The sequence below is a fragment of the Pseudomonas sp. KBW05 genome (assembly GCF_003852405.1).
Classification (GTDB): Bacteria; Pseudomonadota; Gammaproteobacteria; order Pseudomonadales; family Pseudomonadaceae; genus Aquipseudomonas.
Map to the genome: position 1 here is coordinate 63685 of NZ_QAJM01000014.1, position 56570 is coordinate 120254.

Below are 56570 nucleotides of genomic sequence, written 5' to 3' on the forward strand. Positions count from 1 at the left end.
CTGTAAGAGCGGAACCATAGGCAGCCGTTACCGAAGCAATGGATATGTACTCTGACCCAAAGGCTCCAGCGCCTGACACATAGCCTTCGCGAGCAAGCCCGCTCCCACATTTGGATCGGGGTACATCCGACAAACTACAGTCGCCTGTCACGCCGCTATCGCAGGCAAGCCAGCTCCCACACTTTGGATCGGGGTACATCCGACAAACTACAGTCGCCTGACACATAGCTATCTCAGGCAAGCCAGCTCCTACATTCAGGGGTCAGCTTTTGTGCAGCTTGCTCATCAGTTGCGCCTCAGCCTGGGTCAGCCCGCAGGACTGGGTCAACTCATCCACCGTAGCCCCCATCCCCACCAACTTCGCCGCCTGGGCAAACGACAGGCTCGACGGATCACGCTGCTCAATCTGCGCCAACTTGTCCGGCAACGGCGCGAGGATCGCGCGCAGTTCATGCACCTCGTCGCCAACCCGCACCGCCGTCTGCTGGTAATGATCAACCCGCTTGACCAACTCCAGCACACGCCGATCACGCACGGCGTCGCGCTCGGCCTGTTGCAAGGCCACTTCCCGTTGCTGGCGCAGATAGCGCAGCAGGAAGGCCAACGTCCCGGCCCACAACAGGGCCAGGACGATCACCGCCGCTTCAAGAAACAATCAGATGTTCTCCAGATCCGACCATTCTTCTTCGCTCATCATCTTGTCCAGCTCAACCAGAATCAGCAATTCGCCGTTCTTGTTGCACACGCCCTGGATAAACTTGGCGGATTCTTCGTTGCCCACGTTCGGCGCGGTTTCCACTTCCGATTGGCGCAGGTAGACCACTTCGGCCACGCTATCGACCATGATCCCGACCACTTGCTTGTCGGCTTCGATGATGACGATACGGGTGTTGTCGTTGACTTCGGTCGGCACCAGGCCAAAGCGCTGGCGGGTGTCGATCACGGTCACCACGTTGCCGCGCAGGTTGATGATGCCCAGCACGTAGCTCGGCGCACCTGGCACGGGCGCGATCTCGGTGTAGCGCAGCACTTCCTGCACGCGCATCACGTTGATGCCGTAGGACTCGTTGTCCAGCTTGAAGGTTACCCATTGCAGGATCGGATCATCCAAACCTTGTGCGGACGCTGACTTGTTGTTCATACCCCTGACCCCTTCAAATGCCGTTGAAACGGCGTGTGTGCTTCATCGACCACGCCATTGCGCGGCCGTTATTGTTCAATCAACTGCGTGTAGTCACCGGCATCGACTTGACGGCACCGCTGGCGATCAACTCGGCCAGTTCGGAAACGTCGAGCAATGCGCACATGTGTTCGATCACGGTGCCCGCCAGCCAAGGCCGCTGGCCCCGGTGGCTGCGCCATTTGATTTCGTTCGGGTCCAGGCGCAACGAGCGGCTGACTTGATGCACCGCCAGCCCCCACTCGTAGCCCTGCACCGAGATCACGTATTGCAAGCCTTGGCGGAAGTCGTCGCGGTAGCGGTCGGGCATCACCCAGCGCGCGGTGTCGAGGACTTTGAGGTTGCCGGCCTGGCTGGGCAGGATGCCGAGGAACCACTCCGGTTGCCCGAACAGCGGCGTCAGCTCCTGGCCTTCCAGGGAATAGATCGAGCCCAGGCACACCAGCGGCACCGCCAGGGTCAAGCCGGCGACGTCGAACAGCAGGCATTCGAACGGCTCGGCGGCCCAGCTCGGGCGACCATCGGTGGTGACCGGCGGCGGTGTGATGCTCGGCGGCAGATGGACTTCCACCACCGGCGCGACCACCACGGGGGCAACGGGGGCCACCACGACGGGCGTGATCGGCACCACCACCTGGGCATCGCGGGCTTGTTCTTCGAGCACCGCCAACTGGAACTCATCCAGTGTGGCTGGCGGCTCAACGGCCGGTTCCAGCACCAGCAGCGGTTCAGGCAGCTCTTCGGCGGTCGCGTCCTGGAGCAAGGCATCCAGGTAGGATTCCAATGCCAGTTGCGGCCGGGTCTTGAATTCGACGGGACGGTTCATCAAGCCACCTGCGCCACAAGCTGCTGGGACAGCAGGTGCTTGAGCAGCGCGCGGTAGGCCATGACGCCACGGCTCTTGCCGTCGAACTGCGACGGCGTGAGGCCGGCGCGGCTGGCGTCACGCAGGCGCGTGTCCACCGGGATGTAGCCGTTCCAGATGGTCTCCGGGTAGGCATCGCGCAATACGCGCAAGGTGCCAAGGGACGCTTGGGTGCGGCGGTCGAACAGGGTCGGCACGATGCTGAACGGCAGCGCCTGTTTGCGCGAGCGGTTGATCATCGCCAGGGTACTGACCATGCGCTCCAGGCCTTTGACCGCCAGGTGCTCGGTCTGCACCGGGATCACCAATTGCTGGCTGGCCGCCAAGGCGTTGACCATCAGCACGCCGAGCAACGGCGGGCTGTCGATGATGGCGTAGTCGAAGTCTTGCCACAGTTGCGCCAGGGTCTTGGCGATCACCAGGCCCAGGCCGCTTTGCCCCGGCGACTGGCGCTCAAGGGTAGCCAGCGCGGTGCTGGACGGCAGCAGGGAAATGCTCTCGTTGCTGGTGGGCAACAACAGTTGCCCGGGCAGGTCGGCCGGCACGCTGCCCTTGTGCAGGAACAGGTCGTAGCAGCTGTGTTCCAGCGCATCCGGGTCGTAGCCGAAATAGCTGGTCATCGAGCCGTGGGGGTCGAGGTCGACCACGACCACACGCTTGCCCGCCTCGGCCAGCAAGCCAGCGAGGGCGATGGAGGTGGTGGTCTTGCCGACCCCACCTTTTTGATTGGCAACTGCCCAGACTCTCATTCGGTTGGTTCCTCCCGGTGGGCACAGGCGCGACCGAGACATTGCATAGGTTATTGAGCCGGTGACGGAGAATTGACGGAGCTCTGCCGAACCGGCGGCGTTATCACTGCCGGTGCAGTTTGTGTGCCAGCGCGCTTCAAGGCCGCGTCCGGTGTTGCATTGGCCGTGCCGGTGCCGGTCAGGCTGCGGCGCACATCAAGGTTGCGCGACACCACCAGGACCACCCTGCGGTTCTTCGCGCGCCCTTCTACCGTGGCGTTGTTCGCCACCGGCTGGAATTCGCCATAACCCACCGACGCCAGACGCCCGGGGTTCACGCCCTGCATCGCGAGCATGCGCACGATGCTCGATGCGCGCGCTGAAGACAGCTCCCAGTTGGTCGGGTACTGCGCGGTGCTGATGGGGAAATTGTCGGTAAAGCCTTCGACGTGGATCGGGTTCTCGAACGGCTTGAGGATGCCCGCCACCTTGTCGATGATGGTGAATGCCTGATCACTGGGCAGCGCATCGGCACTGGCAAACAGCAGGCTGGAATTGAGTTCGATCTCGACCCACAACTCATTGCCGCGCACGGTCATCTGGTTGGAGCTGATCAAGTCGCCAAAGGCCGCGCTGATGTCGTCGGCGATGCTTTTCAGCGGGTCGCTGGTGCCACCGACGCCAGCGGCGGTTTCGTCGCTGTCGTTGACCAGCGGCTTGGCCGGGGTCACGGTCTTGGGCCGCTCTTCACCAATGGGGATCGGCTTGAGCGAACGATCGGCGTCGTTGAACACGCCGATCAGCGCTTGGGAAATGACTTTGTACTTGCCTTCGTTGATCGACGAGATGGAGTACATCACCACGAAAAACGCGAACAGCAAGGTGATGAAGTCTGCGTAGGACACCAGCCAGCGTTCATGGTTGACGTGTTCTTCAGGCTCGCGACGGCGACGGCTCACAATCATGACCTCCCATCAGTCCATGAAGCCCTGGAGCTTCAATTCGATGGAGCGCGGGTTCTCGCCCTCGGCAATCGACAGGATGCCTTCCAGCAACATTTCGCGGTAACGCGACTGGCGCTGGGCAATCGATTTGAGCTTGCTGGCCACCGGCAACAACACCAGGTTGGCACTGGCCACGCCGTAGATGGTGGCGACGAACGCCACGGCAATACCGCTGCCCAGTTGCGAAGGGTCGGCGAGGTTGCCCATCACGTGGATCAGGCCCATCACCGCACCGATGATGCCGATGGTCGGCGCGTAGCCGCCCATGCTTTCAAAGACTTTGGCGGCGTTGATGTCGCGGCTTTCCTGGGTGTAGAAATCCACCTCCAGGATGCTGCGGATCGCTTCCGGTTCGGCGCCGTCCACCAGCAATTGCAGGCCTTTGCGCGCGTAGCTGTCGGGCTCGGCATCGGCCACGCCTTCCAGGCCCAGCAGGCCTTCCTTGCGAGCGGTGAGGCTCCAGTTGACCACGCGATCAATGCCACCGGCCAGGTCGACGCGCGGCGGGAAAATGATCCACACCACGATCTGCATGGCGCGCTTGAACGAGCTCAACGGCGACTGCAACAACGCGGCGCCGACGGTGCCGCCGATCACGATCAACGCGGCCGGGCCGTTGGCCAGCGCACCGAGGTGGCCGCCTTCGAGGTAGTTGCCGCCGATGATGGCGACAAACGCCATGATGATGCCGATCAGGCTCAACACATCCATTAGAGGCAGGCCTCCACCAGATGCTTGCCGATGTCGTCCAGGCTGTAGATGGCGTCGGCCAGGTCAGCCTTGACGATGGCCATGGGCATGCCATAGATCACGCAACTGGCTTCGTCCTGGGCCCAGATTGCACTGCCGCCCTGCTTGAGCAGGCGCGCGCCTTCACGGCCGTCGGCGCCCATGCCGGTGAGGACCACCGCCAGAACTTTGTCGCCGTAGGACTTGGCTGCCGAACCGAAGGTGATGTCCACGCACGGCTTGTAGTTCAGGCGTTCATCGCCCGGCAGGATTTTGATCGCGCCACGGCCATCCACCATCATCTGCTTGCCACCCGGGGCCAGCAGCGCCAGGCCAGGGCGCAGGATGTCGCCATCCTCGGCTTCCTTGACGCTGATGCGGCACAGCTTGTCCAGGCGTTCGGCGAAAGCCTTGGTGAACGCGGCGGGCATGTGTTGGATCAGCACGATCGGCGCCGGGAAGTTCGCCGGCAATTGCGTCAACACCCGTTGCAGGGCCACCGGGCCGCCGGTGGACGTACCAATGGCGACCAGCTTGTAGGCTTTGCGCTTGGGCGCCGGCGAATGCGCGCTTGGCGCCGCTGTGCGAACCGGCGCGGGTGCTGGCGCAGGCCGGGCCACCGGCGCAGGCGCCGGGCGACCGAACGACGTGGTCGGTGCAGGCGCCGCTGCAACCGGTGCCGGCGCGGGGGCGCTGAACAGGCTGCGACGGTTACTGCGGGAAATGCTGTGGACTTTCTCGCACAGCAGTTGCTTGACCTTCTCGGGGTTGCGCGAGATGTCTTCGAAATTTTTCGGCAGGAAGTCCACCGCACCGGCGTCCAGAGCATCCAGGGTTACCCGGGCGCCTTCGTGGGTCAGCGAGGAGAACATCAACACCGGGGTGGGGCAGCGTTGCATGATGTGGCGGACTGCGGTGATGCCATCCATCATCGGCATCTCGTAGTCCATGGTGATGACGTCAGGCTTCAACGCAATGGCTTGATCGATCGCCTCTTTGCCGTTGGTGGCCGTGCCGACCACCTGGATGCTTGGATCGGCGGAAAGAATTTCCGAGACGCGGCGGCGGAAGAAACCCGAATCGTCCACCACCAGGACCTTGACTGCCATAAACACTCCGTTAGGCGGGGCGGGCAATACCGCCCTGCCCCACCAGAATCAAATACGCCGAGCGGCGTAACGCTTGAGCATGCTCGGAACATCGAGAATCAGCGCGATCCGACCGTCACCGGTAATGGTCGCGCCCGACATGCCCGGGGTTCCCTGCAGCATTTTGCCCAAAGGCTTGATCACCACTTCTTCCTGGCCAACCAGTTGATCGACGACAAAGCCGATCCGCTGGGTGCCCACGGAGAGGATCACCACATGGCCTTCGCGCTGCTCTTCATGCTTGGCCGATGCCACCAGCCAGCGCTTGAGGTAGAACAGTGGCAACGCCTTGTCGCGCACGATCACCACTTCCTGGCCGTCCACCACGTTGGTGCGCGACAGGTCGAGGTGGAAGATCTCGTTGACGTTGACCAGCGGGAAGGCGAACGCCTGGTTGCCCAGCATCACCATCAGGGTCGGCATGATCGCCAAGGTCAACGGCACCTTGATCACGATCTTCGAGCCCTGGCCCTTGGTCGAGTAGATATTGATCGAGCCGTTGAGCTGGCTGATCTTGGTCTTCACCACGTCCATGCCCACGCCACGGCCGGATACGTCGGAGATCTCGGTCTTGGTCGAGAAGCCCGGGGCGAAGATCAGGTTGTAGCACTCGGTGTCGGTCAGGCGGTCGGCGGCGTCCTTGTCCATCACGCCACGCTTGACCGCGATATTGCGCAGGATCGCCGGGTCCATGCCTTTGCCGTCATCGGTGATCGACAGCAGGATATGGTCGCCCTCTTGCTCGGCCGCCAGAATCACCTTGCCGTTGCGGGACTTGCCCGAGGCTTCGCGCTCTTCCGGGGTTTCGACGCCATGGTCGACGGCGTTGCGCACCAAGTGGACCAGCGGGTCGGCCAGGGCCTCGACAAGGTTTTTGTCGAGGTCGGTTTCTTCACCCACCAGTTCCAGGTTGATCTCTTTCTTCAGCTGGCGCGCAAGGTCGCGAACCAGGCGCGGGAAGCGGCCGAAGACTTTCTTGATCGGTTGCATCCGCGTTTTCATCACCGCGGTTTGCAAGTCGGCGGTGACCACGTCGAGGTTCGACACGGCCTTTTGCATGGCTTCATCGCCGCTGCTCAGGCCCAGGCGCACCAGGCGGTTACGCACCAGGACCAGTTCGCCGACCATGTTCATGATGTCGTCCAGGCGTGCGGTATCAACCCGTACGGTGGTTTCGGCTTCACTGGCAGGCTTTTCAGCAGCGGCCGGTGCCGGTGCCGCAGCTCGTGCAGGCGCTGCTGCGGCGGGCGCCGGAGCAGGTTTGGCCGCCACCGGTGCCGGTGCCTTGGCGGCTACCGGCGCTGGGGTGGCGACCGTAGCCGAGGCCGAGGCCCCCACTTCGGTGAACTTGCCCTTGCCGTGCAACTCGTCCAGCAGGGACTCGAATTCGTGATCGGAAATCAGCCCGTCAGCGGCCGGTGTTGCGGCAGCCGCTGCCGTTGGCGCCGCTGCGGCGACTGCCGGCAAGGCGTCGGCCACAAACGTGCCCTTGCCGTGCAGTTGATCGAGCAACGCTTCGAATTCATCGTCGGTGATGTCGGTGCTGGCCGCAGCGGCAGGCGCCTCGGCAGCAGCGGCAGGCGCAACGGCGTCGGCAGCGAACTGGCCTTTGCCGTGCAACTGATCGAGCAACGATTCGAATTCGGCGTCGGTGATGTCTTCGCCCGTCGGCGCAGCAACGGCTGCCACCGGCGCTTCGGCTTCAGCCTTGACCGCGTTGAGGGAGTTGAGCAGTTGTTCGAACTCGCTGTCCGTGACATCCGCCTCGGCCTCGACCACAGGCTCGGGCGCCGCTTCTGCGACAGGCGCAGCCGAAGTGTCAGCCGGTTCGGCCAGGCGCGCCAGGGCGGCCAGCAGTTCCGGGGTGGCCGCAGTGATCGGTGCACGTTCGCGCACCTCGCTGAACATGCCGTTGACCGCATCCAGTGCTTCGAGAATCACGTCCATCAATTCCGAATCAACGTGACGCTCACCCTTGCGCAGGATGTCGAACACGTTCTCGGCGATGTGGCAGCACTCCACCAGCTCATGGAGCTGGAGGAAGCCGGCGCCCCCTTTTACAGTGTGAAAACCGCGAAAAATTGCATTGAGCAGGTTCGCATCATCCGGTCGGCTTTCCAGCTCGACCAGTTGCTCGGACAACTGCTCTAAAATTTCGCCGGCCTCTACAAGGAAATCCTGAAGGATTTCTTCATCGGCGCCGAAGCTCATGTGGGTGCTCCTTAGAAGCCTAAACTGGATAACAGGTCATCAACATCATCTTGACCCGATACAACGTCTTCACGTTTATCGGCATGAATCTGCGGACCTTCACCCTTGGCGAGATGTTTTTGTGGATCTTTTTCCGAGAGGATCGCTTCGCGGTCATGTTCGATGCCGGCAAAACGGTCAACCTGGCCTGCCATGAGCACCAATTTGAGCAAATTGCTTTCCACTTCGGTGACCAGTTGGGTCACGCGCTTGATCACCTGACCGGTGAGGTCCTGGTAATCCTGGGCCAGCAGAATGTCATTGAGGTTGCTGGAAACCGTGCGGTTTTCCTGCTCGCTGCGTGACAGGAAACCTTCGACCCGACGCGCCAATTCACGAAACTCCTCCGCCCCGACTTCGCGACGCATGAAGCGCCCCCAGTCGTGGCTCAAGGCTTGGGCTTCGTTGGCCATGCCATTGACCAGGGGCGTGGCGTTTTCCACCAGGTCCATGGTCCGGTTGGCCGCCGCCTCAGTCAGCCTGACCACATAGGACAGGCGTTCGGTGGCATCGGTGATCTGCGAGATTTCTTCGGCCTGGGGCATGTGCGGGTCAATCTGGAAATTGACGATCGCACTGTGCAGCTCGCGTGTGAGCTTGCCCACTTCCTGGTACAGGCCGCGGTCACGGGTCTGGTTGAGCTCATGGATCAACTGCACCGCGTCGCCGAACTGGCCTTTTTCAAGGCTGTCGACCAACTGGTGAGCATGCTTCTTCAGGGTCGACTCGAAGTCTCCCTGTGATGTTTCTTTATGCTCCATAGCTCCCCCGCGATGGCATTAGCCGTGGATGCGTTCGAAGATTTTCTCGATCTTCTCTTTCAGCGCCAATGCCGTGAAAGGCTTGACCACGTAACCGTTGACCCCGGCCTGGGCGGCTTCGATGATCTGCTCACGCTTGGCTTCGGCGGTGACCATCAACACCGGCAGGCTGCGCAATTTTTCGTCCGCACGCACGTGGCGCAGCAGGTCGATACCGGTCATGCCCGGCATGTTCCAGTCAGTTACCAGAAAGTCGATGCTCCCGCTGTTGAGGATCGGAATCGCCGTAATGCCGTCATCCGCCTCGACCGTGTTTGTGAACCCAAGGTCACGCAACAGGTTTTTAATGATCCGCCGCATCGTTGAGAAGTCATCAACGATGAGGATTTTCATGTTCTTGTCCAATTCGACCTCCAAGCAGTCTTAAACGCGCCCAGCACCTGGACGCGCCATTTCAATCAACAGGCGTTACACAAAAAGGACTGCCCAGGGCACCACGGGGCAAACCCGCAAAAGCCTGAGGCCTTCACGGGTTCGTCTGCAGTGTCCCCACACCGCCTGTCAGCGCGCGCGCCACTCTCCCAATCGCCCCCGCAAGCGGGCAGCGCACTGGCTATGCAGCTGGCTGACACGCGACTCGCTGACCCCCAGGACCTCACCGATTTCCTTGAGGTTCAGCTCTTCGTCGTAGTACAGCGCCAACACCAGTCGCTCACGCTCCGGCAAATTGGCAATCGCGTCCGCCAACGCGCCCTGGAAACGTTCGTCTTCCAGGTCACGCGACGGCTCAAGATGTGCACTTGCGCCGTCCTCATGCAGCCCCTCGTGTTCGCCGTCCTGTAGCAGGTCGTCGAAACTGAACAGGCGGCTGCCCAAGGTATCGTTCAAAATCCCGTAGTAATCGTCGAGACTCAATTGGAGTTCGGCCGCAACTTCGTGATCTTTAGCGTCGCGACCGGTTTTTGCTTCAATTGCGCGAATTGCGTCACTGACCATGCGTGTATTGCGGTGTACCGAACGCGGCGCCCAATCCCCTTTACGCACTTCATCGAGCATCGCACCCCGGATGCGGATACCCGCATACGTCTCGAAACTCGCACCCTTGCTCGCATCGTATTTGGTCGAGACTTCGAGCAGGCCGATCATGCCGGCCTGGATCAAGTCTTCAACCTGCACACTCGCGGGCAAACGCGCCAACAGGTGATAAGCGATGCGCTTGACCAGGGGCGCATAGCGCTCGATCAATTCGCCTTGGCTGTCACGTGCCGACTTCTTGTAAAGGTTGTAGCCGCTGGCTGTCATAGCACCGGTCCTGCGCTCGTCTGATGCACCAATCGCTCGACGAAAAACTCCAGATGCCCCCGCGGGTTGGCGGGCAACGGCCAGGTATCGACCTTCTGGGCAATAGCCTTGAACGCCAGTGCGCACTTCGAACGAGGGAACGCTTCATAGACCGCACGCTGCTTTTGCACGGCCTTGCGCACACACTCGTCATAGGGAACTGCGCCGACGTATTGTAAGGCGACATCGAGGAAGCGATCCGTGACCTTGGTCAACTTGGCGAACAGGTTGCGACCTTCTTGCGGGCTCTGGGCCATGTTGGCCAGGACACGGAAGCGGTTCATGCCGTAGTCACGGTTGAGCAGTTTGATCAGGGCGTAGGCGTCGGTGATCGAGGTGGGTTCATCGCAGACCACCAGCAAGACTTCCTGCGCGGCGCGCACAAAGCTGACCACGGACTCGCCGATCCCGGCGGCGGTGTCGATCACCAGCACGTCGAGGTTGTCGCCGATATCGCTGAACGCCTGGATCAGGCCGGCATGTTGCGCCGGGCTCAGGTGCACCATGCTCTGGGTGCCCGAGGCGGCCGGCACGATGCGGATCCCGCCAGGCCCCTGGAGCAGCACGTCGCGCAGCTCACAGCGGCCCTCGATCACATCGGCAAGGGTATGTTTGGGCGTCAGCCCCAGCAGAACGTCGACGTTCGCCAGCCCCAGGTCAGCATCCAGCAGCATGACGCGACGGCCAAGCTCTGCCAGGGCCAGGGACAAATTCACTGACACGTTAGTTTTCCCGACGCCACCTTTGCCGCCGGTCACCGCGATCACCTGTACGGGATGCATGCTGCCCATTTTATTTCTTTACCTTGTCTTGCTTAGACGCAGGCTACATGGCTTGGCCGCGTGAATCGCTTGCAGACCATCGATGTAGGTACATTTCACGGTGTTCGTACTGCCTCAACCCACCCGCTTTGCCGGGTTGTGATAGAGATCAGCGAACATATCGGCCATCGCTTCCTCGCTAGGCTCTTCTTGCATTTGTACGCTGACTGCCCGGCTGACCAACTGATGACGGCGCGGCAGATGCAAATCATCTGGAATCCGCGGCCCGTCGGTCAGGTAGGCGACCGGCAGTTCATGGCTGATAGCCAGGCTCAACACTTCGCCCAGGCTCGCCGTCTCATCCAGTTTAGTCAGGATGCAACCGGCCAGCCCGCAACGCTTGTAGCTGTGATACGCAGCGGTAAGAACCTGTTTCTGGCTGGTGGTTGCAAGCACCAGGTAATTTTTCGATTTGATGCCACGCCCGGCCAGGCTTTCCAGTTGCATGCGCAATGCCGGGTCGCTGGCTTGCAGGCCGGCGGTGTCGATCAGCACCACGCGCTTGCGCAGCAGCGGATCGAGGGCGTTGGCCAGGGACTGGCCCGGGTCGACGTGGGTCACCGAGACATTGAGGATGCGCCCCAGGGTCTTGAGCTGCTCCTGGGCACCGATGCGGTAGCTGTCCATGCTCACCAGCGCGATATTCTGCGCGCCGTACTTGAGCACATAACGCGCCGCCAGCTTGGCCAGGGTGGTGGTCTTGCCCATGCCGGCAGGGCCGACCATGGCGATCACACCGCCCTCTTCCAGGGGTTCGATTTCCGGGGTGACGATCATCCGCGCCAGGTGCGCCAGCAGCATGCGCCAGGCCTGGCGCGGCTCTTCGATTTCGGTGGTCAGCGCCAGCAAGTCTCGGGACAACGGGCCGGACAGGCCGATGCGTTGCAGGCGGCGCCAGAGGTTGGCCTGGGCCGGCTTGCTGCCTTGCAGTTGCGTCCACGCCAGGGAGCCCAGCTGCACTTCCAGCAGCTCACGCAGGCCGTTTAGCTCAAAGCGCATCGAGTCGAACACACGCTGGTCGACCGCGGCGGCCGGGGCTGGCGCTGCGGGACGTGGCGGTTCGGTCAACGTTGGCTCGACCAACGGTTCGGCAGCGGTCAGCGGCAGGCCGGCGAACAACTGGCGATTGGTGGTGGCATCGCTGTCGCCACGCATGCTCAGCTCAGCCTGGGCCGAGACGATGCGCGAGGCGGTCTTGCGCAGCTCGTCTTCGAGTTCCATGTTTGGCACGCGCGGGGCCAAGGCCTGGGGGGTGTAATCCAGGGCAGCCGTCAGCTCGACACCGCCGGCAATACGACGGTTACCGATAATCGCGGCGTCGGCGCCCAACTCATCACGCACCAGTTTCATGGCCTGACGCATATCGGCGGCGAAAAAACGCTTCACTTGCATAACCCACTACCTCAGCCGTTGGGCCCTACTGTCGCGACGATAGTCACTTGCTTGTTGTCAGGAATTTCCTGATAAGCCAAAACGTGCAAATTCGGAACTGCCAGGCGTCCAAACCGCGACAGCATCGCCCGGACGGGGCCTGCCACCAGCAGGATCACTGGATGGCCCTGCATTTCCTGGCGCTGTGCGGCGTCGATCAACGAACGCTGCAGTTTTTCAGCCATGCTTGGCTCCAGCAGAACGCCCTCTTCCTGGCCTTGTCCTGCCTTCTGGATACTATTGAGCAATATTTGTTCCAACCTTGGTTCCAAGGTGATCACAGGCAGCTCAGACTCAGTGCCTACAATGCTTTGCACGATGGCGCGGGACAATCCGACCCGCACCGCCGCCACCAATGCGGCAGTATCTTGACTCTTGGCGGCATTGTTGGCGATGGCCTCGGCAATGCTGCGGATGTCGCGCACCGGCACTTGCTCGGACAACAGCGCCTGCAACACCTTGAGCAATTGCGACAGCGAAAGCACGCCCGGCACCAGCTCTTCGGCGAGTTTTGGCGAGGCTTTGGCCAGCAGGCCCATCAATTGCTGGACTTCCTCGTGGCCGATCAGCTCGTGGGAGTGCTTGTAGAGGATCTGGTTAAGGTGCGTGGCGACCACAGTACTGGCGTCTACCACGGTGTAACCGAGGGACTGGGCCTGGCTGCGCTGGCTGATTTCGATCCACACCGCTTCCAGGCCAAAAGCCGGATCTTTGGCGGTTATGCCGTTGAGCGTGCCGAAGACCTGGCCGGGGTTGATCGCCAGTTCGCGGTCCGGGTAGATCTCGGCTTCGGCGAGGATCACCCCCATCAGGGTCAGGCGGTAGGCGCTCGGGGCCAGGTCGAGGTTGTCGCGGATATGTACGGTGGGCATCAGGAAGCCCAGGTCCTGGGACAGCTTCTTGCGCACACCCTTGATCCGCGCGAGCAACTGGCCGCCCTGGTTGCGGTCCACCAGCGGAATCAGGCGGTAGCCGACTTCCAGGCCGATCATGTCGATCGGGGTCACATCGTCCCAGCCAAGCTCCTTGGTTTCCGTGGCGCGGGCCGGGGATGGCAGCAGTTCCTGCTGACGGGCGATTTCTTGCAGGGCCTGGACCTTGACCGCGTTTTGCTTCTTCCAGAACAGGTACGCCGCGCCGCCCGCCAAGGCCGCCATGCTCAAGAACGACACGTGCGGCATGCCCGGCACGATGCCCATGATCGCCATGATCCCCGCCGCCACGGCCAGGGCCTTGGGCGAGGCAAACATCTGCCGGCTGATCTGCTTGCCCATGTCTTCGGAGCCCGAAGCACGGGTCACCATGATCGCCGCTGCTGTAGATAACAACAGTGATGGCAATTGCGCCACTAAACCGTCACCGATGGTCAGCAAGGCATACACGCGACCGGCATCGCCGAAGGTCATGCCGTGCTGGAAGATACCGACCGCCATGCCGCCGATCAGGTTGATGAACAGGATCAGCAGGCCGGCGATGGCGTCGCCGCGCACGAACTTGCTGGCACCGTCCATGGAACCGTAGAACTCGGCTTCCTGGGCCACTTCGGCGCGGCGGGACTTGGCTTGGTTCTGGTCGATCAGGCCGGCGTTGAGGTCGGCGTCGATGGCCATCTGCTTGCCGGGCATGGCGTCGAGGGTAAACCGTGCGCTCACCTCGGAAATCCGCCCGGCGCCCTTGGTCACCACGACGAAGTTGATGATCATCAGGATCGCGAACACCACGATACCGACCACGTAGTTACCGCCGATCACCACCTCACCGAAGGCCTGGATCACCTTACCGGCGGCGGCGTGGCCGTCCTGGCCGTGCAGCATCACCACACGTGTAGAGGCCACGTTCAGCGCCAGCCGCAACAGGGTCGCCACCAGCAGGATGGTCGGGAACACCGCAAAGTCCAACGGCCGCAGGGCGTACACGCAGACCAGCAGCACCACGACGGACAGGGCAATGTTGAAAGTGAAGAACACGTCCAAAAGGAATGGCGGCATCGGCAACATCATCATTGCCAGCATCACCAGCAACAACAACGGCACACCCAGATTGCCCCGCGACAGGTCAGTCAGGGTGCCACGGGCCGTGCTGAACATTTGAGAGCGATCTACCACCGGTATTCCTCGTGTCCCTTGAAGCAAAGTTTTGACGCCAGAAGGCGTCCTGGAGGCGGTATTGCAAGAAGCCTTCCAACTTTTGCTTCAAAGAGCAGATCGCTGTGAAACCCCATACACAGGTGGGAGCGGGCTTGCCCGCGAAGGCGGTGGATCAGCCTGCACATGCATTGCCTGACACTGCGCTTTCGCGGGCAAGCCCGCTCCCACAATTAACCGAGTCGATTCTGGGTCAGTCTTCTTTAAATCCTGGCAAACCCTGAGCGGCGCGCCATGCCTTCACAGCTTGTGCGACGCCCTCTGGCAAGCTGTCCGCCCCAGGCTCAGGGTAAAAAATCAGGTCGGTGCCGTCAGGATGACCAGCGAGTTGCCTGAACCTTTCGAGTAGCTCTCCCAGAGCCGCATCAGTTCCGCCCTTGTTGACCAGCAGTATTTGATTTATGAATTCAACAAATTCGCTTTCTGTGTACTCGCACAAATGACGTTTGGATAGCTCCACTTCAAACACCTACGGATGCGCACAGCATCAATTCGGGTTAGGCATCGTTAAAACTCGCCAACCCTTTGGATGAGCAGTAGTCCTTGATCGTCCGAATCACCCCACCCGGAGAGTCATCAGCACCCGTCTCAGGATAAAAGAGCAAGTCGCTACCTGCTGGATGTGGCACTAGATTATTGAAGTGCTCTAACAACTCGCCTACCTCCTCATCACCTTCAGCATTCTCGATGGAGTGAATCAGGGCTATGAACTCCTGCTCGGTGCAGTCGATAAGCGCAGTTTTGGGTTTCATCATTCACTCCCCCTGTGTACATCGGCCCACGGGACGACCGGAGCTCAGCCTCGCTTGAAGCCTGGCAATCCCTGAGCGGCACGCCACTCCTTTACATTTTGCGTAACTCCTTCAGGTGAATTATCAGCTCCAGGCTCTGGGTAATAGATCAAATCCGATCCCGAAGGGTGCTCACTGACTGTCTCAAAGTGCAGCAATAGCAAGTCAGCACGCTTATCGTTTTCCGCCTCACAGTCCTCCTTGGCAAGCGCTTCCAATAACTGGACGAACTCGACCTCGGTGTACTCAGAGAAACGGGCAGGGAGAGGCATGGCATCACTCTCTCTTGAAACCCGAAAAACCATTGGCACTACGCCAACTTTGGACTTTTTTAATAATTCCTTCGGGAGAATCTTCATCTGCGCTCTCAGGGTAATAAATCCAGTCAGAAGCGACAGCACACCCCGTTACTTCGATGAAGTGCTCCAATAGTTCATCCTGATATTCCTCTGCTCCTGCCGCAGTCCATATTTCTTTAATGAATTCAAGAAATTCGCTTTCTGTGTATTCGGACAGGCTACTCTTAGATGGTTCCATTTCAAACACCTACACATAGTGCCAACTCGGCTCAAGCGTCTTTAAATCCCGGCAATCCCTGAGCGACGCGCCATATCACAACCGTTTGGACTATGCCTTCGGCAGAGTTATCGGCACCGTCCTCCGGGTAATAAATGAGATCCGTCCCAGCGGGGTGACCTGTAATCTCGCAAAACTGGTCGAGGAGATCCGCCATCACCTCCTCCGAAGCGCCGCTACTGTTAGCTAAAAATAGCGCCTGTAGGAAGCTGATGAATTGAGCATGGGTATAGTCAGAAATGTTCTTTTTCATTCATGTATCTACCTATGAATAGCGATATGATTCTTTGGAGTATTAACGCGCATATTATCCACGTCGTATACCTTACCCCCCTCAGAAATCCATTCAACGTGATGCAATTCAAATACTTTCCTCCTCCCTACGGCATCTGCATAACGAGCCGTCGGAGCAAACCCATCTCGCATACGATCGATGTTTTTCAGAGAGAACTGACTACTGAGTTCCGGATCATTAACTACCGCCATCCAAAATGCCTTCCTGAACTTATCAAAGCTGGTGAAACTTTTACCTCGAAGCCGATCAGCAACACGGGCTGGAACCGGTACACCCAACCCGACCCCAGCACCGGATAACCAGATTCCTGAAATATCTTCTCCCAGCCCTGTCACCGTCCCCGGATCAAGACGCACACTCATCACAACATACAACGGCCTCACCCCCGACCCCGCCGGGAACACAAGAATGAAATCCTTGTACTCAGGCGGATGTATCGGGTTGACGATGAGGTTATCCGCCTGTTCGGTCGGCGGGTAAATCCAGATTTTCGGGGCTTGCGGCCTGCCCTCCAGGGGTGGAATGCCCGAAGTGGCGGACGGATCGACCGCTGGCGTCCAGATCAGGGTCACCCCGTCGCCGAAATCGGCCACTTGCTCAGCGCCACGCGCCTTGAATTGCACGACCGGAATCATTTCCCAGTCGGGGCGTTGCTGGGTGTTGTACCCATACCCTTTCAAAGTGCCGTCGGCTTGTTGCTCTATATGCAACCGAATTCGCGTGCGGCCTTGCTTCAACGAATCGAGCTGCTCATCGGTGTACAAGCTGCTGTCACCCAGGCTGGACGGCCAAAGCAGTCCAACCAGGCCCGCCAGCGCACTGGCCCCAACAGTCGACGCAACTGCCCCGGCACCGCAAAGACCACCACAGGCGACTCCCGCTGTAGCGGCCGCTGTTCCGCCCAAGGCCAACGTGCCAAGCGCCGCAGGCAAGGGGTTGCCCCTGATTTGTTTGAGAACGATATTTCCAGCGGGATTGGTTTCATCGCCACCCAGCAAGGCAAAAGTGCCGTACTCAGCGACCCCACAAGTGGGAACTGGCCCGCCAAACTCGGTGTAATCAATGGCGCCGTCAGGCAATGTGCGAGGTTTGGTAAACGTACAGTGGTAGTGCTTTTCGGGAGCGGGCTGGCGCGATACCTCTAGCACCTCAGCACGTCGTAGCGATGCGCTCTCTTGAACCCGAGGAGGGTGGGAGACACTCTCCAGCACGCGCTTGCCAGTGATTGCCCACCATCGGTTGGCAGTGTCGCGACTTAGCGGGCTGATGGGTCTATCCAACACCAACAACCAATCACCGCGCTCAACCGCTTCCAGCATCTTACGTATGTGAGACTCGGGTATGTTGTGGGCATCGCGACCGTAGCAACCAAACTCCGCCTTAAGTTCGTTCAACCCGAACATACCCCCATATCCAGCCAGAGATCGTCGGACATGAAACTCCGCAAAAAATGGAGATTCAATTTTTTCGAAACCAATCCCTAACCGCTCACGATCTTGCCGACGAATAAGTCGCTCCCACATGACACATCCCCAGCTCTCCTACGGATGGCTGGGAATGCTGTCGAATCGCGCAAAGCCAGACAACTGACCGTTCGGCTAGGTATGCGTAGAAATAGATATTTCCGACACGGTTTTGACGCTCTGGATGACAGAGGGCTAGAGGAAAGCGAGCACTAACGGCCTAATGACTGATCGTTCCTGCGCCACCCTGCGGGAATGATCACAAAGCTCCAAGGGCGCGGACGTTTTCAGCCTGCGGGCCTTTTTGACCCTGAGTGACGCCGTACTCGACTTTCTGACCTTCTGCGAGGGTTTTGAAACCCTTATCATCTATCGCCGAATAGTGGACAAACACATCCGCCGACCCGTCGTCCGGCGTGATAAACCCAAACCCCTTCTCCGCGTTAAACCACTTCACAGTGCCTGTTGCCATTGCCGTTCTCCCGACTTCTCATTTAACAACCCGAGATAAGTGTGATGCTGGCTGCAAATATGCCCTGAGGCCGGTGGATCCTCGCAAAGCTCACCCGCAGTCCTTCGTTAAGCCGAACCCCGGCAGAGCTGACGAGGTCCACGCGCACCTGCTCGCCCCCGCCATCCATTGCTATCACGCCCTCCCCCGTCTCGCGGTTGTAAGATATGACCGTTCCTGAGACCCACTTCATTGTTATCTCTCTGGTTCCTGCGTGGCGTGTCTAGCGCCATGGAACCGCGAGAAGGGCAGACTGGCTACTGTCAAAGTTGACAGGTCGGGAGGGGTTTTCGACGAACGGCATGAGGATGGCTTGAGGGCCTCATCGCGGGCAAGCCCGCTCCCACAGGTAAGCGCGTCGTCAGGTAGAACAGAGATCAATGTGGGAGCTGGCTTGCCTGCGATGAGGCCCTTACAAGCACTGAAAATCTCAGGAATCGCGACGCAATTCCGGCGGAATCGGCAGATCCTTCAACGGGTCCGGCCGCTTGCCCTTGCCCGCGCGGTACTGGCGGATCTGGTAGACATACGCGAGCACCTGGGCCACGGCCAGGTACAGCCCGGCGGGGATTTCCTGGTCGAGGTCGGTGGAGTAGAAGATCGACCGCGCCAACGCCGGCGATTCCAGCAGCAGGATGTCATTGGCCACTGCGATTTCGCGGATCTTCAGCGCGGTAAAGTCGCTGCCCTTGGCCAGCAACATCGGCGCGCCGCCCTTCTCCGGGTCGTACTTGAGGGCGACGGCGTAGTGGGTCGGGTTGGTGATGATCACGTCGGCGTCGGGCACCGAGGCCATCATCTTGCGCTGGGACATTTCCCGTTGCAGCTGGCGAATGCGCTGCTTGACCTCGGGGCGGCCCTCTTGGTCTTTGTGTTCGTCACGCACTTCCTGCTTGGTCATCAGCAGTTTCTTATGGCTTTCCCACAGCTGGATCGGCGCATCCACGGCGGCGATGATGATCAGCCCGGCGGCCATCCATAGCGCGCTCCAGCCCACCACCTGCACGCTGTGGATGATCGCCGACTCCAGCGGTTCATGGGCGATGCGTAGCAAGTCGTCAATGTCGGACGACAACACCATCAGCGCCACAAACAGAATCACGATGAACTTGGCCAAGGCCTTGAGCAGTTCCACCAGGGCCTTGGCGGAGAACATGCGCTTGAGCCCGGCGCCGGGGTTCATGCGGCTGAACTTGGGCGCCATGCTACCGGCCGCAAACAGCCAGCCGCCGAGGGCGACCGGGCCGATCAGCGCGGCCAGCAGCAAGGTGATCAACACCGGTTGCACCGCCAGAATCGCAATCTTGCCGGAGTGCAGCAGGTATTGGCCCATGGCCCCAGGGTTGAGCAACACCTCGCGGGGCAAGGTGAAGTTGTGTTTCATCAGCTCCATCAGGTCCAACGCCAGGCCGCCACCGTAGATCAGCAAGGCGCCGGCGCCAGCCAACATGGTGGCAACGGTATTCAGCTCTTTGGAGCGGGCGATCTCGCCCTTTTCCCTGGAGTCCTTTTTGCGTTTCTCCGTGGGGTCTTCTGTCTTGTCCTGACCACTCTCGCTCTCGGCCATGGCTCAGCGCGCCCGTGCCAGATCACGTAAAAACTGCAAGGCGTCAGACGCCAGCGGTTGATACTGATTGAGAATGTCAGCCATGCCGACCCAGAAAATCCCCATGCCCAATACCAGGGTCAACGGGAAACCGATGGAGAAGATGTTCAACTGCGGCGCCGCGCGGGTCATCACACCAAACGCGATGTTGACCACCAGCAACGCGGTGATCGCTGGCAACACCAGCAACAGCGATGCACCCAGCACCCAACTGAGGCGCCCGACCAATTCCCAGAAATGGTTGACCACCAGGCCCGAGCCCACGGGCAGCGTGGTGAAACTCTCGGTCATCACCTCGAACGCCACCAGATGGCCGTTCATGGCCAGGAACAGCAAGGTCACCAGCATGGTCAGGAACTGCCCGATCACCGCCACCGACACGCCGTTGGTGGGGTCGACCATGGACGCGAAGCCCATGCCCATCTGGATCGAGATGATTTGCCCGGCAATCACAAAGGCCTGGAAGAACAGGGTCAGCGAAAAACCCAGGATCGCGCCGATCAGGATCTGCTCGGCAATCAGCAACAGCGCACTGAGGTCCAGGGCATTGACCGGCGGCATCGGCGGCAGGCCGGGCACGATCACTACGGTGATGGCAAACGCGAAATACAGGCGGATACGCTTGGGCACCAGGGTCGTGCCAAACACCGGCATGGTCATCAGCACCGCCATGACCCGGAACATCGGCAGGATGAAGGACGCTACCCAGGTGCTGATCTGGGTGTCGGTCAAGGCCAGTACGGACTGCATCAGGTCAGCCGATCAACTGCGGAATACTGCCGTACAACTGCAGGATGTATTCCATGAACGTCTGCACCAGCCACGGGCCGGCGACGATCAGGGTGATCAGCATCACCAACAGGCGCGGCAGGAAGCTCAAGGTCTGTTCGTTGATCTGCGTCGCGGCCTGGAACATCGCCACCAGCAGGCCTACCAACAGGCTCGGCACCACTAGCACGGCAACCATCATGGTGGTCAGCCACAGCGCTTCACGGAACAGGTCGACGGCTACTTCTGGAGTCATTGCGCTATACCCCGCCGAAACTGCCGGCCAGGGTGCCGATAATCAGCGCCCAACCGTCCACCAGCACAAACAGCATGATCTTGAACGGCAACGAGATGATCAACGGCGACAGCATCATCATACCCATGGCCATCAGCACGCTCGCCACCACCAGGTCGATGATCAGGAACGGGATAAAGATCATGAAGCCAATCTGGAACGCCGTCTTCAATTCCGAGGTGACAAACGCCGGGACGAGGATGGTCAGCGGCGCCTGGTCCGGGGTGGCGATGTCGGTGCGCTTGGACAGGCGCATGAACAGCTCCAGGTCGCTGGAGCGGGTCTGCGACAGCATGAAGTCCTTGATCGGGCCTTGGGCCTTGTCGATCGCGACCTGGGCCGTGATGGTTTCCGCCAGGTAGGGCTGCAGGGCTTGCTGGTTCACCTTGTCGAACACCGGCGCCATGATGAACAGCGTCAGGAACAAGGCCATGCCGGTGAGGATCTGGTTCGACGGCGTCTGCTGCAAGCCCAGGGCCTGGCGCAGGATCGAGAACACGATGATGATCCGCGTAAAGCTGGTCATCAGCATGACAAACGCCGGGATAAAACTCAGCGCCGTCATGATCAGCAGGATCTGCAGGCTGACCGAATACTCCTGCGCCCCCGCCGCGTTGGTGCCCAGGGTGATCGCCGGGATCGACAACGGGTCGGCGGCGAACGCCAATGGCGCCGCCAGCAACAGCATGAGCGTCAATAAAACGCGCATTACTTCTTATCCTTCTGATCCTTGCCCAGCAACTCCATCAGGCGCTGGGCGAATTCTGGCGTGGCGGACTCGGTCTGATCCACGTTCACGGGCGTCTTGAGCACATGCAGCGGGGTGATACGGCCGGGGGTCAGGCCCAGCAGGATCTGTTCCTCGCCGACCTGCACCAGCACCAGCCGATCACGCGGGCCAAGGGCGCGCGAGCCGATCAGCTCGATCACCTGGCCATTGCCCGGGCCGACGTTCTGCACCCGGCGCATCAGCCAGGCCAGCACGAAAATCAAGCCCACCACCAGCAGCAGGCCCAGCACCAGTTGCGTCAACTGGCCGCCGAGACCGCTGCCGACCGGCGCCGCCGTGGCGGCCTGGGCAATCGGCTCGGCGGCCATGGCGCTCAATGGCAGCGCGAGTAACAGTCCCACCATCAAGCGGTTCATATCAGCGCAACTTCTTGATGCGTTCGCTCGGGCTGATCACGTCCGTCAGGCGGATGCCGAACTTTTCGTTGACCACCACCACTTCGCCGTGGGCAATCAGGGTGCCGTTGACCAGCACGTCCAATGGCTCACCGGCCAGGCGATCGAGCTCGATCACCGAACCCTGGTTGAGTTGCAGCAGGTTGCGGATGTTGATTTCGGTGCTGCCCACTTCCATGGAGATCGATACCGGGATGTCGAGGATCACATCCAGGTTCGGCCCATCGAGGGTCACCGGCTCGTTGTTTTTCGGCACGCTGCCGAATTCTTCCATCGGCAGGCGGTTGCCGGCCGGCGCGGTGGCGGCGTCGGCGGCCAGCAGCGCGTCGATATCGTCCTGGCCAACATCGCCGGTCTCTTCCAGGGCAGCCGCCCATTCGTCAGCCAGGGCCTGGTCTTCGGCGGAAGTGTTTTCGTGTTCGGTAGCCATTACATGTCCTCGGCGCAGCAAAAATTAAAGTTGATCAGCGGCGGTTGATCGGTTCGATCACTTGCAACGCCAGGTTGCCCTTGTGGGAACCGAGCTTGACCTTGAACGACGGCACGCCGTTGGCGCGCATGATCATTTCTTCCGGCAATTCCACGGGGATCACGTCGCCCGGCTGCATGTGCAGAATGTCCCGCAGGCGCAGTTGGCGGCGGGCCACGGTGGCGCTCAGCGGCACGTCCACATCCAGCAAGTCTTCGCGCAGGGCCTTGACCCAGCGTTCGTCCTGGTCGTCAAGGTCGGACTGGAAACCGGCGTCGAGCATTTCGCGCACCGGCTCGATCATCGAGTACGGCATGGTCACGTGCAGGTCGCCGCCACCGCCATCGAGTTCGATGTGGAAGGTGGACACCACAATGGCTTCGCTGGGGCCGACGATGTTGGCCATGGCCGGGTTCACTTCCGAGTTGATGTACTCGAAATTGACTTCCATGATCGCCTGCCAGGCTTCCTTCAAGTCGATGAAGGCTTGCTCCAGCACCATGCGCACCACGCGCAGCTCGGTGGGGGTGAACTCACGGCCTTCGATCTTGGCGTGACGGCCGTCGCCGCCGAAGAAGTTGTCCACCAGCTTGAACACCAGCTTGGCGTCAAGGATGAACAGCGCCGTACCGCGCAGCGGCTTGATCTTGACCAGGTTGAGGCTGGTGGGCACGTACAGCGAGTGCACGTATTCACCGAACTTCATCACCTGCACACCGCCCACCGCCACGTCCGCCGAACGGCGCAGCATGTTGAACATGCTGATGCGCGTGTAGCGGGCGAAACGTTCGTTGATCATCTCCAGGGTCGGCATGCGCCCACGGACGATGCGATCCTGGCTGGTCAGGTCATAACTTTTGACGCTGCCGGGTTCGGCAGCCATTTCGGTCTGCACCAGACCATCGTCGACACCGTGGAGCAGCGCGTCGATTTCATCCTGGGACAGCAGGTCTTGCACGGCCATGTCGTGATCCTACTGCAGTACGTAATTGGTAAAGAGCACTTGCTCGATTGCGACTTTGCCGAGCTCTTTCTGGGACACTTCCTGCACGCTGGCCGTGACTTTCTGGCGCAGCATTTCCTGGCCGATCGGGGTGGCCAGGGCATCGAAGCTTTGGGCGGAGAACAGCATCACCAGGTTGTTGCGGATCACCGGCATATGCACTTTGAGGGCATCCAGATCGGCCTGGTTGCGCGCCAGCAAGGTCATGCTGACTTGCAGGTAGCGTTGACGGCCGTTCTGGTTGAAGTTGGCGACAAAGGCCGGCAGCATCGGCTCGAAGATTGCCGGTTGCTTGACGTTACTGGCGGTTTCGGCAGCCGGTGCCGGTTTGCTTGCACTGCTGTGCATGATGTACCAGGTGCCACCCACGGAGGCGCCGATCGCCAGGATCAGGCCCACGACAATCAACAGGATAAGCTTGAGCTTGCCTTTGCCTGCGGGTGCTTTTGCTGCGTCGTCGCTCTTCGCCATGCCAATAATCCGTCACTATTCGGGGATTCATAGATCTACGGAAAGGCAAGAGCAAGTGTTATGCCAGAGTTGTCTGGTAATTGGGTAGGGCCGACACCACCAATCAAATGTGGGAGCGGGCTTGCTCGCGAATGCGGTGTATCAGTGACAGTTGTATTGACTGATACACCGCATTCGCGAGCAAGCCCGCTCCCACATTTTGATCTTCACAAGGCTCAGGTCAGGCGTAGTAGTCGACGGCGCTGGAGCCGATCACGGTGGAGGTCACCGGCGCGACCACTTCGGCGATCTCAGCATGGGCACCGCTGTCGTTATCACCCCCACGCCCCCCGATACCGCCCACCCCACGCGCCTGGCTCTGTTGCTGTTGCTGCTCCTGGCCACGGGACTGATCGGACACGTTCACATCCACCTGCCCCATGCCCTGTTGGGCAAACATCTCACGCAGGCGCCCGGACTGGCTCTCCAGCGCTTCACGCACCACGGCATGGCCGCTCATGAAGCTGACCTGGGCCTGCTGGTCCGCCGTCATATTGACTTTGATATCCAGGCGCCCCAATTCCGCTGGCTGCAACTGGATCTCTGCCGACTTGAGGTTGGCGCTGGACAGGTACATCACGCGGTTGACCACTTCTTCGGTCCAGCCGCTCTGATGCATGGCCAACGGCGTGTTGGTGGCCGGCGGCAAGGCATTCGCGGTTTTTGGCGTGGCGGCCTGGGTCAATGCGGCCAGGCGGTTGGCGAAGTCATCGACACGGGTGTCGCTGCTGGCGCCTTTCAAATCCTTGAGACCGTCCTCGATCAGCCCGCTGAAGGCCTTGTCGCCACCTTGGTCAGTGCTGTCCTTGGCGGCTTGCTGGTCGACCATATTGGCCAGACCAGCCGTGAAATTCTGCGCGGCGGTGGGCTGGTCCAGGTTCGGCGCAGGTTTCTGCGGCGTCTGGCTGCTGGCGGAGACGTGGCCGCCCTGCTCCATTGCCAGGCGCACGGCCGGCATGGAATCCAGGGGATCGGCTTCGGGATCGAAGGCTGGTTGCTTGACCTCATCGGTCACTGCCAGCGGCGCGGCGGCCACGGGCGCAGGCTTGCTGTCGTCAGTAACAGTCACCACCGGCACGACTACAGCCGGCGCGACCACAGCGACCAAGGCCGGGTCGACGACCGGGTCAGCCGGAGGTTGCTGCGCCAACGTCGGGTCGACAGGTTTGGCGTCATCCGTGCTGGCGCTGTCGTCGGACTTGGCGGGCGCCTTGGCAGGCAAAGGATTGCCGCTATCGGCAACCGCCGGCTTGCTGGCGGCAGGTTTGTCGTTGCTGTCCACCTGCTTGGCATTGGCGTCAGCAGGTTTGTCCCGTGTGGTTTTTGACGGCGCGTCGTCGGCCTTTGCCACCGGTTTTGACCCCTGGCTGGCGAACACCTGGGCAAAGCCGGCGCCCTTGTCACGCGGCTCCACGGCCGCTGCCGGGGGGTTGGCAGCGGGCGCTTGCGGCTTGGCCGCAGGGGCAGCCTGGAGGAGTGAATTAGGGGCGACTGGCATAGGTAAAGGTCTCCACTGCATGGGGTCGGGGATGCAGTACCGGGAGACAGAGCAAGAGTCGGGCCAGGTTGCCGAGTGAGGCTAGAAATGTGGGAGCTGGCTTTTCTGTGGGAGCCGGCCAGCTCCCACAGGTCAGAGCTGGAAGCGCTGGCGCTCCGACTCGTACAGCGGCCGCACCAGCGCAAATTCATGATCGATCTGATCCACCAATTCACCCAGGTCACTGCCAGGCGCTTGCGCCGACTCCGCCTCCAGCCGCTGGCACAACTGCGCCAAGCGCACCGCACCAAGGTTGCCGCTGCTGCCCTTGAAGCTGTGGGCGATGCGCCCGAGCGCCTTGGCGTCGTCCCGCGCCTTGCGCAGCGCTTCGACGCGCTTTTGCGAATCGTCGAGGAAGGTATCCAGTAAGCGCGGATACTCACCTTCCATCACTTCCTGCAAACCCGATAACACGTCCGGGTCCAGATGAATCTCAGCCACTTGTTCGCTCCTTGATCAAGAATCGGCGGATTATGCCTGAGCCTGCCACGAAAACTCCACGCAGACGCTACGCCCGCCATCGGACCAGTGCACGTCACCGCTCAATTGACGTACCAGGTTCAGCCCCCGGCCCGACAAGCGATCAACCTCCAGCGGCCGCGCCAGCACCTGTTCCACGTCAAAGCCGGCGCCGCTGTCTTCGATGCGCAACGACAGTTGCCCGCCCGTCGCCGTCGGCACCACCTGCACATGCACCCGCACATAGCCGCTGCTCAACTGCGCCAACCGCTCGTTGCGCTGGCGATAGTAATCGGCAAAGCCGTGCACATCCCGCTTGAGCCGCGAGTCCAGGCCCAGCACCCCGTGCTCCAGGGCATTGGAATACAGCTCGGCCATCACGCTGTACAACGCCCCGCTGCGCTCGCGCAGGCCGTGGATTTCCAGCAACAGTTGCAACAAGTACGGCAACGGGTTGTAGCGCTTGAGGGTCTCGGCGCGGAACTCGAAACTCACCGACCAATCCAGCGGGCACGACTGGTTGCTGTCGGTATACAGCGGCCCGGTCGCGCGCAGGGATTGCCCGGCTTGCAGGGTGATTTCCACCATGCTCACGTCATCTCGGGCCTCACCGCGAAACCCGGCGAGGGCTTGCTCGATCTCGGCAAACAAGCGGTCGGGCTCGCGGTTGGCGGCAAATACCTGATGCAAACGCTCGACGCCAAACAGCTGGTCATTGCTGTCAGCCGTGTCGAGCACGCCATCGGAGAGCAAAAACACCCGGTCACCGAGGGCCATCGGCCACACCTCGGTGCGGTCATCGAAGGCCTCGGCCGACAACACCCCCAACGGCAAATGCCGCGACACCAACGCCGTGCGCTTGCCGCTGGCGACTTCATGCACATAGCCTTCGGGCATGCCGCCGTTCCACACTTCCACCACGCGCCGCTGGGTGCTCAGGCACAACAGGGTGGCGCAGCAGAACATGTCTACCGGCAGGATACGTTTGAGCTTGACGTTCATCTCCCGCAGGATCTGCGCCAGGCCGTAGCCCTTGGCGGTCATGCCGTAGAACACTTCCGCCAGGGGCATGGCGCCCACCGCTGCCGGCAAGCCGTGGCCGGTGAAGTCGCCGAGCAACACGTGCATATCGCCCGACGGCGTATAGGCCGCCAGCAACAGGTCGCCGTTGAACAGCGCATAGGGCGATTGCAGGTAACGGATATTCGGCGCGGCGTTGATGCAGCCCGAATGCGCCACCTTGTCGAACACCGCCTTGGCCACCCGTTGCTCATGCAGCAGGTAGTCGTGGTGCCGGGCGATCAGGTCGCGCTGTTGCAACACCGTGGCCTGCAAGCGGCGCAGGCGATCCATGGCGTTGATCTTCGCCGCCAGGATCAGCGGGTTGTAGGGCTTGGCCATGAAGTCATCGCCGCCGGCATCCAGGCACTGGGCCAGGGCCGAACTCTCACGCAGGGAGGTGAGGAAAATCACCGGCACCAAGGTTTCGCCGGCCAATTGCTTGATCTGGCGTGCCGCTTCAAAACCATCCATCACCGGCATCAGCGCGTCCATCAACACCAACTGCGGGCGCTCACGGGCAAACACTTGCACCGCGTCCAAGCCATTGCTGGCGGTGAGCACCTGATGGCCCTGGCGCCGCACGATGGTGGACAACAACAGCAGGTCGGTGGCGCTGTCTTCGGCGATCAGCACCGTCAACGGCTCAAGCACGGGGGCCAGGCCGCTCAACTGATGTCGAACAGTTTGTCGAAGTTGGAGATGGCGAGGATCTTGCGCACATCGGAATTGCTGTTGACTACCTGCACGTCCGCGTCGTCACCGCCGGCGTGATCCCGCAACAGCAGAAGCATGCCCAGGGCCGAGCTGTCCATGTAGGTGGTGTCTTTCAGGTCGACCACGTACAACTCCGGCACCTTGTAGAAGCGCTCATAGGATTCGCGAAACGTCTGGTGGCTGCCGAAATCGAACCGGCCCTTGATGGCGATCGTCAACTTCTTCCCGTCCAGGGATACTTCTGACTCGACTGACATGTGACTGCTTCCTTGTCATTGCGGTAGACAAAGGTTTAGCAGCTGAACGCCACAGCAGCAACACAGAGGATCAAATGTGTGGCTTGTGTGGGAGCGGGCTTGCTCGCGAATGCGGTGTGTCAGTCAATGCATCTGTCACTGAACCACCGCATTCGCGAGCAAGCCCGCTCCCACAGTGGTCCAGTGGTGGCAGTTAGTATTGGGATTGGCGCGGAAGACGCTGTGATAGCTCATCCAGCAGCTTCTGCTCACGCTTGTCTTCCAGCGCCCGCGCTTCGTCGATATAGCGCTGCACCAGCTTGCGCAAGCCCTCGACCCGGGCGTACGCCTGTTGCCAGCTGTCGCGGGCCTTTTCGAAGTTGTTCTGGTGCCAGAGCAGGCTTTGCCGCTGCTGGTCGACGGCCGTTTCCAGTTGGTTGAGAAAGCCCTGGTAGCCCATCAACCATTGGCCCGACACGCCCTTGGTGCCGCGTTCGATCCACTGTTGCTGGTATTCGCCGCGAAAGCGCTCCAGGTCGCCGAGCTTGCTTTCTGCCAGGCGTACCTGGCCCTGGAAATACCCCAGGCGCTGCACCGCGGTTTTTTCGGCCTTTTCGGCCATGTCCACCACTGGGGCCAGGCGTGAAGAACGGGAACTGGCCATGGCTTAGCCGCCCGGAGCCGGGGCGAAGATCGAGTTCAGGTGCGACTCACTCTCGGCCATGCTGATCTTGTCGTTGAGTCCCTGGCGCAGGTAGGTCACCAGTTGCGGCTGCAAGGCAATCGCCAGGTCGGTGTCGCGGTCGCCACCGGCCACATAGGCGCCGACGCTGATCAAGTCGCGGCTCTGCTGGTAGCGCGACCACAGCTGCTTGAACTGCTGCGCCCGCGCCATGTGCGTCGGCGTGACCACCGAGGGCATCACCCGGCTGATGGACGCTTCGATGTCGATGGCCGGGTAGTGCCCCTCCTCCGCCAAACGCCGCGACAGCACGATGTGGCCGTCGAGCACGCCCCGCGCCGAGTCGGCAATCGGGTCTTGCTGGTCATCGCCTTCGGACAGCACGGTGTAGAACGCGGTGATCGAGCCACCCCCCGCCTCAGCGTTACCGGCGCGTTCCACCAGCTTGGGCAGCTTGGCGAACACCGACGGCGGATACCCCTTGGTCGCGGGCGGCTCGCCGATGGCCAAGGCGATTTCCCGCTGGGCCTGGGCGAAACGAGTGAGCGAGTCCATCAGCAACAGGACGTTCTTGCCCTTGTCGCGAAAATATTCGGCGATGCGCGTGCAGTACATGGCGGCGCGCAGGCGCATCAGCGGCGCATCATCCGCCGGCGAGGCGACCACGACCGAACGCTTGAGCCCCTCTTCGCCCAGGCTGTGCTCGATGAATTCCTTCACCTCACGGCCCCGTTCGCCGATCAGCCCGACCACGATGATGTCGGCCTCGGTAAAGCGGGTCATCATGCCCAGCAGCACCGACTTACCCACGCCGGTACCGGCAAACAGGCCCAGACGCTGGCCGCGCCCGACCGTCAACAAACCGTTGATGCTGCGGATGCCCACGTCCAGCGGCTGGCTGATGGGGTTGCGCTTGAGCGGGTTGATCGTGGGGCCGTCCATCGGCACCCAGTCTTCGGCTTTCATGCCGCCCTTGCCGTCCAGCGCACGGCCGGCGCCGTCGAGCACGCGGCCGAGCATGCTCATGCCCATGGGCAGGCGGCCGGTGTCGGCCAGGGGCACCACGCGGGCGCCGGGGGCGATGCCCGCCAGGCTGCCGACGGGCATCAGGAAAATCTTGCTGCCGGAAAAGCCCATCACTTCGGCTTCGACCTGCACCGGGTGGTAGCTGTCGTCGTTGATTACCAGGCAACGGCTGCCCATGGCGGCGCGCAGGCCTTCGGCTTCGAGGGTCAGGCCGACCATGCGCAACAGGCGCCCTTCGAGGATCGGCTGGCCGGGCAACTCCGTGGCCTCGACGTAACCGCTCAGGCGCTTGGCGAAGCTGGTGCGATCAAGGCGCATCAGGGGCGTCCAGGTCGACGCTCAAATCCGGCTCGGCCGGGTTCAGCACCTGCTCGTGGGCCTGGTCCAGCAGCTTGGCCATGATCTGGCTGATGCGGGTTTCCACCGTGGCATCGATGCGACTGTGTTCGGTCTCGACGCGGCAACCACCGGGCTGCAACGACGCGTCTTCGACAATTCGCCAGGTTTCTTCATGGCGCTCGCGCAGGGCTTTGACCTGTTCGAAATCCTGCGGGTTGATATACAAGCGCACATTGCCAACGCCCAGGGGCAGCAGCTTGAGGGCTTCACGCATGACGCTTTCGATATGGCTGGAGTCGAGCACCAGTTCGCGCTGGATCACCTGGCGGGCGATGTGCTCCACCAGGCCGACCATGGATTTTTCCAGCTGCGCGTCCTGCTCGGCAATCGGGTCGAACAGGCTGCGCATCAAGCGTTCCAGGCTGCCCAGCTTGACGCTCAGGGCGGCCTCGGCTTCCTGGCGGACCTTGAGGGTGGAGCTGCGAAAGCCGTCTTTTTCCCCGGCGGCGAAGCCTTCGTTGTAGGCCTCCTGGCGGATGCTTTCCAACTCTTCGAGGGTCAGTGGCTGGACTTCGTCCAGCGGCACTTCTTCCATTTCCACCGGCAATTCGGGTTCCGGCTCAGGCTCGGGCTCCGGCACATGCGGGTCGAAGCTGGGCAACGACCAGATGTCGAACCCGCCGACATCCCGCGCGCGAATCAGATCGCTGGGCGTCTCATCTTTGTTCGACATGGGGCGCGCCTTAGATCATTTCTTCGCCGCCCTTCCCGCCGAGAACGATTTCTCCGGCTTCGGCCATACGGCGGGCAATGGTGAGGATTTCTTTCTGCGCCGTTTCCACGTCGCTGACGCGCACCGGGCCCTTGGCTTCGAGGTCGTCGCGCAACAGTTCGGACGCACGCTTGGACATGTTCTTGAAGATCTTCTCCTTGACGCCTTCGTCCGAGCCCTTGAGGGCCAGCACCAGCACGTCGGAGGACACTTCGCGCAGCAACGCCTGGATGCCACGGTCGTCGACATCGGAGAGGTTGTTGAACACGAACATGAGGTCTTCGATCTGGCCGGACAGGGTGTCGTCGATCTCGCGGATCGAGTCCATCAACTGGCCTTCGACCGAGCTGTCGAGGAAGTTCATGATGTCGGCGGCACGCTTGATACCACCCAAGGTGGTGCGCGCGGCGTTGGAGTTACCGGAGAACTGCTTCTCCAGGATCGTGTTGAGTTCTTTCAGCGCCGCCGGTTGCACGGTGTTCAGCGACGACACGCGCAGGATGATGTCCAGCCGCACTTTATGGTCGAAGTGGCCAAGCACTTCACCGGCCTGGTCCGGGTCGAGGTACGCGACGACGATGGCCTGGATCTGCGGGTGTTCGAAGCGGATGACGTCGGCAACCGCGCGCGGTTCCATCCACTTGAGGCTGTCGAGGCCACTGGTGTTGCCGCCCAGCAGAATGCGGTCGATCAGGCCGTTGGCCTTGTCTTCGCCCAGGGCCGAGGTGAGCATCTTGCGGATGTAGCTGTCGGAGCCGACGCCCAGGCTGGTCTGGTCGCCGACGATCTCGACGAACTCGCTCATCACCTGCTCGACTTGCTCGCGGTGCACATTGCGCATTTGCGCCATGGCCACGCCGACGCGCTGAACCTCTTTGGGGCCCATGTGACGCAGCACTTGGGCGGCGTCGGTCTCACCGAGGGACAGCAGCAAAACCGCCGCTTTGTCGACCTTGGTGAGCTTGGCAACAGCGGCTCGATTATCACTCATCTGCGTTGATCCACTCTTTCACGACCTGGGCCACACGACCCGGGTCTTCTGCCACCAGACTTTTGATTGCATTCAACTGAGCGTCGTAACCTTCGCTCGGGCTTGGCAACAGGATGCTTTGCGGGCCGCCGAGGCTGACGCGGTCGTTGGCCAGTTCACCGTCCAGGCCGCCCATGCCACCCAACTCGACGTCGCTGCCACCAAAGGCTGCCAGTTGTTTCTTGCTGCCGTTGCCGGTGATGTTGTTGAGCACCGGGCGCAGCACGCCAAACACCAGCACCAGGATGAACAACACACCCAGCACTTGCTTGACGATGTCCCAGAACCACGGCTGCGTGTAGAACGCCGCTTCGGCGATCACTTCGCCACGCTCGGCGGAGAACGGCATGTTGATCACGCTGACGCTGTCGCCACGGCTCGCGTCGAAACCGACCGCATCCTGCACCAGGCGGGTGAAGCGCGCCAATTCATCGGCGCCCCATGGGGCACGGGTAATGGTGCCGTCCGCCGCGTTGACCTTGACCTGGTCATCGACCACCACCGACACCGACAGGCGATTGACGCGGCCCTGTTGCTGCTTGGTGTGGCTGATGGAACGGTCGAGTTCGAAGTTCTTGGTGGACTGGTTACGTTTGTCCGCCGGGTACGGGGCGAGCATCGGCTGGCCGGTGGCCGGGTCCATGATCTGCTGGCCGTTGGCGTCCAGCAGCGGTTGGCCCGGGGCGATGGCGCCCGCAGTGGCTGCGGCGCCACCGGTGGTTTGCGGGGCCGAGGCTGGCGCAGGCGGCTGGTTGCTCAGGGCACCCGGCACACCTTGCGGGCCACTGCTGGCGGTGCGTTGTTCGCTGGTGGACTGCTCGCTGCGCAGCGCGGGCTGGTCCGGGTTGAATTGTTCGGAGGTCGACTCGACGGCGCTGAAGTCCACATCGGCCGACACTTCAGCCTTGTAGCGGTCGTTGCCGAGCACCGGTTGCAGGATGTTGTGCACGCGCTGGGTGAGCATGCTTTCCATGCGACGGCTGTAGTCGAACTGCTTGCCGGCCTGGGTCAGCGCGGAGTTCTCGGCCATGTCCGACAGCAGGTTGCCCTTCTGGTCGACCACGGTGATCTGCGACTTGCTCAACTCTGGAACGCTGGTGGCCACCAGGTTGATGATCGCCAGCACCTGGCCAGGCTCCAGGGAGCGGCCGGAGAACAGCTCCACCAGCACCGAGGCGCTGGGCTTGCGCTCATCGCGCACAAACACCGAGCTTTTCGGGATGGCCAAGTGCACGCGGGCGCCCTTGACGTTGTTCAGGCTGGAGATGGTGCGGGCCAACTCGCCTTCCAGGCCACGACGGTAGCGGGTGGCTTCCATGAACTGGGAAGTCCCCAGGCCCTGGTCTTTGTCGAGGATTTCAAAACCGATATTGGCGTCGGACGGCGTGACGCCGGCGGCGGCGAGTTTCATCCGCGCACGGGCCACGTCGTCGGCCTTGACCAGCAAGGCGCCGGAGTTGGGCTCGACGGTGTAGGCGATGTCGGCGGCGGCTAGGGTTTCCATGATCTGCTTGGAATCCATGCCCGCCAGGCTGCCGTACAACGGCCGGTAATCAGGTTGTTGCGACCACAACACCACGGCAAAACCAATCGCCACGCTGGCAGCCAGGCCGACCATCAGGCCCACCTGACGCAACATGGTCATTTCCGAGAGGTTTTCCAGGAACGACAGGCCAAACAGCGGCGGCTTGCCGTCTGCCTTGGCGGGTACGTTGTCGGAGACTGCTTCTGCCATGACTTAAATCTCGTCCTTAAACCGGCATCTGCATGATGTCTTGATAGGCTTGAACCAACTTGTTACGCACCTGGGTCAACGCCTGGAACGACACACTGGCTTTTTGCGAAGCGACCATCACATCGGTGAGGTCCACGCCGCTTTTGCCGATTTCGAACGCGGTGGCCAACTGGCTGGAGGCTTGCTGGGTGTCACTGACTTTATTGATCGCCTGGCCGAGCATGTCGGCGAAGCTGCTTTGGCCCAATTCCGGCGCTTGCGCGACGGATTTCGGTTGAGCCATGGCATCCATTTGCATGGAGCGCATATCCAACATCAACCGATTGAACTCAATACCCTGGCTCATGACCTTCTCTCTCCGACAACCCGCAAATTTTTGACACTACGCCGCAATTACTAGGGGAAGTAGCAACAAGGGTGCCAGCTCTGTATCGATTCGTAAGAAAAGGCGACAAACCTTGTCGGCCTTGGTACCAGCTAGGTAGCAAACAGATACGCTTCCACATCCATCCCCGCATCACGCATCTGCGCCAGCTTGTAGCGCAGGGTGCGTGGGCTGATGCCCAGGCGCTCGGCGGCCTCTTTGCGGCGGCCGCGCTCGGCGCGCAGGGTGTCGATGATCATCTGGAATTCGCGGCGGCGCAGGTCGTCGCCCAGGGCGCCGGCAGATTCGGCTTCGGCCAGCACCGGCGCGGGGGCCAGGCTCGGCAATGGCGCCGCACCGCTGCCCATGGCCAGGCAGAAATCCTGGGGCTGGATCAGGCCGCCCTGTTGCAGGATCAGGGCGCGCTGGATCGCATTGTCCAATTCACGCACGTTGCCGGGCCATGGATAGGCGATCAGGCACGCCTGGGCTTCGGCCGACAGGCGCGCCTGGGCATGCTTCATTTTTTTGACGTGGTTGTTCAGCAGGCGCTCGGCCAGCGGGATGATGTCGGCCGGGCGCTCACGCAGCGGGCGCCACGCCAGGGGGAACACCGAGAGGCGGTAGAACAGATCCTCACGGAAGCGCCCCGCCGCCACTTCACCGGCGAGGTCGCGGTTGGTGGTAGCGACCACGCGGATATCCAGCTGAATCGGCTTTCGCGCGCCGACCCGCTCCACTTCGCGCTCCTGCAACACCCGCAGCAACTTGGCTTGCAGGCCCAGGGGCATCTCGGAAATTTCATCGAGCAGGATCGTACCGCCGTCGGCCTGTTCGAACTTGCCCGCCTGGGCCGCGATGGCGCCGGTGAACGAGCCCTTCTCATGGCCGAACAGGGTGGCTTCAAGCATGTTATCGGGGATTGCCGCGCAGTTGATCGCGACAAACGGCTGGCTGGCGCGGCTGGACTGCTGGTGGATGTAGCGCGCCAGCACCTCCTTGCCGGTGCCGGACTCGCCGGAGATCAACACCGTGGAATCGCTGCGCGCCACACGGGCGGCCAGTTCCAGCAATTGCGCGCTGGCCGGCTCGAAGGCAATCGGACCTTCGCCATCGCTGGCCGGCAGTACGCCGAGGGCATGACGGGCCACCAGTTCGATCAAGGCTTTGGGCTCGAAGGGCTTGACCAGGTAATCCGCCGCGCCTTGGCGCATGGCGTCTACCGCGCGCTCCACGGCGCCATGAGCGGTCATCAGCAGCACCGGCAGTTGCGGCTGGCGTGCGCGCAGCAGGCCGAGCAACTGGTGGCCGTCCATGCCGGGCATGTTGACGTCGCTGACCACCAGGCTGAAGGGCTCCTGCTCCACCGCGTCCAAGGCTTCCTCGGCCGAACCGACCGCCCGATAGTCATGGCCCGCCAACAGCAGCGTGTCAGCCAATGCCTCACGCAGGGCGCGATCGTCTTCTACCAATAAAACCTTGATTGCCATGTTCGCTTACTCCGCGCTTGCCGCGCCTGAAAACAGCGGCAAGGTCATCAATGCACAGGTGCCACGCCCCAACCGGGAACGCAGCTGCAATTCTCCCTGATGTGCACGTGCCACGGCCTTGACCACGGTCAGGCCAAGGCCCGTTCCGTTGGTCTTGGTGGTGAAAAAGGGTTCGCCGAGGCGCTGCAGCACCTGCGGATCAATGCCGCTACCACTGTCACTGATGCACAGGCGCAGGGTTTGCGCGCGGCTGTACAGGTGAATTTTCAGGCGCGCGCCGGGGGTGCTGGCCTGGGTGGCGTTTTCGATCAGGTTGAGCAAGGCGCCGACCAGGGTGTCGCGATTGCACAGCAACTCGCCGAGGTGGCTGTCGCATTGCCAGCGCACTTCGGCACCCTCGATATGAGTGCTTGCGGCGGCTTGCAGGGCGCGCATCAGGTCGGCCGGGGTGACGCGGTCGGTCAGCGGCAATTCGCCGCGGGCGAACACCAGCATGTCGCGCACTTGGTGCTCCAACTCGTGCAGGCGCTCCTTGAGCCTGCCAGCAAAACGTTGCTGGGTTTCTGGCGGCAGTTGCTCATCAGTCAAATGACTGGCGTAGATCAGCGCCGCCGACAGCGGCGTACGGATCTGATGCGCCAAAGAAGCGACCATCCTGCCCAGCGACGACAAACGCTCATGGCGCGCCAACTGGTCTTGCAGGTGACGGGTTTCAGTGAGGTCATTGAGCAGCACCAACTGGCCGGGCTCGGCATCGAGCGAGCGCGTGGCGATGGACAGCCGGCGCCCGTCTTTCAGGGAGATCTCATGGCCGTCGTCTTCACGGGGCGCGAAGCAGCGGGTGATGACATGGCGCCACAGCTCGCCTTCCAGCGGCAGGCCGAGCATGTCGCAGGCCGCCGGGTTGGCTTCGCGCACACGGCCATCTTCGTCGATGACGATCACGCCACCGGGCAACAGCGACAACAGGTTTTGCAGACGGTTGGCCAGGCGCTCTTTCTCGGCCAGCTCTTCCATGCGCTGGGCACTGACCACGGCCAGCTCGCCCTTGAGCTCGGAAACCCGGGCTTCCAGCAGGCTGTAGGAGTCTGTCAGTTGGCTGGACATCTGATTGAACAGCGAAAAGGCCTGTTCCAGGCCATTGCGGCTGAGCTGCTCGGCGTCAGGCGTCGAAGATAGTTGGGCGGCGTGGGGCATCATGCTCTCTCGCTTGGCTGACCGTCAGTTAAACGGAACGTTGCGAGGGTTGTAGCAATACCCGTGCCTAAAAAAAAACCGCTGACTAATCAGCGGTTTGTGATTTAGGCGTCAATCATCCGCCTGTTCATCGCCATCTCGACGGCTCATACCGTACTTGCGCATCTTCTCCACCAGGGTGGTGCGGCGGATACGCAAGCGCTCGGCGGCGCGGGCGACGATGCCGTTGGCGTCGTCCAGGGCCTGTTGGATCAGGCCTTGTTCCAGGTTGCCGAGATAGTCCTTCAGGTCGAGGCCTTCCGGCGGCAGCATGGCAGTGGAAGCGAAGTCCGGAGTGTGACCGTTGATCGCTACACGCTCTTCCATGTCGCTGCGGATGTCATTGAGCTGCTCGTCTTCGTCATCGACGTAACGGAATTTTTTCGGCAGCTCGACCACGCCGATCACACCGTAGGGGTGCATGATCGCCATGCGCTCCACCAGGTTGGCCAGTTCACACACGTTCCCAGGCCAGCCGTGGCGGCACAGGGACATGATCGCGGCGGAATTGAAACGGATCGAACCGCGCTTTTCGTGCTCCATGCGCGAGATCAGTTCGTTCATCAGCAGCGGGATGTCCTCCACGCGCTCACGCAGCGGGGCCATCTCGATCGGGAAAACGTTGAGGCGGTAGTACAGGTCTTCGCGGAAGCTGCCCACCTCGATCATGCTTTCGAGGTTCTTGTGGGTGGCCGCGATGATGCGCACATCGACGCTCTGGGTCTTGTTGCTGCCCACACGCTCGAAGGTACGTTCCTGCAACACACGCAGCAGCTTGACCTGCATCGGCAGCGGCATGTCGCCGATTTCGTCAAGGAACAGGGTGCCGCCGTTGGCCAGCTCGAAACGCCCGGCACGGCTGGTGATCGCCCCGGTAAAGGCGCCCTTCTCGTGGCCGAACAATTCGCTTTCGAGCAGCTCTGCCGGGATCGCCCCGCAGTTGACCGGCACAAAAGGCCCGTCGCGGCGCTTGGAGTGATAGTGCAGGTTGCGCGCAACCACTTCCTTGCCAGTGCCCGACTCGCCAAGGATCAGCACGCTGGCGTCGGTATCGGCCACTTGCTGCATCATCTGGCGCACGTGCTGGATCGCACGACTGGTGCCGACGAGGCTGCGGAACAGGTTGGGTTCGCGGTGGCGGCCGCGCTCGCGGGCCTGGTCGTACATCTCGCGATAGACCTGGGCGCGGTGCAGGGAATCAAGCAATTTGCTGTAGCTGGGCGGCATTTCCAGGGTGGACAGCACGCGGCGGCGCTGGTCTTCGGGCAGCTCGACGGAAGAAATATCGCCCATCAGCAACACGGGAAGGAACTCATCCCAGGTAGACAGTGTCTTTAACAAGCCCAAAACAGCGCCAGGAGCGTTTACCGTCCCGATCAGCACACAAATGACTTCACGGCTCGATGACAATGAGCTGACCGCCTGCTGCCAATCATGGCTGCCGCAGGGCAGATTTTCTTCGCCAAGAAAATTCAAAATCACCGCTAAATCGCGGCGGCGGACGCTATCGTCATCAATCAGCAGAATTTTGGTTTCACGCCACATGCAATAGCAACTTCCCTAGTTAACTCAAGTGCCCTGAAGTCTGGGCAATCTAGATGGCTGTAAGCATTTTCTGCTTTACACCCCTCTGAAATCTGAAAACAGCACTAGTTAAGTCAAAAAATCACGCGCAGTCAAATTTATGACGCGCATTCGGTTTAACTGAGCCCGTTCAGCCGAACAGATGGTAAACCTTTGACGCATTTTTAGCTTGGTTGATCTGCGACATCTCTTCAAAAATCGCCTGTCTTTCGCCAGTGGTCACTTCCAGCAACTGCTGATACACCGCCAGCAGACTCTCCAGCTTCTCGCGCAGCGCATCCTCATCCACCGGCGCCTCGCTGAGCACCTCATCGATCACCGCACGGCAGCCCAGATCCAGCTCACCGACAGCATCCCAATTGCGCTCGGCCAACGCGCTTATCAGGGCGTCGCGGGCTTCATCGATGCGTTGCAGTGCTTGGCTCATGATGTGTTCCTCAAGGCGCTTGGCCTTATTGTGGAGCGATGGCATCCCAGCCGGACTTGACGGTAATCAGCAACCGCGCGACTTCGTCGATCATGTCGGCATCGTTCACTTGGTTGGCTTCAACCAGGCGGTTGCTCATGTAGTCATACAGCGCATCCAGTTGCTGCACCGACGCTGGATCTTCAGCTTTTTCCGGCTCAAGGCCATCACGCAGGCCAGAGATGATTTCAATCGCCTTGCCCAGCATCAGACCTTTCTGAGCGATATCGCCACGGCTCAATGCACCCTTGGCCTGCGCCATGCGATCAAGACCGCCCTCCATCAGCATCTGCACCAGGCGGTGCGGGCTGGCTTCGGAGACTTGGGCGTGGGAATTGACCTTCTGGTACTGGCGAAGGGCTCTCATCGGGTTCATGTTGCTACCTCGTTACTGGCCATGTCGAATAGGTTTGCTTAACCAGTTTTTCGACCACGTCACAAAATTCTTTAATCCAGGCGTCATACGCCAGACCACCGGTAAAGCCTGCTGCGGGGCGCCGAGCGCCCCCATCAATCAGGACGACGACTTCGCGTTATTCAGCGAGTTGAGGGTGGTCATGATGCTGGAGCTGCTGGCGTTGATCTGCGCGATCATCGTGTCCATCGCGGTGTACTTGGCGCTCAGGGACTTCTTCAAGGCCTCCATGCGCACGTCCAGGTCGGAGGATTCGGTGGTCAGCGAGGTCAACTTGTTGTTGAGGTCGGTGGCGCGCGTCGCCAGGGTGCCCGTGGTGCCGACGTAGCTGGCAGTGGCTTTGTTCATGCGGGTGATCAAGCCCGTGTCGCCGGTGAAGAACTTGGCCACATCGCCAGCGCCCTTGACCACGGCCTTGTCCCACGCCTTGTCGTCCAGGGTCAACAGGCCGGTTTTCTGGTCCGTGGTAATCCCCATCTGCGCCAGGCTGGTCATGCTGCCCGCACCGGAGCCGCTGGTCAGTTCGGTACGCATGCTGTTGACCAGTTGACGCATCGACGCATCACCCGTCAGGGCGCCCGCAACCGTCGTCGACGCATCGCCTGTGGCGGTTACCTTGGTCTGGGTGTTGATTGCCGTGGTCAACGCGTTGTACGCGGTAACGAAGGACTGCACCGAGGTCTTCAGGGTGTCGGTATTGGTGGCCACGGTGATGGTGGTGGTCGGCTTGGTCAAGTCAACGGCCAGCAAGTCCAGGGTCACACCACTGATGGCGGAATCGATCTTGTTGGTGGCGGACGACATCGCGACGCCGTCGATGCTGTACTTGGCGTTGGCCGGGGGCTTGCCTTGGTCGTAACCGACGGCAAGCTCCGAGTCACCGCTGAGGGTGATATCGGTGCCATCGCCGGTCTTGGTCGACGTCAGGACCAGGCGTGCGCCGTTGGAGTCGCTCAGCACGTTGGCACTGATACCCTGGGCCGAGAGCTGGGTGTTGATGGCTTCACGCACTTCCTTGAGGGTAGCGCCGCCGGCAATCACCACGTCGTAGCTTTTGTCGCCCTGGTTAATGGTCAACGTCTGCGCTTCGTCAGTGCTGTTGGCCTTGCCCGTGGCACCGTCCGTATTCACCTTGCTGGTAACTTTGGCGGCGGTGGCCAGGCTATCGACCTTTACCTCGTACTTGCCGCTGGAAGCACCGTCACCCAAGGTGACCTTGATGTTCTTCTCTTCGGAGGAACTGGCAGAAAGCCCGTTGAACGCAGAGACGTTGTTCAACTTGGTGATTGCCGCCTGATAGGCTTCCAACGCGGTTTTGATCGAGCCGACAGCCGACAACTTGATAGTCGCGTCTTTTTGCTGACTGGTGATCTGGGCCAGCTTGGGTGCCTTTTCAGCCCCAACCAGTGCCTCGACGATCGCTTGCGTGTTGTAGCCCGAACCTGGGCCGGAAATCGTTGAACTAGCCATCTGCTTATTCTCCTTGTCCTGAAGCGGCCGTTTTTTGGCGCTCAAGCGCCGATGCCGCTATCAGAAACATGTTTCGTGCCAACTCAAGCCTTGCTATCAAACAGCAGGCTGCTGGCATCGCTCAAATTCTGCGCCAATTTCAGCGCGGTCTCCGATGGAAGCTGTCGAATCACTTCACCACTGTCGGTGGCGATCACCTTGACGACCACTATGCCAGTGGAGTCATCGATGGAAAAATCCAGGTTGCGCTGTGAAGCCTGCACAAACTCACGCATATCGGTAACGGCTTTTTCCAGCGCAACGCGCTGTGGCTCTTCGCTCGCCGGCACTTTCGCTTCACTGTTGGCCGCAGGCTGGGCCTGGGCGACAGGTGCAGTGCTGGGCTGAGTTACGGCAGCCGGGTACGGCGTGTTCAGCTTGATGCTCATGTCCATGTCATCACCTCCAAACTGAAAAAACGGAAGGGCACGTTATGCACGCACCCTCCCGTTATTTAACCGCTACCGCTATTACTGAAGCAGCTTCAGAACAGAGGATGGCAGTTGGTTGGCCTGGGACAGGATCGCAGTGGAAGCCTGTTGCAGGGTTTGTTGCTTGGTCAGTTCAGCAGCTTCGGAAGCGAAGTCAGCGTCTTCTACGCGGCCTTTGGCAGCGGAGGAGTTCTGCGAAATGCTCTGCAGGTTGGCCACGGTGCTGGCGAAGCGGTTTTGTACGGCACCCAGCTGCGAACGCTGGCTGTCGATCTGCTGCATGGCGTCGTCCAGAGCCTGGATAGCCTGCTGCGAAGAAGCGGCAGTCAGGATGCTCAGGTCGGAAACGCTGGTTTCCATGGTCACGGCGGTTTTGGTGCCGGCAGTGGCGACAGCTTCCAGACCCAGAGCCTTCAGGCCAGTGCCTGCGCTGCCGTCCTTGATGGTGATGTCTTTGTCAGCGAACAGATTCAGGGTGCCATCAGCGTTTTTGCTGGCTTGAACACCGGTGCTGGCGCTGTTGATCGAAGCAACGATCGCGTCAGCGGTGTCACCCTTCTTGAACTTGACTTCAACGCCGTTCACGTCGATGGAAGTATCGGCAGTCAGTTTAGCCTGGGTGGTACCAGCCGACAGACCCAGTTGCGACAGCGAACCGCTATCAGTGTTAGCAAGCTTGATGTCCTTACCTTCACCGGAGGTCAGGATTACACGGCCGTCCTTGAACTCTGCTGTGGCACCAGTGCCGGCCTGTGCTTTGACCAAGCCCAAAACGTCGTCGATTGTCTTGGTATCGTCCCAAGTCACAGCATTGCCGTTCACGGTGATAGCGCCGGCAGTACCCAGTACGGTAGCGCCAGTAATCGCTACTGCCGCAACAGGGGTAGCGGAAGCGGTCAAACCAAGCTTGGCAGCGCTGCCCGCGACAGTTTCCTCAACAGTGATGGCTGACTTCGAAGTCAAGGTCAGCTCACCGCTAGTAGCATCAGCCTTAGCTGTGACACCAGTGAGGGCAGTTTGCTTGTTAATCTCTGCTGCAGCAGCTGTGCCCGAGGCGAGGGCTGTGGCAGCAGTGGCTGTCAGCGAAATTACTACACCGTTAATGCTGATCTTGTCGGTTGCTGCAGTACCCGCCGCCGTAGGTGTGCCGGTTACGGTAGCTTTCGTCCCGCCAATGTTGGTACCAGTAGCAGTAGCAGCCAAACCACCCATTGCCTTGCCATCTACAGCAGCTTCTTTGTAGTTGCCTTTCAGCGCGGTGGAGCTGATGTCGGTCATGCCGAACGAGATAGTCTCGTTGGCGTTGGCGCCGATTTGGAAAGCTACGTTCTGGAACGAGCCGTCCAGCAGGTTACGACCACCGAAGGTAGTGGTGCTGGCGATACGGTTCAGCTCGCCCACTTTAGCGGTGAATTCTTGCTGCAGGGAAACACGGTCAGCGTCGCTTTTATCACCGTTCGCCGCTTGCAGGGCGAGTTCACGCAGACGCTGCAGGGTGTTGGTGGATTCTTGCATTGCGCCTTCAGCAGTCTGGGCAATCGACACGCCGTTGTTGGCGTTGGCGATGGCAACGTTCAGGCCTTTGACCTGGTTGTTCAGACGGTTGGCGATCTGCATGCCAGCAGCGTCGTCTTTGGCGCTGTTGATTTTCAGGCCGGAGGACAGACGGTTCATCGACTGGCTCAGAGCGTCGGAAGCTTTGTTCAGGTTCTTCTGGACACCCAGGGAAGTGATGTTGGTGTTAACTGATAATGCCATGACGAAATCCTCGTTGGATGGGATACTGCGGCTTCCGGCCCTGGCAACCGCCGGGTGTGGCCTAGAGAACCTTCGTAATAGTTATCGTCGTGTGTGCCGGTTGCTTGAGTCTTTTTTTTGATTTTTTTGCTGGCTTGGTGCCACCCCTTGCAATTCAAGGGCTTACACAGGCGCAAAACCCCGCATTCATTGGCTTTTCTGGCGCCAAATAAAAAACGCCGATGATCGAGAGATCATCGGCGTTTTTTTGTGTTGCCGGTTAAAGCGTCACGGACGATAGAGAATCGCCGAGCCCCACGACAGGCCCACGCCAAAACCGCTGATCGCCACGCGCTTCCAGGTGGCGTCCATCACGTGCTTTTCCAGCAGCAGCGGAATGCTCGACGACACGGTGTTGCCGGTCTCGACCATGTCCTTGATGAACTTCTCCACCGGCGCCTCTTCAAAGCGGCGCGCCACGGCATCGACAATCGCCGCACTGCCCTGGTGAATGCAGAAGGCATCGATGTCGTCGGCCTTGAGGTCCGACTCATTGAGCAGCTCGTGCAAATGCGCCGGCACTTTGAGCAGTGCGAAGTTGAACACCTGGCGACCGTTCATGAAGAACACGCCGTCGCTGACCTTCAGGTGCGGCGCGCCGGAACCGTCGGTGCCGAACTTCGACTTGCCCAGCAGCCAAGGCGCGTCTTCACCCATCCACGTGGCGGTGGCGGCGTCGCCGAACAACATGGTGGTGTTGCGGTCTTCGGGGTCGACGATCTTCGAATACGGGTCGGCGGTGATCAGCAGGCCGTTTTTCAGGCCGGCGGCTTCCATGAAGCCCTTCATCGCGTAGATGCCGTAGACGTAGCCGGAGCAGCCCAGGGAGATATCGAACGCGGCCACGTGAGTCGGCAGGCCCAGCTTGTCCTGGACGATGGCGGCGGTGTGGGGCAAACCCTCTTCGTCACCGTTCTGGGTGACGACGATCAGCGCGTCGATGGACTCGCGCTTCAGATCCGGGTTGTTGGCAAACAAAGCGTTGACTGCCTCGACACACAGATCGGAAGTTTCCTGGGCAGCTTCCTTGCGCGGCAGGAACGCCGAACCGATCTTGCCAATGATGAACTCTTCATCCTTGGCGAATTTGGCACCCTGGGCGTAGTTATCGATGCCGTCGGCCGGCACGTAACTGGCGATGCTTTTTATGCCAATCATTGTGGCTTCCCAATACTAAATAGCTGGAGAACACCCCGCGAACTGCCTCGCGAAGTGGTGACAATAAAGGGGACAAACCCCATGAAGAACTCGCTGAAAGCCGCTGCGCAAGGCGCCTGGGACGACTTATCCTTTTCACACGATACAGTGAAGATGCGCTTTATGACCCGCAGGTCACCTAATTGTGTGTGCTTTCTGCAAAACCTTCAAACAATTAAGTCCCGCAAACGACAACGGCCCAGCCTGTTTCCAGGCTGGGCCGTTGCTGTGCAGCGGGCCGATTACATCTTGTTGAACAGGCTCAACTGGGAGATTTTCACGAACGCCAGCTGCGAGGCTTGCAGCATGGTTTGCTGCAGGCTCAGGTTGATGGCGGCTTCGGCGAAGTCAACGTTACCCAGCGAGCTCATGGTGGTGGCATTCGCCAGGCTCAGGCTGGTGTTTTCGGCACTCTGGATATCCAGGGTGTTCAGGCGCGCACCAATATCCCCGCGAACCTGATCGATCTGGCTATAGGCGTTGGTCAGGTTGCCGATGGACCGGGCGACCACATCCTTGAGTTCCTTCTGTGCCGCCGGGTTGCCATCCGACGGGGTCTCCAGCGTGCGGCGCAGGCGGCTGAGGGTGTCGAGCACGTTTTCATTCTTGTTGCTGGTGGCGCCCACCAGGAACTGGTCGCCGTCTGCCGGTGCCGGCGCGGTGGTCACGCCCAGCGTCACGCCCGCCACGGTGATCGAGGTCGCGCCCGCAGCCAGCGTGTCATTGGCGATGGACTTGCTGTCCGCCGTGTACGGCTGCGCGTAGACGTTATAGCTACCACCTGCACCGAATTTGACCACCAGGCCGGCGTTGGGAAAGGTGCTGGCGTAAGCCGCCGGGTCACTCACCGAACCACCGGTCAACTGGGCCGCGCTTGGGTTGCTCGCGGTACGCGACACACTGAACGAGTCCGGCTTGAGCGCCAGGGTGAACTCGCGGTCTTTGACCAGCGCATCCGACGGCGCGCCCGGCAAGACGTCTTTGCCCAGGTTCAAGCCGATGTCGAACTTGACCCCACGCAGGTTGATGGTCGAACCGCCTTCCTTGGTGGAGTCGAAGGTGCCGTTGCCCGCGATCTCAGACGTGATGTCTTTGCCGGTGCTGTCACTGACGGTGTACTGGGTGCTGCTGAGGAACTTCAGGGTGTAAGGCTGGCCGTCAGCAAACTTCACATCGACGCCCGACGCAATCAGGCCCGCCGAGATCGTAACCTTGCCGTCATCCACCGCCGGGGGAACCAGCACCGGGGTGGCCTGCGTGCGACCGGTGTTGGCCGAGGTCTCGAGCATTTTCTTCGCGGTATCGCCCATCGGGACCGACAGGTTCTCCGCCACCCGCAGGTTCAGCGCGGTGTCATCGCCCTGATAGGTGTAGGTGCCATCGTTGTTGCGCGCGTAGGGCGGCGTGTCGGTCTTGCTGCCGGAAAACAGATAGTTGCCGCTGGCATCCTTGGTATTGAGCAGACCCATGATCTGGTCTTCCAGGGCACCGATTTCAGCGGCGGTCGATTTGCGGTCAGCATCGCTGATCCCGACGTTACCGGCCTTCAACGCCAGCTCGCTGGCGCGCTGGATCGCCGTGTTGATGTTCTGGAGCACGCTGTCTTCGGTCTGTAGCGAGTTTTTCAGCGTGTCGATATTGGTGTTGTACTGCCCCAGCATGTCTTTCTGCTGCTGCAACATCAGCAACCGTGCGGCCGCGACCGGATCATCCGCAGCGGTTTGTACACGAACGCCGGAGCTGGCCTGGTCCTGCGCTTTCACCACACTGGAATAGTTTTCCTGGTACTTGGTGGAGCTGGTTTCGAAATACTGCTGTGTAGAAATACGCATCGTCCCAGACTCCCTTAAAGGCTATTGATCAATGTGGTGAAGGTTTCTTGCGCGGCCTTGATGATCTGCGACGACGCGGTGTAGTACTGCTGGAACTTGATCATGTCGCCCGCCTCGTCATCCAGGTTGACCCCGGACACCGAGTTGCGCGCGCCTTTGTTGGCGGCCAGCAAGGCGCCGGTCGCGGCCACATCGACACTGGACTGACTGGCCTTCGCGCCCACCTGGGACACCAGGCGGCTGTTGGCACCCACCAGGCTCACGCCGACGTTGCCGTCGCCCATGCCCACCGTGGCCTTGGTTTGCAGGTCAAGCAACTGCTGGGCGTTGCGGCCGTCGGACTTGCCGGCGCTGTTGAACGAGAACGTGGTGCTGTCACCCTCAGCCGGCGAGCCGTTGATGGTAGTGTCGAATTTGAAGCCCGAACCCGGGATCGGCGTACCGCTAGCGTCCAGTTCGGGCACGTTGACGGTGATCTTGTTGCCCTGCCCCGGCACGATGGTGCCGGTGCCAATCGCCTTGCCCTGGGCGTTGCTGATCGTATACGACTGGGTACCGTCGGCGGCCGGCTTGCCAAACACCATTTTCACCGGCATCAAGCCTTCGATGTTTGTGCGCAGCTTCGCTGTGTCAGCGCCGCCATGGATATCCAGTGGCGCCGTCAGCGTCGGCTGGGTAAAGGTGCCCGTGCCGCTGTTGGTCTTGCCGCCTTCGCCGATCAGCGGGCCGGCAAAGGCAAGCTTGTTGGCATCCGCCATGTCCACGCCGATAGCGCTGGCACCGTTGGCCGTCGGGCTGACCTTGAAGCTGTCGCCATAGCTCATCGTGCCTTTGCCATCGAGCGTCACGGTTACGCCGTCAAACGACACCGGCGTGGTGGTGGAGCTGATGTCGAAGTTGCCCATCGACTTACCGTCCGAGCGCTCCACGGTGATGATGTTCGGGTTGGTCTTGTCGCTGAAGGTGATCTTGTAGTCATAGGTCGTCAGCTTGCTGCTGTCGTTGATCGTCACATTCAGGTTGCTGGACGCGGCACTGTTGCCCGCCGCCGCCTGGCTGCGCGAAGCAATGGCGGTGGCGCTGTTGATGTCCTTGAACAGCGACGTACCGAAGTCACCGTTCAGATCCAGGCCCTGGCCCAGCTGATTGTTGATCGTATCCGCAGTCGCAATGGCCAAGCGCCCCAGCTCATTGATGGCTGGCATCAGGGCGTCGCTGCGATAACGCAACAAGCCACCAATACTGCCGCCGCTGATCACCGAGCCCATGTCCAGGGCGGTGCCATTGACGTTCAGCTGAATGGTGTACTGGCTATTGTCGTCTTTGCTCGGCACCGCCGAAATCGTGTTGGCAATCCCGCCTTCCACCAGCGACTGGCCAGTGCCGGTGTTGATGCTGAATTGGCCGTTCTTCTCTGTCGCGGTGACGCCGATCAGCTCATTGAGCGCACGTACGGCCTCGTTGCGCGAATCCAGCAAATTCGCGGGCGCGGCGGTCGCCGAGCCCTGGGCCTGGGAGATCTGCTTGTTCAGCGACGCAATCGAGGAGGTCAATTGGTTGACCTGGTCGCTCATGGTGCTCAGCTGGCTATTGATGGTTTCTTTTTGCTGGGTCAGCTGCGTGGAGATCGAGTTGAAGCGGTTGCTCAGCGTCTTGGCGTTGGACACCAGCAGCTGGCGCGCCGACAGGTCATTCGGGTTGGACGACGCGGTCTGCAAGGTCGCAAAGAACGAGCTCAGTGCCGAAGACATGCCGGTGGTCTTGTCCGACAACACTTTATCGATGGCGCTGACCTGCCCTAGGTAGGCATTGGCATCGCTGCTCAGCGCGGTGCTGTTCTGATACGCCGCATCCAAATACTCGTTATACACCCGACGCACATCCGCCAGGGTCGTGCCGCTGCCGATGAACACGCCGCCGAACTGGCTCGACGCGCTGGCGTTCTGGGTGGCCTGCTGACGTGAGTAGCCCGCGGTGTTGACGTTGGCAATGTTATTACTCAAGACCGACAGCGATCCTTGAGCGGCATTGAGCCCTGACATCCCGATACTGAGCAAACTCATGATTCAGACCTTATAAATGTGTGGTTGCGCCAGCGGCAGCGTAGTTCTGGTAGCTGTTCATCGTTTTGGCGATCTGCGAAATCTTGCTGGCATAGTCTGGGTCGGTTGCGTAACCGGCCTTTTGCAACTCGCGTACAAACTGTTCCGGGTTGTCGGCCGACTTCACAACTTCTTTATAGCGATCATTGCTTTGCAGCAATGTCACGAGGTCGTGGAAGCTGTCTTGATAGGAGCTGTAGGAACGGAACTGCGCCGTTTCCTTGACCATCGCGCCATCGCGGAACTCGCTGGTGATTGCACGGGCCTGGCCACCCTGCCAGCTCTGGCCGGCCTTGATGCCGAACAGGTTGTGGCTGCTGCTGCCGTCTTCGGCGCGCATCACTGACTTGCCCCAACCGGTTTCCAGCGCGGCCTGGGCCACCAGGTACTTCGGATCGACGCCAATGCGCGCGGCGGCCGCCTTGGCCATCGGCAACATGGTGGCGACAAATTCGTCCTGGGAGCCGAAGGCTTTTTTCGCCGGTGCCAGCGGTGGCTGGGCAATAGCGCGGCCATAGACCTGCATGCGCCCGCTCGGCACGGCAAAGCTGCGCGTGGTGCTGTTGATTACGTTGTCTTCAGCGGCGCTGTTACGCAGTGGCGCGGCCTTGGCGACGTTGGTGTCAGTGCTTGGCACGATGCCGGCCAGCAGGCGGTCGGTCAGCTTGCTCGGCAAGGCGATGCGGCGCTGGTTCATCAGTTCCATGTCATTGCTGTGGGATGCGGCAGCGCCGGCCTGTGGCTCAGCCACGCGATACGCCCACAGTGGGCGCTGACCATTGGAGCGACCCAGCGGCCCCTCGGCCTGAGTGCCGGCGCCGATTTCCGTCGGCACATCCACTTTCTTCGCCGGCTCAGCCGCTGCCGGGCCCTGCAAGGTGGCCGCCTGGGCTTCCACCGGTTTGTTCTTCTGCATCTGGCGCATCAGCACGTCGGCCAGGCCGATACCGCCACCCTCGCGGGACATCGATACCGCCAGTTGCTGGTCGTACATTTCCTGGTATTGCTTGGCTGCCGGCGTGTTCATCGGGTTGTCTTTGCCCAACGCCTCAGTCGCCGAACGCATCGACTTGAGCATCTCGCTCAGGAACAGCGACTCAAACTCCTGCGCCACCTTGCGCATGTTGCCTTCGCTGTTCTTGTCGGCACCGACCTTGAGCTGGTTAAGCCGGTTCAAGTCGGAGTACGACCCCGAGTCCGCCGTGCTGCTGATCCCGCTCTTGCGCATATCCATGGCCATGGCCTCAGATCACGATCAGGTCGGCTTGCAACGCGCCGGCCTGTTTCAGGGCTTCAAGGATCGCCATCAAGTCGCCGGGCGCTGCGCCCACCTGGTTCACCGCGCGGACAATCTCATCCAGGGTGGTGCCGGGGCCGAACTTGAACATCGGCTTGGCTTCTTGCTGGGCATTCACCCGCGAGCGCGGCACCACGGCCGTCTGACCATTGGACAAAGGCCCGGGCTGGCTGACGATCGGGTCTTCGGTGATGGTCACGGTCAGGCTGCCGTGGGTCACCGCTGCCGGCGACACCTTGACGTTCTGGCCGATCACGATGGTGCCGGTGCGCGAGTTGATGATGACTTTGGCGACGGCCTGGCCTGGATCGACTTCAAGGTTTTCCAAGATCGACAGGTAGTCCACACGCTGGCTTGGGTCCAGCGGCGCGGTCACGCGGATCGAGCCGCCGTCGATGGCCTGGGCCACGCCAGGGCCGAGCATGTCGTTGATCTTGTCCACCACGCGCTTGGCGGTGGTGAAGTCGGAACGGTTGAGGTTCAGGGTCAGGCTGTTGCCCTGGTTGAAGCCGCTGGGCACGGTGCGTTCCACCGTGGCGCCGCCAGGAATGCGCCCGGCGGACGGCACGTTGACGGTGATCTTCGAACCGTCGCGGCCTTCGGCGTCAAAACCGCCCACCACCAAGTTGCCCTGGGCGATGGCATACACGTTGCCGTCGATACCTTTGAGCGGGGTCATCAGCAAGGTGCCGCCGCGCAGGCTTTTCGAGTTACCGATGGAGGACACGGTAATGTCCACCACCTGGCCCGGCTTGGAGAACGCCGGCAAGTCGGCACTGATGGACACGGCCGCGACGTTTTTCAGCTGCACGTTGCCCGAGCCGGCCGGCACCTTGATGCCGAACTGCGAGAGCATGTTGTTGAAGGTCTGCAGGGTGAACGGGGTCTGGGTGGTCTGGTCACCCGTGCCATTGAGTCCCACCACCAGGCCGTAGCCGATCAACTGGTTGGAGCGCACGCCGGAGATGCTGGCGATGTCTTTCAGGCGCTCGGCCTGGGCGACGGCGCTCAGGGACAGCAACAAGGCCGCCACCATCAGCTGTTTGAGTTTCAAAATGGCCACCTAGAAAGGGAACAGCGGGCTAAGGAAGAAACGGTCGAACCAGCCCGGCTGGCTCGCATCGGCAAACGAACCCGTACCCGAATAGGTAATGCGCGCATCGGCAATCCGCGTGGACGGCACGGTGTTGTCGGTGGAGATGTCATCGGCACGCACCATGCCGGCAATCCGCACCAGCTCGTCGCCGGTGTTGAGGGTCATCCACTTTTCACCGCGCACGGCGATGATGCCGTTGGGCAACACATCGGCCACGGTCACGGTGATCGAACCGGTCAGGCTGTTGCCCTGCCCCGCCGCGCTCTTGCCGTTGGTGGCACGGTCGCCGCTGTAGCCGGCTTCCAGGCTCAAGTCACCACTGCCCAACGGGTTGTTGGTGTTGGGCACGCCGCCAAACAGCGAGGTCAGGCCGATGCCGGTCTTGCTGGTCTTGCCGATCTGCGAGTTGGCGTTTTTGCTGGCCTGGGTCTTCTCGTTCAGGGTGATGGTGATGATGTCACCGACCCGGAACGCCTTGCGGTCGCTGTACAGGTTCTGTTCGAAACCGGCCTGGTAGATCGAGCCATTGTTGGCCGCCGCCGGCAACGGCGTGCGTGGCAACACCGGCGCGTAGTACGGGTCATTGGGTTTCGGCGTCGGGGCGACACAGCCCGCGAGCACGGTGATCCCACTCAATGCCAGAACAGAAACGTAGCGATTCATGACCCTTACCTCACGGTGTTGCAGGCGCCCTCAAGGGCGCCCCATAGACTTGATTACAGATTCTGCGTGACGAACGAGAGCATCTGGTCGGCGGTGGAGATCACCTTGGAGTTCATCTCGTAGGCGCGCTGGGTGGTGATCATGTTGACCATCTCCTCAACCGTGCTCACGTTGGAAGTTTCCAGGGTGCTTTGCAGCGTGGTACCGAAACCGTTCAGGCCAGGGGTGCCGATTTGCGGCGCGCCGCTGGAGGCGGTTTCGAGGAACAGGTTGTTACCCATGGCTTGCAGGCCGGCCGGGTTGATGAAGTCGGCGGTTTGCAGGTTGCCGATCACTTGCGACGCCGGGTTGCCGGCCACGGTGATGGACACGGTGCCGTCGTTGCCGACGGTGAAGGTCTTGGCATCGGCCGGGACGATCACGGCCGGTTCCAGGGCGAAACCGTTGGCGGTAACCATCTGACCGTTGGAGTCCAGGTGGAAAGTACCGTCACGGGTGTAGGAGGTGGTGCCATCCGGTTGCAGGATCTGGAAGAACCCACGGCCGTTGATGGCCATGTCCAGCGGCTGGCCGGTCTGTTGCAGGTTACCGGCGCTGAAGTTCTTCTGGGTGCCGACAATCGCCACCCCCGTACCCAGTTGCAGGCCCGACGGCAGTTCGCTGTCCTGGGTCGATTGGGCGCCCGGCTGCTTCTTGATCTGATAGAGCAGGTCCTGGAATTCGGCACGGTCACGTTTGAAACCCGTGGTCGACACGTTGGCCAGGTTGTTGGAGATGGTGGTCAGGTTGGTGTCCTGGGCGGACAGACCGGTTTTGGCAACCCATAGAGCCGGAAGCATGTTGTTCTCCTTCGTGCGCCTGTTTGTTGGCGCCGCATCACAAATTAGTTAGTGGGTTGCAATCAGGTCATCGCCATGACGCGCGTCATGGCCTGATCGTCTTCCTTGGCGCTGTTCATCATCTTGATGTGCAGCTCGAATTGCTTGGAAAGCGCCAGCACTGCGGTCATTTCTTCCACCGCATTCACGTTGCTCGCCTGCAGGAAACCCGAGGTCAGCTTGACGCCCGCATCGGCCTGGGCCGGCTGGCCGTCCTTGGTGTGGATGCTGCCATCCAGACCTTTGGTCATGTTCTTCAGATCGGGCTGCACCAGCTTGATCCGGTCCACTTCAGCCATCACGCGCGGGCCTTCGCCCATGGCGCGGATGCTGATGGTGCCGTCGGCGCCCACTTCGATTTTTTGCTGGGGCGGCACGGCAATCGGGCCACCGTTGCCCATGATCGGCATGCCGTTGCCGGCGCGCAGCACGCCCAGCGCATCGACGTTCATGCTCGCGCTGCGCACGTAGGCTTCGCCGCCATCCGGGGTCTGCACGGCCATCCAGCCGTCGCCGCTGACAGCCACGTCCAGGTCACGGCCGGTTTCAATCATTGCGCCAGGGCTGAAGTCGGTGGCCGGGCGTTCGGTGAGGGCAAACGCCCGCGCCGGAAAGCTGTCACCAAACACCGGCATCGAACGCGCCTGTTCCAGGTCACGTTGGAAACCATTGGTGGAAATGTTCGCCAGGTTGTTGGCATGGGCCTTCTGCGCCAGAGCATTCTGGCTGGCGCCGGTCATTGCCACATAAAGGTACTTGTCCACGCTCTATCCTCTTTCTGACGGACGTTTGCCGCCCACCGCTGTGCTGATGAGGCTTAAGCAATTTGCGAACCAACTTTCTAAAAGAGGGCGAGATGCAAGCGGAGCAAGGGTTTGCGGGAAGGCGGCGGGAAATGGGCGCGGGGTAAGAGTCGAAAAAACGGCGGACTACTGCCGCCTGCGGCAAGCCCCGGTCTTGAAAACAACGAGGATCAAAGGTGGGAGCTGGCTTGCCTGCGATAGCGGTGAATCAGTCAGCATCTACTTCACTGATACACCGCTATCGCAGGCAAGCCAGCTCCCACACTTTTAACTGCGCTCTACTTTTCCACCTTGATCACTTCGTAATCCCGCAACTTGTTGGCAATGGTGGTATGGGAAACCCCCAAGCGCTTGCCCAACTGGCGGCTGCTCGGATGCTCGGCGTACAAACTTTCCAGCACCGCCTTTTCGAACCGCCCGACAATGTCCTCCAAGCCACCCTCCAGGGAAAAATCGCCAAGCGGTTGACGCACCCCATAGTCCGGCAACCGAATATGCTCGACCTTCACCGTCCCCCCCTCGCACAACGACACGGCCTGGAACAGCACGTTTTCCAACTGCCGCACATTGCCCGGCCAGTGGTAGTGGCTGAGCTTATCCATGGCAGCGGGTGCGAGCTTAGGCAGCGGGCAGCCAATTTGCCGGCTGGCCTGATCCAAGAAGTGCTCAACCAACGGCGCCAAACCATCCAGGCATTCGCGCAGCGGCGGGATATGCAGCGACAACACGTTGAGGCGGTGATAAAGATCCTGGCGAAACTCGCCACGGGCGCAGAGTTCCGACAAGTCCACCTGGGTCGCGCAAATCACCCGCACATCCAGGTACACCTCTTCATCGCTGCCCACACGCCGAAAGCAGCCGTCCTGCAAAAAGCGCAGCAACTTCACCTGCAAACGCGCACTCATTTCCCCGACACCATCCAGAAACAACGTCCCGCCCGCCGTCAGCTCCAGCAACCCCAACTTGCCCTCGGCCCGTGCACCTTCAAACGCACCCGGACCGTAGCCGAACAGCTCCGTCTCGGCCATCGACTCCGGCAAACCGGCGCAGTTGAGCGCCATCAACGGCGACTGCCCACGCGGGCTGGCCAAGTGACAGGCACGCGCCAACAACTCTTTGCCGGTACCGGTTTCACCTTCTATTAATAGCGGCGCATCCAGCGGCGCCATGCGCCGGGCCTCACGAACCACGGCGGCCATGACCTTGGAGCTTTGGAAGATGCTGTCAAAACCACGCAGCTCCTGCTTGCGCACATTGTAGATACGCTCACCGACGCGGTCGGCACGGTGCAGGGTCAGCACGGCGCCGGCCATGGCTTCGCTGTCATCGTGTTCAGAGGATTGCAGCGGCGCGATGTCCGCCAGGAACACGTCACCCTTGACCTTGACCCGCAGGCCGTTGATCCGCGATTTGCTCGCGCGCACCAGTTCCGGCAAGTCGAAGTCCTCGGCATAGCGCGACAGCGGAATGCCTGGCACCTCGTCCACCCGCACCCCGAGCAACTGCGCCGCCGCACGGTTGGCGGCGACGATGGAGCCGCCCATGTCAATGGACAGCACCGGAAACTCCAGGGCCCCCAGTAACGCATTGAGCTCCATATGCCGGCGCTCACTGGGCATCAGCCCTACACGCTTCACGCCAAATACACCGGCAATCGCTTCGAACTGCGGGCGCAGCGCCTGGAACTGCATATTCACCAGGTTTGGGCAAAACAGATAAATGGCGTTGCCATGCTCACCACCGACCTCGCCCTTGGCGACGTTGACGCCGTACTCCACCAACAGGTTGAGAATGTCTCGCAGGATGCCAATGCGGTTCTGGCAGTGCACTTTGATACGCATGAAGAGGCTCGAAAAATAGGTAGGCGCCGCGTCTTTTTGTCGCTGGGCGCAGATAGTCGTCAAGATTATGTGACAGCTAGTGACCTTTTCCCAGCCCATTGCAACGACTGGCGCGCCAACCGTAACGAATACTTTACGAAAACTAGTAACTTTTCCCACATTCCAGCCTGAAACACGGATGGAGTCTCGCCCGACAAGGGGTATCAATAGAGGCATCGCAGGACATAACAAGAACGAATGCCTAGCAGGAGAGCCGTATGAAGCAGACGCACTACGTGGCCCGCGAGCCCGATGCGCAAGGTTTTATCCACTACCCGCCGGAAGAACACGCGGTGTGGAACACCCTGATCACGCGCCAGTTGAAAGTGATCGAAGGCCGCGCCTGCCAGGAATACCTGGACGGCATCGACAAGCTGGGCCTGCCTCACGACCGCATCCCGCAACTGGGCGAGATCAACAAAGTGCTGGCCGAGACGACCGGCTGGCAAGTGGCCCGCGTTCCCGCGCTGATTCCCTTCCAGACCTTCTTCGAACTGCTCGCCAACAAGCAATTTCCGGTCGCGACCTTTATTCGCACCCGTGAAGAACTGGACTACCTGCAAGAGCCGGATATTTTCCACGAGATCTTTGGCCACTGCCCGCTGCTGACCAACCCTTGGTTCGCCGAATTCACCCACACCTACGGCAAGCTCGGCCTCGCGGCCAGCAAAGAGCAACGGGTCTACCTGGCGCGGCTGTATTGGATGACCATCGAGTTCGGCCTGGTGGACACGCCCCAAGGCCTGCGCATCTACGGCGGTGGCATTTTGTCGTCGCCCAAGGAGACGGTGTACAGCCTGTCCGCCGAACCCGAGCACCAGGCCTTCGACCCGCTGGAAGCGATGCGCACGCCGTATCGCATCGACATCCTGCAACCCTTGTACTTCGTGCTGCCAGAGCTCAAGCGCCTGTTCGAAGTGGCGCAGGAAGACATCATGGGCATGGTCGAACGCGGCATGCAGCTGGGTCTGCACGCGCCGAAATTCCCGCCCAAGCCCAAAGCCGCCTAAACCTCAGTTTTTAGGGCCAGGTGAGTCTGTTCCCCGGCCCCGCGTTGCTTTAGGGTGACGCCACTGACCTTCAAATATTCGAATTCAGGACCCTTTCACATGACCACCTTGAACCAAGCCCACTGCGAAGCCTGCCGCGCCGATGCCCCACAAGTCAGCGATGAAGAACTGCCGGTGCTGATCAAGCAGATCCCCGACTGGAACATCGAAGTACGCGATGGCGTGATGCAGCTGGAAAAGGTTTTCCTGTTCAAGAACTTCAAGTTCGCCCTGGCGTTTACCAATGCCATGGGTGACATCTCCGAAGCCGAAGGCCATCACCCAGGCCTGCTCACCGAGTGGGGCAAGGTCACCGTGACCTGGTGGAGCCATTCCATCAAAGGCCTGCACCGCAACGACTTCATCATGGCCGCCCGCACCGATGAAGTGGCCAAGGACGCCGAGGGCCGCAAGTAATGCACTTTGATGCGATTGGCCGCGTGCCCGGCGACCCGATCCTCGGGCTGATGGACCTGTATGCCCAGGACAGCAACCCGAACAAGTTCGACCTCGGCGTCGGCGTCTACAAGGACGACCAGGGCCTGACGCCGATTCCCCGCTCAGTGAAGCTGGCCGAACAGCGCCTGGTGGACACGCAAACCACCAAGACCTACATCGGCGGCCACGGCAACGCCGCCTTCGGCACACTGATCAGCCAATTGGTACTCGGTGCCGACTCGGCACTGATCCACGCCCGCCGCGCCGGCGCCACCCAGACCCCAGGCGGCACCGGCGCCCTGCGCCTGAGCGCCGACTTCATCGCCCACAGCCTGCCGGGCCGTGGCGTGTGGCTGAGCAACCCGACCTGGCCGATCCACGAAAGCATCTTTGCCAAAGCCGGCCTCAAGGTCAGTCACTACCCCTACGTGGGCGCGGACAACTGCCTGGATGTGGCGGCCATGCTCGCCACCCTCGCCACCGTGCCCAAGGGCGACGTGGTGCTGCTGCACGCCTGCTGCCATAACCCGACCGGTTTTGACCTGTCCCAGGACGACTGGCGCCAAGTGCTGCAGAT

General features: G+C 61.0%; 59 protein-coding genes (1 of these 59 running past the window's edge). 3 read left to right on the forward strand and 56 right to left on the reverse strand.

Annotated features, from left to right (window positions below; translation table 11 throughout):
- Positions 1–262 precede the first annotated feature (262 nt).
- From DBR46_RS12810 to DBR46_RS13095, 56 genes are all read right to left on the reverse strand, one after another.
- Entirely contained in the window at positions 263–655 is a 393-nt protein-coding gene (locus DBR46_RS12810; RefSeq protein WP_017735235.1) for a DUF2802 domain-containing protein, read from the reverse strand.
- Positions 656–1141, reverse strand: a complete 486-nt coding sequence (locus DBR46_RS12815; protein WP_017735234.1) for a chemotaxis protein CheW — start codon at positions 1139–1141, stop codon at positions 656–658.
- A gap of 79 nt (positions 1142–1220) precedes the next feature.
- A complete protein-coding gene (locus tag DBR46_RS12820) occupies positions 1221–2006 on the reverse strand; it encodes a CheW domain-containing protein (RefSeq protein ID WP_124526493.1) in 786 nt (261 codons plus the stop codon).
- Entirely contained in the window at positions 2006–2794 is a 789-nt protein-coding gene (locus DBR46_RS12825; RefSeq protein ID WP_124526494.1) for a ParA family protein, read from the reverse strand. The genes DBR46_RS12820 and DBR46_RS12825 overlap by 1 nt, the downstream gene beginning before the upstream one ends.
- Positions 2795–2844: 50 nt before the next feature.
- Entirely contained in the window at positions 2845–3738 is an 894-nt protein-coding gene (motD, locus tag DBR46_RS12830) for a flagellar motor protein MotD (protein WP_124526495.1), read from the reverse strand.
- A gap of 9 nt (positions 3739–3747) precedes the next feature.
- Entirely contained in the window at positions 3748–4488 is a 741-nt protein-coding gene (locus tag DBR46_RS12835; RefSeq protein ID WP_124526496.1) for a flagellar motor protein, read from the reverse strand.
- On the reverse strand, positions 4488–5615 hold the full coding sequence (locus DBR46_RS12840; RefSeq protein ID WP_124526497.1) for a chemotaxis response regulator protein-glutamate methylesterase: 1128 nt from the start codon (positions 5613–5615) through the stop codon (positions 4488–4490). Before DBR46_RS12840 ends, DBR46_RS12835 begins: the two co-directional genes overlap by 1 nt.
- Positions 5616–5663: 48 nt before the next feature.
- Positions 5664–7865, reverse strand: a complete 2202-nt coding sequence (locus DBR46_RS12845; protein WP_124526498.1) for a chemotaxis protein CheA — start codon at positions 7863–7865, stop codon at positions 5664–5666.
- A gap of 11 nt (positions 7866–7876) precedes the next feature.
- On the reverse strand, positions 7877–8665 hold the full coding sequence (locus DBR46_RS12850) for a protein phosphatase CheZ (RefSeq protein ID WP_124526499.1): 789 nt from the start codon (positions 8663–8665) through the stop codon (positions 7877–7879).
- A gap of 18 nt (positions 8666–8683) precedes the next feature.
- Complete coding sequence (locus DBR46_RS12855; RefSeq protein ID WP_015885173.1) at positions 8684–9058, reverse strand: chemotaxis response regulator CheY; 375 nt, start codon at positions 9056–9058, stop codon at positions 8684–8686.
- 168 nt (positions 9059–9226) lie between these two features.
- On the reverse strand, positions 9227–9967 hold the full coding sequence (gene fliA / locus DBR46_RS12860; protein WP_017735226.1) for an RNA polymerase sigma factor FliA: 741 nt from the start codon (positions 9965–9967) through the stop codon (positions 9227–9229).
- Positions 9964–10797: a flagellar synthesis regulator FleN gene (gene fleN / locus DBR46_RS12865; RefSeq protein ID WP_003192912.1), complete on the reverse strand. Its 834-nt coding sequence runs from the start codon at positions 10795–10797 to the stop codon at positions 9964–9966. Before fleN ends, fliA begins: the two co-directional genes overlap by 4 nt.
- Before the next feature lie 105 nt (positions 10798–10902).
- The gene (gene flhF, locus DBR46_RS12870; protein WP_017735225.1) at positions 10903–12219 is read right to left on the reverse strand and encodes a flagellar biosynthesis protein FlhF; all 1317 of its coding nucleotides are present in this window, start codon (positions 12217–12219) and stop codon (positions 10903–10905) included.
- A gap of 11 nt (positions 12220–12230) precedes the next feature.
- Positions 12231–14345, reverse strand: coding sequence for a flagellar biosynthesis protein FlhA (gene flhA, locus DBR46_RS12875; protein WP_124526500.1), 2115 nt, complete (start codon positions 14343–14345; stop codon positions 12231–12233).
- 250 nt (positions 14346–14595) lie between these two features.
- On the reverse strand, positions 14596–14862 hold the full coding sequence (locus DBR46_RS12885; protein ID WP_124526502.1) for a bacteriocin immunity protein: 267 nt from the start codon (positions 14860–14862) through the stop codon (positions 14596–14598).
- A 37-nt stretch (positions 14863–14899) separates the two neighbouring features.
- Complete coding sequence (locus tag DBR46_RS12890) at positions 14900–15154, reverse strand: bacteriocin immunity protein (protein ID WP_124526503.1); 255 nt, start codon at positions 15152–15154, stop codon at positions 14900–14902.
- A gap of 44 nt (positions 15155–15198) precedes the next feature.
- Positions 15199–15465, reverse strand: a complete 267-nt coding sequence (locus tag DBR46_RS12895) for a bacteriocin immunity protein (protein ID WP_124526504.1) — start codon at positions 15463–15465, stop codon at positions 15199–15201.
- Between the two features lie 4 nt (positions 15466–15469).
- On the reverse strand, positions 15470–15730 hold the full coding sequence (locus tag DBR46_RS12900) for a bacteriocin immunity protein (protein ID WP_124526505.1): 261 nt from the start codon (positions 15728–15730) through the stop codon (positions 15470–15472).
- 31 nt (positions 15731–15761) lie between these two features.
- Entirely contained in the window at positions 15762–16022 is a 261-nt protein-coding gene (locus DBR46_RS12905; protein WP_124526506.1) for a bacteriocin immunity protein, read from the reverse strand.
- Positions 16023–16030: 8 nt separating this feature from the next.
- Positions 16031–17467, reverse strand: coding sequence for an S-type pyocin domain-containing protein (locus tag DBR46_RS12910; protein ID WP_256659288.1), 1437 nt, complete (start codon positions 17465–17467; stop codon positions 16031–16033).
- A gap of 319 nt (positions 17468–17786) precedes the next feature.
- Positions 17787–17999 (reverse strand): cold-shock protein, encoded by a 213-nt coding sequence (locus tag DBR46_RS12915; protein WP_124526508.1) that lies wholly within the window; start codon positions 17997–17999, stop codon positions 17787–17789.
- A gap of 469 nt (positions 18000–18468) precedes the next feature.
- Positions 18469–19605, reverse strand: a complete 1137-nt coding sequence (flhB, locus tag DBR46_RS12925; protein WP_124526510.1) for a flagellar biosynthesis protein FlhB — start codon at positions 19603–19605, stop codon at positions 18469–18471.
- 3 nt (positions 19606–19608) lie between these two features.
- Positions 19609–20394 (reverse strand): flagellar biosynthetic protein FliR, encoded by a 786-nt coding sequence (fliR, locus tag DBR46_RS12930; protein WP_017735220.1) that lies wholly within the window; start codon positions 20392–20394, stop codon positions 19609–19611.
- A gap of 4 nt (positions 20395–20398) precedes the next feature.
- Positions 20399–20668 carry a flagellar biosynthesis protein FliQ gene (gene fliQ, locus DBR46_RS12935; protein WP_003214552.1) on the reverse strand — a complete coding sequence of 90 codons (270 nt, stop codon included), beginning with the start codon at positions 20666–20668 and terminating at the stop codon, positions 20399–20401.
- 4 nt (positions 20669–20672) lie between these two features.
- Positions 20673–21416 (reverse strand): flagellar type III secretion system pore protein FliP, encoded by a 744-nt coding sequence (fliP, locus tag DBR46_RS12940; RefSeq protein ID WP_017735219.1) that lies wholly within the window; start codon positions 21414–21416, stop codon positions 20673–20675.
- On the reverse strand, positions 21416–21853 hold the full coding sequence (fliO, locus tag DBR46_RS12945; RefSeq protein WP_124526511.1) for a flagellar biosynthetic protein FliO: 438 nt from the start codon (positions 21851–21853) through the stop codon (positions 21416–21418). Before fliO ends, fliP begins: the two co-directional genes overlap by 1 nt.
- A gap of 1 nt (position 21854) precedes the next feature.
- Entirely contained in the window at positions 21855–22322 is a 468-nt protein-coding gene (gene fliN, locus DBR46_RS12950; RefSeq protein ID WP_010208756.1) for a flagellar motor switch protein FliN, read from the reverse strand.
- A gap of 34 nt (positions 22323–22356) precedes the next feature.
- Positions 22357–23325 carry a flagellar motor switch protein FliM gene (gene fliM, locus DBR46_RS12955; RefSeq protein WP_017735217.1) on the reverse strand — a complete coding sequence of 323 codons (969 nt, stop codon included), beginning with the start codon at positions 23323–23325 and terminating at the stop codon, positions 22357–22359.
- Between the two features lie 9 nt (positions 23326–23334).
- The gene (fliL, locus tag DBR46_RS12960) at positions 23335–23835 is read right to left on the reverse strand and encodes a flagellar basal body-associated protein FliL (RefSeq protein ID WP_124526512.1); all 501 of its coding nucleotides are present in this window, start codon (positions 23833–23835) and stop codon (positions 23335–23337) included.
- A gap of 220 nt (positions 23836–24055) precedes the next feature.
- Positions 24056–25372 (reverse strand): flagellar hook-length control protein FliK, encoded by a 1317-nt coding sequence (locus tag DBR46_RS12965; protein WP_124526513.1) that lies wholly within the window; start codon positions 25370–25372, stop codon positions 24056–24058.
- Positions 25373–25504: 132 nt separating this feature from the next.
- The gene (locus tag DBR46_RS12970) at positions 25505–25852 is read right to left on the reverse strand and encodes an Hpt domain-containing protein (RefSeq protein WP_017735214.1); all 348 of its coding nucleotides are present in this window, start codon (positions 25850–25852) and stop codon (positions 25505–25507) included.
- Between the two features lie 30 nt (positions 25853–25882).
- Positions 25883–27601 carry a fused response regulator/phosphatase gene (locus tag DBR46_RS12975; RefSeq protein ID WP_124526514.1) on the reverse strand — a complete coding sequence of 573 codons (1719 nt, stop codon included), beginning with the start codon at positions 27599–27601 and terminating at the stop codon, positions 25883–25885.
- Complete coding sequence (locus tag DBR46_RS12980; protein WP_124526515.1) at positions 27598–27903, reverse strand: STAS domain-containing protein; 306 nt, start codon at positions 27901–27903, stop codon at positions 27598–27600. The genes DBR46_RS12975 and DBR46_RS12980 overlap by 4 nt, the downstream gene beginning before the upstream one ends.
- Before the next feature lie 193 nt (positions 27904–28096).
- Positions 28097–28546: a flagellar export protein FliJ gene (gene fliJ, locus DBR46_RS12985; RefSeq protein WP_124526516.1), complete on the reverse strand. Its 450-nt coding sequence runs from the start codon at positions 28544–28546 to the stop codon at positions 28097–28099.
- Between the two features lie 3 nt (positions 28547–28549).
- Positions 28550–29908 (reverse strand): flagellar protein export ATPase FliI, encoded by a 1359-nt coding sequence (gene fliI / locus DBR46_RS12990; protein ID WP_124526517.1) that lies wholly within the window; start codon positions 29906–29908, stop codon positions 28550–28552.
- On the reverse strand, positions 29898–30662 hold the full coding sequence (fliH, locus tag DBR46_RS12995; protein WP_124526518.1) for a flagellar assembly protein FliH: 765 nt from the start codon (positions 30660–30662) through the stop codon (positions 29898–29900). The genes fliI and fliH overlap by 11 nt, the downstream gene beginning before the upstream one ends.
- A gap of 10 nt (positions 30663–30672) precedes the next feature.
- Positions 30673–31692 (reverse strand): flagellar motor switch protein FliG, encoded by a 1020-nt coding sequence (gene fliG, locus DBR46_RS13000; protein ID WP_017735208.1) that lies wholly within the window; start codon positions 31690–31692, stop codon positions 30673–30675.
- Positions 31685–33466 carry a flagellar basal-body MS-ring/collar protein FliF gene (gene fliF, locus DBR46_RS13005; protein WP_124526519.1) on the reverse strand — a complete coding sequence of 594 codons (1782 nt, stop codon included), beginning with the start codon at positions 33464–33466 and terminating at the stop codon, positions 31685–31687. The genes fliG and fliF overlap by 8 nt, the downstream gene beginning before the upstream one ends.
- 16 nt (positions 33467–33482) lie before the next feature.
- Entirely contained in the window at positions 33483–33812 is a 330-nt protein-coding gene (gene fliE / locus DBR46_RS13010) for a flagellar hook-basal body complex protein FliE (RefSeq protein WP_017735206.1), read from the reverse strand.
- 131 nt (positions 33813–33943) lie between these two features.
- Positions 33944–35320: a sigma-54 dependent transcriptional regulator gene (locus tag DBR46_RS13015; RefSeq protein ID WP_124526520.1), complete on the reverse strand. Its 1377-nt coding sequence runs from the start codon at positions 35318–35320 to the stop codon at positions 33944–33946.
- Positions 35321–35326: 6 nt separating this feature from the next.
- Entirely contained in the window at positions 35327–36517 is a 1191-nt protein-coding gene (locus DBR46_RS13020) for a PAS domain-containing sensor histidine kinase (RefSeq protein WP_124526723.1), read from the reverse strand.
- A gap of 111 nt (positions 36518–36628) precedes the next feature.
- Positions 36629–38101 carry a sigma-54 dependent transcriptional regulator gene (locus DBR46_RS13025; RefSeq protein WP_124526521.1) on the reverse strand — a complete coding sequence of 491 codons (1473 nt, stop codon included), beginning with the start codon at positions 38099–38101 and terminating at the stop codon, positions 36629–36631.
- Between the two features lie 169 nt (positions 38102–38270).
- Positions 38271–38567, reverse strand: a complete 297-nt coding sequence (fliT, locus tag DBR46_RS13030; RefSeq protein WP_124526522.1) for a flagellar protein FliT — start codon at positions 38565–38567, stop codon at positions 38271–38273.
- A 25-nt stretch (positions 38568–38592) separates the two neighbouring features.
- Positions 38593–38982 carry a flagellar export chaperone FliS gene (gene fliS / locus DBR46_RS13035; RefSeq protein ID WP_026136596.1) on the reverse strand — a complete coding sequence of 130 codons (390 nt, stop codon included), beginning with the start codon at positions 38980–38982 and terminating at the stop codon, positions 38593–38595.
- Positions 38983–39120: 138 nt separating this feature from the next.
- A complete protein-coding gene (gene fliD, locus DBR46_RS13040; RefSeq protein WP_124526523.1) occupies positions 39121–40491 on the reverse strand; it encodes a flagellar filament capping protein FliD in 1371 nt (456 codons plus the stop codon).
- A gap of 83 nt (positions 40492–40574) precedes the next feature.
- The gene (locus tag DBR46_RS13045; protein ID WP_017735199.1) at positions 40575–40925 is read right to left on the reverse strand and encodes a flagellar protein FlaG; all 351 of its coding nucleotides are present in this window, start codon (positions 40923–40925) and stop codon (positions 40575–40577) included.
- A 75-nt stretch (positions 40926–41000) separates the two neighbouring features.
- On the reverse strand, positions 41001–42719 hold the full coding sequence (locus DBR46_RS13050; RefSeq protein WP_124526524.1) for a flagellin: 1719 nt from the start codon (positions 42717–42719) through the stop codon (positions 41001–41003).
- A gap of 267 nt (positions 42720–42986) precedes the next feature.
- The gene (locus DBR46_RS13055) at positions 42987–43916 is read right to left on the reverse strand and encodes a ketoacyl-ACP synthase III (RefSeq protein ID WP_124526525.1); all 930 of its coding nucleotides are present in this window, start codon (positions 43914–43916) and stop codon (positions 42987–42989) included.
- A gap of 281 nt (positions 43917–44197) precedes the next feature.
- Positions 44198–45787: a flagellar hook-associated protein 3 gene (locus tag DBR46_RS13060; RefSeq protein WP_124526526.1), complete on the reverse strand. Its 1590-nt coding sequence runs from the start codon at positions 45785–45787 to the stop codon at positions 44198–44200.
- Positions 45788–45801: 14 nt separating this feature from the next.
- The gene (flgK, locus tag DBR46_RS13065) at positions 45802–47850 is read right to left on the reverse strand and encodes a flagellar hook-associated protein FlgK (protein WP_124526527.1); all 2049 of its coding nucleotides are present in this window, start codon (positions 47848–47850) and stop codon (positions 45802–45804) included.
- Between the two features lie 10 nt (positions 47851–47860).
- Positions 47861–49129, reverse strand: coding sequence for a flagellar assembly peptidoglycan hydrolase FlgJ (gene flgJ, locus DBR46_RS13070; protein WP_124526528.1), 1269 nt, complete (start codon positions 49127–49129; stop codon positions 47861–47863).
- A 4-nt stretch (positions 49130–49133) separates the two neighbouring features.
- A complete protein-coding gene (locus DBR46_RS13075) occupies positions 49134–50243 on the reverse strand; it encodes a flagellar basal body P-ring protein FlgI (protein ID WP_177414051.1) in 1110 nt (369 codons plus the stop codon).
- Between the two features lie 6 nt (positions 50244–50249).
- Positions 50250–50945, reverse strand: a complete 696-nt coding sequence (gene flgH / locus DBR46_RS13080) for a flagellar basal body L-ring protein FlgH (RefSeq protein WP_124526530.1) — start codon at positions 50943–50945, stop codon at positions 50250–50252.
- 53 nt (positions 50946–50998) lie between these two features.
- Positions 50999–51784, reverse strand: coding sequence for a flagellar basal-body rod protein FlgG (flgG, locus tag DBR46_RS13085; RefSeq protein ID WP_017735191.1), 786 nt, complete (start codon positions 51782–51784; stop codon positions 50999–51001).
- A gap of 62 nt (positions 51785–51846) precedes the next feature.
- Positions 51847–52587, reverse strand: a complete 741-nt coding sequence (locus DBR46_RS13090) for a flagellar basal body rod protein FlgF (protein WP_124526531.1) — start codon at positions 52585–52587, stop codon at positions 51847–51849.
- 317 nt (positions 52588–52904) lie between these two features.
- Entirely contained in the window at positions 52905–54467 is a 1563-nt protein-coding gene (locus DBR46_RS13095) for a sigma-54-dependent transcriptional regulator (RefSeq protein ID WP_124526532.1), read from the reverse strand.
- Positions 54468–54724: 257 nt separating this feature from the next.
- Here DBR46_RS13095 and phhA point away from each other — a divergent pair, with 257 nt between their 5' ends.
- The 3 genes from phhA to DBR46_RS13110 all read left to right on the forward strand — a co-directional run.
- Entirely contained in the window at positions 54725–55516 is a 792-nt protein-coding gene (gene phhA, locus DBR46_RS13100; protein ID WP_124526533.1) for a phenylalanine 4-monooxygenase, read from the forward strand.
- 99 nt (positions 55517–55615) lie between these two features.
- Entirely contained in the window at positions 55616–55972 is a 357-nt protein-coding gene (locus DBR46_RS13105) for a 4a-hydroxytetrahydrobiopterin dehydratase (protein ID WP_017735186.1), read from the forward strand.
- Positions 55972–56570 carry the 5' portion of an amino acid aminotransferase gene (locus DBR46_RS13110; RefSeq protein WP_124526534.1) on the forward strand. Its footprint extends 595 nt past the window's final position, so 599 of the gene's 1194 nt are visible here — the first part of the coding sequence; the start codon lies at positions 55972–55974; its stop codon lies off the right edge, out of view. Before DBR46_RS13105 ends, DBR46_RS13110 begins: the two co-directional genes overlap by 1 nt.

Bases quoted from the DNA above. Each gene is read 5' to 3' on its own strand.
- DBR46_RS12815 (WP_017735234.1), bottom strand. From the start codon at position 1,141: ATGAACAACAAGTCAGCGTCCGCACAAGGTTTGGATGATCCGATCCTG.
- DBR46_RS12820 (WP_124526493.1), bottom strand. From the start codon at position 2,006: ATGAACCGTCCCGTCGAATTCAAGACCCGGCCGCAACTGGCATTGGAA.
- DBR46_RS12825 (WP_124526494.1), bottom strand. From the start codon at position 2,794: ATGAGAGTCTGGGCAGTTGCCAATCAAAAAGGTGGGGTCGGCAAGACC.
- motD (WP_124526495.1), bottom strand. From the start codon at position 3,738: ATGATTGTGAGCCGTCGCCGTCGCGAGCCTGAAGAACACGTCAACCAT.
- DBR46_RS12835 (WP_124526496.1), bottom strand. From the start codon at position 4,488: ATGGATGTGTTGAGCCTGATCGGCATCATCATGGCGTTTGTCGCCATC.
- DBR46_RS12840 (WP_124526497.1), bottom strand. From the start codon at position 5,615: ATGGCAGTCAAGGTCCTGGTGGTGGACGATTCGGGTTTCTTCCGCCGC.
- DBR46_RS12845 (WP_124526498.1), bottom strand. From the start codon at position 7,865: ATGAGCTTCGGCGCCGATGAAGAAATCCTTCAGGATTTCCTTGTAGAG.
- DBR46_RS12850 (WP_124526499.1), bottom strand. From the start codon at position 8,665: ATGGAGCATAAAGAAACATCACAGGGAGACTTCGAGTCGACCCTGAAG.
- DBR46_RS12855 (WP_015885173.1), bottom strand. From the start codon at position 9,058: ATGAAAATCCTCATCGTTGATGACTTCTCAACGATGCGGCGGATCATT.
- fliA (WP_017735226.1), bottom strand. From the start codon at position 9,967: ATGACAGCCAGCGGCTACAACCTTTACAAGAAGTCGGCACGTGACAGC.
- fleN (WP_003192912.1), bottom strand. From the start codon at position 10,797: ATGGGCAGCATGCATCCCGTACAGGTGATCGCGGTGACCGGCGGCAAA.
- flhF (WP_017735225.1), bottom strand. From the start codon at position 12,219: ATGCAAGTGAAGCGTTTTTTCGCCGCCGATATGCGTCAGGCCATGAAA.
- flhA (WP_124526500.1), bottom strand. From the start codon at position 14,345: ATGTTCAGCACGGCCCGTGGCACCCTGACTGACCTGTCGCGGGGCAAT.
- DBR46_RS12890 (WP_124526503.1), bottom strand. From the start codon at position 15,154: ATGAAACCCAAAACTGCGCTTATCGACTGCACCGAGCAGGAGTTCATA.
- DBR46_RS12895 (WP_124526504.1), bottom strand. From the start codon at position 15,465: ATGCCTCTCCCTGCCCGTTTCTCTGAGTACACCGAGGTCGAGTTCGTC.
- DBR46_RS12900 (WP_124526505.1), bottom strand. From the start codon at position 15,730: ATGGAACCATCTAAGAGTAGCCTGTCCGAATACACAGAAAGCGAATTT.
- DBR46_RS12905 (WP_124526506.1), bottom strand. From the start codon at position 16,022: ATGAAAAAGAACATTTCTGACTATACCCATGCTCAATTCATCAGCTTC.
- DBR46_RS12910 (WP_256659288.1), bottom strand. From the start codon at position 17,467: ATGTTCGGGTTGAACGAACTTAAGGCGGAGTTTGGTTGCTACGGTCGC.
- DBR46_RS12915 (WP_124526508.1), bottom strand. From the start codon at position 17,999: ATGGCAACAGGCACTGTGAAGTGGTTTAACGCGGAGAAGGGGTTTGGG.
- flhB (WP_124526510.1), bottom strand. From the start codon at position 19,605: ATGGCCGAGAGCGAGAGTGGTCAGGACAAGACAGAAGACCCCACGGAG.
- fliR (WP_017735220.1), bottom strand. From the start codon at position 20,394: ATGCAGTCCGTACTGGCCTTGACCGACACCCAGATCAGCACCTGGGTA.
- fliQ (WP_003214552.1), bottom strand. From the start codon at position 20,668: ATGACTCCAGAAGTAGCCGTCGACCTGTTCCGTGAAGCGCTGTGGCTG.
- fliP (WP_017735219.1), bottom strand. From the start codon at position 21,416: ATGCGCGTTTTATTGACGCTCATGCTGTTGCTGGCGGCGCCATTGGCG.
- fliO (WP_124526511.1), bottom strand. From the start codon at position 21,853: ATGAACCGCTTGATGGTGGGACTGTTACTCGCGCTGCCATTGAGCGCC.
- fliN (WP_010208756.1), bottom strand. From the start codon at position 22,322: ATGGCTACCGAACACGAAAACACTTCCGCCGAAGACCAGGCCCTGGCT.
- fliM (WP_017735217.1), bottom strand. From the start codon at position 23,325: ATGGCCGTGCAAGACCTGCTGTCCCAGGATGAAATCGACGCGCTGCTC.
- fliL (WP_124526512.1), bottom strand. From the start codon at position 23,835: ATGGCGAAGAGCGACGACGCAGCAAAAGCACCCGCAGGCAAAGGCAAG.
- DBR46_RS12965 (WP_124526513.1), bottom strand. From the start codon at position 25,372: ATGCCAGTCGCCCCTAATTCACTCCTCCAGGCTGCCCCTGCGGCCAAG.
- DBR46_RS12980 (WP_124526515.1), bottom strand. From the start codon at position 27,903: ATGTCAGTCGAGTCAGAAGTATCCCTGGACGGGAAGAAGTTGACGATC.
- fliJ (WP_124526516.1), bottom strand. From the start codon at position 28,546: ATGGCCAGTTCCCGTTCTTCACGCCTGGCCCCAGTGGTGGACATGGCC.
- fliI (WP_124526517.1), bottom strand. From the start codon at position 29,908: ATGCGCCTTGATCGCACCAGCTTCGCCAAGCGCCTGAGCGGTTACGTC.
- fliH (WP_124526518.1), bottom strand. From the start codon at position 30,662: ATGTCGAACAAAGATGAGACGCCCAGCGATCTGATTCGCGCGCGGGAT.
- fliG (WP_017735208.1), bottom strand. From the start codon at position 31,692: ATGAGTGATAATCGAGCCGCTGTTGCCAAGCTCACCAAGGTCGACAAA.
- fliF (WP_124526519.1), bottom strand. From the start codon at position 33,466: ATGGCAGAAGCAGTCTCCGACAACGTACCCGCCAAGGCAGACGGCAAG.
- fliE (WP_017735206.1), bottom strand. From the start codon at position 33,812: ATGAGCCAGGGTATTGAGTTCAATCGGTTGATGTTGGATATGCGCTCC.
- DBR46_RS13015 (WP_124526520.1), bottom strand. From the start codon at position 35,320: ATGGCAATCAAGGTTTTATTGGTAGAAGACGATCGCGCCCTGCGTGAG.
- DBR46_RS13020 (WP_124526723.1), bottom strand. From the start codon at position 36,517: ATGCCCCACGCCGCCCAACTATCTTCGACGCCTGACGCCGAGCAGCTC.
- DBR46_RS13025 (WP_124526521.1), bottom strand. From the start codon at position 38,101: ATGTGGCGTGAAACCAAAATTCTGCTGATTGATGACGATAGCGTCCGC.
- fliT (WP_124526522.1), bottom strand. From the start codon at position 38,567: ATGAGCCAAGCACTGCAACGCATCGATGAAGCCCGCGACGCCCTGATA.
- fliS (WP_026136596.1), bottom strand. From the start codon at position 38,982: ATGAACCCGATGAGAGCCCTTCGCCAGTACCAGAAGGTCAATTCCCAC.
- fliD (WP_124526523.1), bottom strand. From the start codon at position 40,491: ATGGCTAGTTCAACGATTTCCGGCCCAGGTTCGGGCTACAACACGCAA.
- DBR46_RS13045 (WP_017735199.1), bottom strand. From the start codon at position 40,925: ATGGACATGAGCATCAAGCTGAACACGCCGTACCCGGCTGCCGTAACT.
- DBR46_RS13050 (WP_124526524.1), bottom strand. From the start codon at position 42,719: ATGGCATTATCAGTTAACACCAACATCACTTCCCTGGGTGTCCAGAAG.
- DBR46_RS13055 (WP_124526525.1), bottom strand. From the start codon at position 43,916: ATGATTGGCATAAAAAGCATCGCCAGTTACGTGCCGGCCGACGGCATC.
- DBR46_RS13060 (WP_124526526.1), bottom strand. From the start codon at position 45,787: ATGCGTATTTCTACACAGCAGTATTTCGAAACCAGCTCCACCAAGTAC.
- flgK (WP_124526527.1), bottom strand. From the start codon at position 47,850: ATGAGTTTGCTCAGTATCGGGATGTCAGGGCTCAATGCCGCTCAAGGA.
- flgJ (WP_124526528.1), bottom strand. From the start codon at position 49,129: ATGGCCATGGATATGCGCAAGAGCGGGATCAGCAGCACGGCGGACTCG.
- flgH (WP_124526530.1), bottom strand. From the start codon at position 50,945: ATGAATCGCTACGTTTCTGTTCTGGCATTGAGTGGGATCACCGTGCTC.
- flgG (WP_017735191.1), bottom strand. From the start codon at position 51,784: ATGCTTCCGGCTCTATGGGTTGCCAAAACCGGTCTGTCCGCCCAGGAC.
- DBR46_RS13095 (WP_124526532.1), bottom strand. From the start codon at position 54,467: ATGCGTATCAAAGTGCACTGCCAGAACCGCATTGGCATCCTGCGAGAC.
- phhA (WP_124526533.1), top strand. From the start codon at position 54,725: ATGAAGCAGACGCACTACGTGGCCCGCGAGCCCGATGCGCAAGGTTTT.
- DBR46_RS13105 (WP_017735186.1), top strand. From the start codon at position 55,616: ATGACCACCTTGAACCAAGCCCACTGCGAAGCCTGCCGCGCCGATGCC.